Source organism: Cellulosimicrobium sp. AB352 (assembly GCF_049538415.1).
GTDB lineage: Bacteria > Actinomycetota > Actinomycetes > Actinomycetales > Cellulomonadaceae > Cellulosimicrobium > Cellulosimicrobium funkei.
In genome coordinates this window covers 284,285-340,756 of the sequence record NZ_JBMVFX010000001.1, presented here as the reverse complement: position 1 = coordinate 340,756, position 56,472 = coordinate 284,285, and the positions used below count along the sequence as shown (strand labels likewise).

Here is a 56,472-nt window from a genome sequence, read left to right as displayed (position 1 = left end):
GCGGTCCTGCGACCGCGACCGCGCCCGCGCCCGCGGCGGCGTCCGGGACACCGGCCGCGGCCCTCCCTCCTGGTGGAGCCGGTCCGCGCCGCGCACCCACCTCGGGTCCCGGGCCGCGCGAGGGAGCCCACGATGGCGACGGTCCGGATCGGGACGTTCAACGTCGAGAACCTGTTCGAGCGGCCGCGCGCGATGGCGGGCCCGCTGACCGCGGGGAACGCGGTCCTGGCGGCGCACGCCCGGGTCAACGCCCTGATCGCCGAGGAGCGGTACGGCCCCGACGTCCGCGCCGAGATCCTGGAGCACCTGGAGACGCTCGGCCTGCTGCGCGCCGACGCCGCCGCGCTCGCGGTGCTGCGCCAGGTGCGCGGGCGGCTCGTGCGCCGCACCGGGTCGCAGGCCGCCGGGACGGCCCGCACCGAGGTGGTCGCGACCGGGCGGGGCGACTGGGTCGGCTGGGTCGACCTCGTCAAGGACCGGGTCGACGAGCTCGCGATGGCCCACACGGCGCGCGTCGTGGCCGACGTCGGTGCCGACGTCCTCGCCGTCGTCGAGGCGGAGAGCCGCGTCGCGCTCAAGCGGTTCACCGACGCGGGCGTCACCCGCTCCGGGCGCGCGCTCTACCCGCACGTCATGGTCATCGACGGCAACGACGACCGCGGGATCGACGTCGGGCTGCTCACGCGGCGGCCCTACGAGATCGGGACGGTGCGCTCCCACGTCGACGACCGGGACTCGCGCGGACGCCTCGTCTTCGGTCGTGACTGCCCCGAGTACGTCGTCGCGCTGCCGGGCGGCGGCACGCTCACCGTGCTCGTCAACCACTTCAAGTCCAAGGGGTACGGGACGCAGGCCGAGTCGGACGCGACCCGGCGCCGCCAGGCGACCCGCACCGCGGCGATCTACGCGGGCCTGCGCGCCCGCGGCGAGGAGCACGTCGTGGTCGTCGGCGACCTCAACGACACACCGGGGTCGGTGCCGCTGCGCCCGCTCCTCGAGGGGACCGACCTGCGCGACGTGAGCGTGCACCCGGACTTCCGGGGCGACGGGCGTCCCGGGACGTACGGCAACGGGACCGCGAGCCAGAAGATCGACTACGTCCTGCTCTCCCCCGCGCTGTTCGAGCGCACCGTCGGCGGGTCGGTCTTCCGCCGGGGCGTGTGGGGCGGGAAGGATGGGACCCTGTTCCCGCACTACGACACGATGACGTCGCCCGTGCACGCGGCGTCCGACCACGCCGCCCTGTGGGCCGACGTCGACCTCGCGTGACGGGCCCGACCGGGCGCCCGGGGCGATGGACGCCCGGCCGGGGCGTCAGTCCGCGCGGGCGAGGGCGATCGTCGTGGAGCCGCGCTGGCCGGCCTCGTAGAACATGTGCAGGCGGCCGTCCACCTCCACGAACGACGGCGCCGCGGCGCGCCCGTGGTCCGGCGCGGCGGACCCCGAGTCGTACAGGACCCCGAGGTGGTCCTCGCGGTCGAAGCCCGTCCCCACGCGCGCGACGTGGATGTTGCCCGAGCCCGCGTGGTAGACGACGTGGCCCCCGCCGTTGCGCGACCAGTAGTGCGCCCCGGAGACCTGGCCGCCCTCCCCGGCGGCCGGCGTGATGAGCGGCTCCGGCTTGACCTGCCAGCCGGAGGTCAGCGACTGCGACCAGCCGACGTAGATCTTGCGAGTCCCGCCGTGGTTGCCCATGAGCAGCATGACGTAGATCCCCGACTGCGTCGGGTGCGGGAAGACGCGCGCGTACGACGTCTCGCTCACGCCCGGGAGCATGTACGTCCCCACGACCCGGTTGTGGTACGTGAAGCTGCGGCCGTCGGCGGAGCTCGCGACCCGGGTCGTGTGGTTCTCGCCGTGGAAGAACAGGTAGATCCGGCGGTCCGCCGGGTTCCAGAACGCGTCGGGGCTCGACACGTGGCTCACGTCGAAGCCCGCCCACGTGCGCGGGATGATCGGGTTGGCGGGGTGCTCGCGCCACGGGCCGGTGACGGAGTCCGCGTAGGCCAGGCAGATGCCGCCCGGGGCGTCGTGCGGGGCGTAGTACATGTACCAGCGGCCGAGCGGGTTCTCGACGCGCCCGGCGACGTACCGGACCGAGGGAAAGATCAGCTCGTTCGTCGGGTTGTACCGCAACGTGCTCCGGTCGAGCGGCTGCCCGAGGTAGCGGAAGGTCGGGAAGCCGGGCACCGCCGCGTGCGCGGGCGCCGGGGCGGCGATGCCGCCCACGGTGCCGGCGAGCGTGCCGGTCGCGGTCGCCGCGCCGAGCACGACGGCACCGCGCAGGAGCGCGCGACGGGTCAGGGGACGAGGGACGGGTGGGCGAGGGTCGTCCGGCATGCTGCCTCCACGGTGAGAGAGCGGGTGGGACGGCAGCCACTCTCACGACGGCCCGTGACCAGGGTCAACACGATAATGAGAACTGCCGAACGGCCCGACGGCGGGCACCGTCCGGGAGCGGGCCGACCCGGAGGCGCCCGCCGACCGATGAGTCCGCGCGCCGCCCCGGGTCTCCCCCTCGACCGCGCAACAGGGACGAGGAGGATCCATGGCCAAGGTGATCGCCGGGGCGACGGTGTCGCTCGACGGGTTCGTGCAGGACGCCGCCGGGAGCAGCGCCGCGCTCTACGCGGACTTCGACACGCTCGTGGGCAGCGACTACATGCGCCGGCTCCAGGACGAGACCGGCGCCGTGCTCATGGGGCGACGCACGTTCGACGGCGCCGAGGACCCCGACAGCTACGCGGAGGACTACGAGTTCCAGGCGCCGATCTTCGTCGTGACGCACCACCCGCTGCCCGTCCCGCCGCGCCGCAACGAGCGGCTGTGGATCGAGTTCGTCACCGACGGGGTCGAGGAAGCGGTGCGCCGCGCCGTCGAGGCCGCCGGCGACCGCGACGTGACCTTCGTGGGCGGCGCGGACCTCTTCCGCCAGCTCCTCGCGGCGGACCTCGTCGACGAGCTCGCCGTCGACGTCATGCCGGTGCTGCTCGGCGGCGGCGTCCGGCTGTTCGACGGCGGCGTCCCCGCCACCCTGGAGAAGGTGAGCGTCGACGAGGTGGGCGTCCGCACCGCGCTGCGCTACCGGGTCGTGCGCGACCGCTGATCCGGCTCAGGCGCTCAGCCGCTCGGCGGGGCGAGCGGCCCGGGTCCCGCGTCCCGCGTCGCGCGGCGCGCGGTCGAGGACCGCCAGGGGATCCCGCGCGAGGTCGGCGACCGGCTGCCCGGTCTCCCGGCTGAGGGCGCGCAGCAGGCCGGCCCGCGTGGCGTAGCCGGCGGCGCGCGCCGCCGCGTCCAGCTGCGAGCCGCCCCGCAGCCGCGCGATCGCGACGTTGAGGTGGGCGCGCGTTCGCCAGCGCCCGAACGTGAGCCCCGTCTCCTCGACGAAGAGCCGCTGGACGTGGCGCGCGCTCGCGTGCCGTCGGTCGGCGAGCTCCTCGAGCGTCGCACCCCCGCGTCGGGCGTCCTCGACCACGGCGCGCGCGACCGGGTGCGACGGGAGCGTCAGCACGAAGTGGTCGCCCGTGACCCCGCGGAGCACCTCCTCGAGGGCCGCGCGGAACGGCGCGACCTGCTCCGGGGTCACCGGGCCCGCGCAGAGCACGGCGGTCAGGACGTCCGTGACGGCCGGCACGACGCCGAGCCGGTGCACCCGGACGGGGGGCTCGACGCCCGGCGAGAGCACCGGCCCGAGGGCCAGCGCCCCGCCCGGCAGGCGCACGGAGTGCGGCACGCCGGGGGCGAGCCACACGCTCTCGTGCGTGCGCAGGGTCAGGGGCGCGCCGTCGGCCACGAGCTCCGCGGTGCCCGCGACGACGTGGACCAGGTGCGGCTCGTCGTGCGCGTGGGTGTCGTGGCCGAGGAAGCGGACGGAGTTCTCCGGGACGACGGCGCCCAGCGCGGTCGGGGTCATGCGGCGCTCCTCTCCTCGGCCGGACCCTCCGGTCCGGCCGTCCCGCGCGACGACCTCGGACGCGTCCCGCGGCGCACCGTGCGGACGTGTGGCGCCCGGTTCTGTCGCGCCCGGTCGTGTCGCGTCCGGGAGCGTCCGTGTCATGTCCGGACACGGCACGGCGCGCAGGTGTGGTTAGCCTAACCTCGCGAGGTGCGCCCCGGTCACGCCGTGCGGCCCCCGCGTCCCTGCTCCCGAGTGCGAGGTCCCATGCTGCCGTCCCGCCGTCCCACCCGCCGCCCCCTCACCGCGCTGGCCGCGCTCGTCGCCGCCGCGACGCTCGCGCTCTCCGCGTGCTCGGGCGGCACCACCACGTCCGACGCCGGGGCGGAGGGCTCCGGAGAGCCCACCGGCTCGTCCGCAGCGGAGCGCGTCGTCGCCACGGACCAGGGCGACGTCACCGTCCCGACGGAGCCGCAGCGCGTCGTCGTGCTCAACCACGCGCTCGCCGGGTACCTCTACGCGCTCGACGTCCCGGTCCTCGCCACCGTGCCCGAGGTGACCGACGACCCCGAGCCGGCCTTCTCCCCCCTCTGGGCGCAGGAGGCCGAGGCCGACGGCACGGAGCTCCTGGAGTGGAGCGCCGACGGCTTCAACCTCGAGGCGATCCTCGCGCTCGAGCCCGACCTGATCGTCGGTGGCGGGTGGGGCTTCCCGCTCAAGCAGGCGACGGACGTCTACGACGGCCTGAGCCAGATCGCCCCGACCGTCCTCGTGAGCGGCACGTACACGACCTGGCAGGAGCAGCTCGCGTTCCTCGCGGAGGACGTGTTCGACGACGCGGCGACGTACGAGGAGCTCGCCGCCGGGTACGAGGACCGGCTCGCGGAGGTGCGCGACGCGATCACCGTGCCCGCGGGCGAGACGGCGTTCCTCGCCCGCACGGCGGAGGGCACCACGTACGCCCTCCAGGAGGGCGAGGGGCTGCCCGCGATCTTCGAGCGGCTCGGGTTCGCGGTCCAGCCGATCCAGGAGCAGACCGGAGCCGAGCCGTACACGCCGGGCGGTGACATGTTCGAGGTGTCGGCCGAGCAGGTGACGTCGGTGGTCACCGCGCCGAACGTGTTCGTCATCGGCTTCAACGGCGCGGAGGTCGACCTCGACGCGCTCGCCGCCGACCCGGTGTTCGCCGCGCTGCCGTCGTTCGCCGCCGGGACCGCGCACGAGCTGCCCACGTGGACGATCCGCAGCGACTACCACGAGGCGATGGCCCTGCTCGACGTCGTCGAGGAGCAGTTCTCCTGATGGCCCAGCACCGCCTGCGCACCCACCCCCTCGTCCTGCGGCGCGTCGAGGTCGCGCGCGTCGTCGACGTCACGCCCCGCATGCGCCGCGTGACGCTCGTCGGGCCGGAGCTCGGCGCGTTCGAGCGCGACGGCCTGCCGATGCCGGCGTTCGACGCCCCGGGGTTCGACGACCACGTGAAGCTCGTCCTCGCGTCCGACGGCGACGTCGCGTCCGCGCTGCCCGTGCAGCGCGCGCACGGCATCGACTGGCCGCCCGCGCCGAACCGGCAGGGTCGGGACTACACGCCGCGCCGCTGGGACCCGGTGGCGGGCGAGCTCGACCTCGACCTCGTGCTGCACGGCGACGGGCCCGCCGCCGCGTGGGCCGGGGCGGCGCGCCCCGGCGACGCCCTGTGGTTCGTCGGCCCCAAGGCCTCCACCGTGTGGCCCGACGACGTCGACTGGGCCCTGCTCGCGGGCGACGAGACGGCGCTGCCCGCGATCGGCCGCTTCCTCGACGAGCGTCCTGTCGACGCGCCCGTGCAGGTCGTCGTGACGGTCGGCGACGCGTCGGCGCGCCAGGACCTCGCGCTGCGCGACGGCGACACCGTCCGCTGGGTCGTCGCGCCCGAGGGCGACCGCGGCGCGCTCGGCGAGGCGGTGCGCGCGATCACGTGGTGGCCCGGGCGCGTCTACGCGTGGGCTGCGAGCGAGAGCCGGGCCCTGCTGCCGGTGCGCCGCCACCTCGCGCGCGAGCGCGGCGTGCCCCGCACGCACGTCGACGTCACCGGGTACTGGCACGCGCAGCCCGCGCCCTCGGGCGCGAGGCCGGGCGGCTCCGCGAGCAGCACCGTCGGCGACACCTCGGGCGGCGTCCCGGGCAGCACCGCGAGCGACGTGCCCGGCAGCACCGCGACCGGCACCGTCCCCGCGGCGCAGCCCGCGGGCGTGCCGTCCCCCGTGCCGTGGTTCGCGACGCGCGCCGCGCTGCAGCTTGGGCTGCTCGACGCGCTCGGCGACGGCCCGCGCGACGTCGCGGCGCTCGCCGACGCGGCCCGCGTCGCGCCCGCGGCGGTCCGGGTCCTCGTGGACGTCCTCACGGCGTCGGGGGTCGTGACCTCGGACGGTGACAAGGTGGCCCTGGCCGACGCCGGCGAGGACCTCCTCGACGACGAGCACGCGCGCGAGGAGTACGAGGGCCTGGAGGCCGACGCGGTCCTCGCGCTCGCCGCGCTCGCCCCGGCGCTGCGCGAGGACGCCCCGGCGTGGGCGCGCTCGCGCGGCCGGACCCTGCGCGCAGAGGTCGAGGCCGACGCCGACCTCGCCGCGGAGGTCGTCGAGGGCGCCGACGTCCTGCCCTACGTGCTCACCGGCCTCCCGACGTGGCCCGTGTGGTCGGGCGCGCGGTCGGTGGCCGTCGGAGGGCCGGGGGCGCTCGTCGTGGCTGACCTGCTCGCGGACGTGCCCGGTGACCGCACGACGACGCTCGTCGAGGACCCCGTGCCGCTCGCCGTCCTGCGGGAGCAGGCCGGCACGGGCTCGCCCCACGCCACGTCCGGCTCCTGGCCCGGCGCCGACCTCGCCGTGTGCGCGCTCGGGACCGGGCACCGCACCGACGACGAGGTGGTCGCGCTCCTCGCCGCGATGGGGGCGGCCGCGCTTCGGGCGGTGCTCGTCGAGGACCTCACGCCCGACGGCCTGAGCCCGCACGCGCACGAGCACGCGCTACTGTCCCTCGCGACGACGGGGTCCGGACCCCGCACGCCCGACGACGTGGCCCGGCTCGCCGCGCGCGCCGGGTGGCGCGTCGTCGGGCACGACGCCCTCGGCTGGGGCGTCGCGCGGGTCGAGCTCGCCCGCTGACCCACGGCACGGCGGGGCGGACCGCGGTCCGCCCCGCCCGCTCAGGACCGGCGTGCCAGGCCCGGCGCGGCCGCCGCGACGAGCAGCGCGGTGGCCGCCGCGAAGACGACGACCATGAGGCGCAGCGGCTCGACCGTGAGCGAGAGCCCCAGGAGCAGCACGGGGACGGCGAGCCCCAGGTACGCGACGAGGAAGACCCCCGCCAGGACCTCCCCCCGGCGGCCGGGCTCCGCCAGGGCCCCCGCCGTCGCGAGCGCGCCCCGGAAGAGGATGCCCACGCCCGCGCCCGCGACGACGGCGCTCGCCACGAACCCGGGCAGGCTCGCGGTGCCGACGGAGACGGCGAGCACGGCGAGCCCGGTGAGCGTCAGCGCGACGGCGAGCGCGACCTGGCGCCGACGGGCGAGCCGGCCCGTGGCGAGCTGCGCGACGGCGGCCGCGGCGAAGACCGCGGCCGAGACGAGCCCGGCGACGAGGCGCGACTCCTCGTGCATCACGGTCGCGAGCACGCTCGGGGTGAGGGAGGTGAAGAGGCCGAAGACCGCGAAGCCCGCGAACGCGGCGGCCGCCGCGGCGACGAAGGTGCCGCGCCCGCCGCGCGGCACGGCGACGCGCTGCGGGCGGTAGCGGTACGGGGCGGCGGCGGGCGGCACGGTCTCGGGCACGAGCGCGGCGGCGAGGACCGCCGCGGCGAGCAGGACGGCGAAGGCGACGTACGGCGTCGTGAGCGGCGCGGGCGCGGCCTGGGCGAGCAGCCCGCCGACGAGCGGTCCGAGCGCGAGGCCGCCGATGTTCGCCAGGCCCGCGACGGCGCTCGTGTCCGTCGGGCCGCCGGGCCGGGAGGCCGCGCGGAGCTCGGCGAGGTGGGCGGTCGCCGTCGCGGTGACGGCCCCGATCCCCACGCCCGAGACGAGCCGCGCGACGACGAGGCCGCCCAGACCGTCCAGCAGCAGGAACAGCACGGCCGCGACGAGCTCGGCCACGAGGCCGAGGACCAGGACGCGGCGGCGCCCGAACCGGTCGCTGAGGTGCCCGACGAGGTAGAGGCTCGCGGCGACCCCGACGGCGTACGCGGCGAAGACGACGGTCACGGCGACGGTCGGCAGGCCGTCGCGCGCCTGGTACAGCGGGTAGAGCGGCGTCGGGACCGTCGAGAACGCCATGGCCGTCGCGAACGCGAGCGCCACCACGAGGAACCCGGACCCGTGCGAGACGAGCGGCCGCGTGCGCCGCGCACGCGGCGGCCGGGAGGACCGCTGCGCGCCGTCCGGTCGCGCGGGTGCGGGGCGGGTCGGAGGTGCCGAGGTCGTCGTCATGCGTCCACCGTGCGCCTGTGCTCCTGATCGTGTCCAACGACTTGTACCGATCCTCTTGATCGATGTCAGCGATAGGACGTCGTAGGGTGAGCGGCATGGAGACGCGCCAGCTCGAGTACTTCGTCGCCGTGGCCGAGGAGCTGAGCTTCACGCGCGCCGCCGCGCGCGTCTTCGCCGTGCAGTCGAGCGTCTCGGCGGGCGTGCGCGCCCTGGAGGCCGAGCTCGGCGCCCGCCTGTTCGAGCGCACGCGGCGCTCGGTCGCGCTGACCTCGCAGGGCGAGGCGCTGCTCCCCCGGGCCCGGGCGGTGCTCGACGCCGTCGACCAGGCCCGTGCCGCCGTCGCGCCCGGGCCGCACCACGTGCGCGGCACGGTGCGGCTCGGGGTGTTCACCAACCTCGGGTACCTCGGCCTGCCGCGCACCCTCGCCGCGTTCCGGGACCGCCACCCCGGCGTGGTGCTGCGCCTCACCCCGTCGCCCGCCGGGTCCACGGGGCTGGGAGAGGACGTGCGTCGGGGCGTCGTGGACGTCGCGTTCACCGGGCTCGGGCCCGAGGACCACCCCGGTCTGCGGTACACGCGCCTCACGTCGTCGACGTTCGTCGCGGTGCTGCCCGCGGGCCACGCGCTCGCCGGGGCGCGGTCGGTGGCGCCCGGCGACCTGGCCGACGAGCACGTCGTGACGACGCCGCGCGGGTTCGGCAACCGGGTGGTCGCCGAGCGCGCGTTCGCGCACGCGGGCGTCGCGCCGCGCGCGGACACGGAGGTGGCCGACGTCGGCGACCTGCCCGCGTTCGTCGCCGCCGGGTTCGGCGTCGCGGTGGTCCCCGCGGACATGTACGAGCCCGCGCCGGGCGCGGTCGCCGTGCCGCTCGACGCACCGGAGGCGTGGTCCCTCGGGCTCGTGACGCGGCCGCACCCGGGCGCGGCCGCCGCGGCGCTCGTCGCCTCGCTCGTCGCCTCGCTCGCCACGGGCCGGGAGCAGGCTCCGGCGGGGTGACGGGCCCCCGCGCCCGCGGGCCCTGCGCCCCCAGACCCCGCCGGGCCGCGCTGCTAGCATCGGCACGTGCTCATCGAGGTCGACAGACTCTAGCCGCCGAGCCGTCGGCGGCCCGTCCCAGCGCACCCCTCGCCCCGCTCCGCCCCGTCGGAGCCCTCGTCGGCGACCCCTGCCCGGCTCGTGCCGCGGCCTCGGCGTGCCTGGACGACGCCCCACCGCTCCCGCCACCGGCGGCCCGTCCGCGCGCCCGCGCGACGACGTCCCGCCCGACCTTCCCGGCACGACCACGCCCGCGGCACCGCGGGCCGAGGAGCACACCCATGTCCACCCTGCACCGGTCCGCGGTGACGCGGACCGACCTCACGTTCGAGTGGCCCGACGGCACCGTCGCGCTCTCCCACCTCTCCGGCACGTTCGGCGCCGGCCGCACGGGCCTCGTCGGCGACAACGGTGCCGGCAAGTCGACGCTCCTGCGCCTCGTCGCCGGCCTGCTGACGCCCACGTCCGGGCGCGTGACCACCACCGGCGACGTCGCCTACCTCCCCCAGACGCTCACGCTCGGCCGCGACGCGAGCGTCGCGCGCCTGCTCGGCATCGACACCACGCTCGACGCCCTGCGCGCGATCGAGTCCGGCGACGTCGACGAGCGGCACTTCGACGCCGTCGGCGACGACTGGGACGTCGAGGCGCGCGCCGCCCAGGCGCTCGCCGAGATCGGGCTCGACGGCGTCGGCCTCGACCGGCGCGTCGGCGAGCTGTCCGGCGGCGAGGCGATGCTCGTCGCGATCAGCGGCCTGCGCGTGCGGCGCAGCGCGATCACGCTGCTCGACGAGCCGACGAACAACCTCGACCGCGCCACCCGGGCCCGGCTCGCCGCGCTCGTCGACGACTGGCCCGGGGCTCTCGTCGTCGTGAGCCACGACCTGGAGCTGCTCGAGCACGTCGACGAGACCGCCGAGCTGCACGCGGGCACGCTGACCACGTTCGGTGGCCCGTACAGCGCGTGGCGCGCGCAGCTGGAGGTCGACCAGGCCGCGGCGGCGCAGGCCGCGCGGAGCGCCGAGCAGACCCTGCGCGCCGAGAAGCGCCAGCGCGTCGAGGCCGAGACCAAGCTCGCGCGCCGCGAGCGGACGGCGCGGACCGCCCAGGCGAACCGCACCGGGTCACGCATCTCCATGGGGCTGCGCGCGTCCGCGGCCCAGGTCTCGGCGGGCTCGATGCGCCAGGGCCTGGACGCCAAGGTCCAGGCCGCGCAGCAGGCGCTCGACGCGGCGGCGGCCCGGGTGCGCGACGACGAGCACGTGCACCTCGTGCTGCCGGACCCGGACGTCCCGCGCGGCCGTCGGCTCGCCGAGCTGCACGGGACGAACCGCACGGTCGTCGTCCAGGGGCCCGAGCGGGTCGCGCTCGTGGGGGCCAACGGCACCGGCAAGACGACGCTCCTGGAGAACCTGCTCGGCGGGCGCGCGCCCGAGCCAGGACGCGCCGGCGGGACGCTCCTCACCGACCGGGTCGGCTACCTCCCGCAGCGGCGCGACGGGCTCGACGACGCGCGCAGCGCGCTCGACACCGTCCGCGACGGCGCCCCGGGCGTCGCGCCGGGCACGGTCCGCAACCACCTCGCGCGCCTGCTCCTGCGCGGGTCGGCCGTCGACCGCCCGGTGGGCACGCTGTCGGGCGGCGAGCGGTTCCGCGTCGCGCTCGCGCGGCTCCTGCTCGCCGACCCGCCCGCGCAGCTCCTCGTGCTCGACGAGCCGACGAACGACCTCGACGTGCGCAGCGTCGAGCGGCTCGTCGAGGCGTTGTCGGGCTACGCGGGCGCGCTGCTCGTGGTGAGCCACGACGACGGGTTCCTCGCCCGCCTCGGGGTCGACGTGCGGCTCGAGCTCGACCGGGACGGCGCGCTCCACGAGGTGGCGCCGGGCGCGGAGCACGCGGCCCGCTGAGCGCCGGTCCGGGGCGGCCGGGCCGTCAGGGCAGGTCGGGTGCGGCCCGCACGACGGCGGCCATCGCGGCGGTCGCCGCGGCGTCGGCGTCGGCGTGCCGCCAGCCCGGGCTCACGACCCGCGCGTGGTCGTTGAGCGCGGCGAGCACGTCGAGCACCGCGACGCCCAGGGCCCGCGCATGAGGTGTGAGGCCGCCGCGGATCTTCAGCTGGCCGAGCACGATCGCGATCTGCGCGCGGGCCTCGGCCGCGAGCGCCGCCTCGTCGACGTCGCCGCCGCGGAGCCGGTCCGCGGCACCCTGCCGCCCGGACGCCCAGACGTCCTCGGGGACCCCGAGGTCCCACGCCGCCAGGAGGCCGTCGACGAAGGCGGGCAGCGCGTCGTCGCGCCCGTCGGCGGCGTACCACTCCTCGAGGTCGCGCAGCGCGTCGTGCCCGGCGTCGTTGCCGAACGGCGCGAGGTCCTCGCCCTCGTCGTAGAACGGCTCCGGCGCGAGGGACACGAAGGCGGGGTGGCTCGTCGCGGGCGACAGACCCTCGTCGGGGTCGTCGAGGAACAGCGTCATGGGGGCGACCCTAGACCGGCGCGGGCCGTGCCGTCGCACGCGCCCGTCGTCGGGGCCGCCGCCCGGGCCGACGCTCCCGCGCCGCGGGAATCCCCTCGATGCGCAGGCCACGCACGTGCCAGGGTGGGCGCATGACCGACGCCACCGACGTGCGCCCCGACGCCCTCGAGCGGGTCACGTGGCCCGTGCGGACCGCTCGCCTGACGCTGCGCCGCGCCCGGCCGGACGACGCGGACGCGTTGTTCGCCTACCGCGGCCTGCCCGAGGTGGACCGGTGGCTCACGCAGCGGTTCACCGCGGTCGAGGAGTGGCGCGAGCACCACGCCGAGCCGGGCCGGCTCGCGACGACGCTCGTCGTGGAGCGCGGGGGTGCCGTGGTCGGGGACCTCTACCTCGCGGTGCGCGACGGGTGGGCGCAGCGCGACGTCGTCGACCGCCCGCACGACGACGAGGCGGAGATCGGCTGGGTGCTCGACCCGGCGCACCAGGGGCAGGGCTACGCGACCGAGGCCGTGCGGGCGCTGCTGCGGGTGTGCTTCGAGGACCTGGGGCTGCGGCGCGTCGTGGCGAGCGCGTTCCTCGCGAACGAGCCGTCGTGGCGGCTCATGGAGCGCGTGGGGATGCGGCGCGAGGGCGTGGGGGTGCGCGACTCCCTGCACCGGGACCTGGGCTGGGTCGACGGCGTCGTGTACGCGCTGCTGGCCGACGAGGCGCGCGCGGGCGCTTGACCCTGACGCGACGTCAGGGCGCAGGCTGCCCGCATGACCGACACGTTCCCCGCCTTCGACCTCTCCCCCGTCCCCGCCCCGGGGCCTGACGCAGTCGCCCCGGAGCCGTTCCGCGGCATCTACGGGATGCCGCAGTTCGTGACCGTCCCGACGGACGACCTCGCGGCGTCCGTCGAGCTCTGGACGCGCGGGCTCGGGTTCTTCGACCTGTTCTCCGTGCCGGGCGGCATGGTGCACCTGCGCCGCTGGGCGTTCCAGGACGTGCTCCTCGTCCCGGGCACCCCCGCGCCCGACCTGCCGGCCCTGACGGTGAGCTTCTCGTGCGTGCTGTCGCAGGTCGACGCGATCGTCGCCGCGTGCGAGGCCGTGACGCCCGGCTGCACGACGGGCCCGCGCGAGATGCCGTGGGGGTCCGTCGAGGTGGAGGTCCGCACGCCGGAGAACGCGCGCGTCGTCATGACGGCGGCGCGCCCGTTCGTCGCCGGGAGCGACTCCGCCCGGTTCATGGAGGGCATCGGGATCGAGGCGCCCGCCCCGTGAGCAACGCGGCTCCGCGGTGGACACTGGGTCACGTGACCACCGACCCGACGCCCGGCCGCGTCGCCCACCCGCTGACGGTCGGCGACGCGGCCGCGGCCGCGGGCGTCACCGTCCGCACGCTGCACCACTGGGACGCGGTCGGGCTCGTGCGCCCCTCGGCACGCACCCCGGCGGGCTACCGGCTCTACGCGGCGGCCGACGTCGCGCGGCTGCGGCGGGTGGTGGCGTACCGGGAGCTGGGCGTGGCGCTCGAGGACGTCCCGCCGCTCCTCGACGCGACCGGCGCCGAGGCGGTGGACGCGCTGCGCAGGCACCGGGCGCTGCTCGGGGAGCGGATCGCCCGGATGGAGCGCACCGCCCGCGCGCTGGACCGCCTCGTCGCGGCGCGCGAGCGCGGGCTCCTGCTCACGCCCACCGAGCAGGTCGCGCTGTTCGGGGAGGGCTGGGACCCCGCGTGGCCCGGGCAGGCGCGCGAGCTCTGGGGCGACACCGCGCAGTGGGCGCAGTACGCCGAGCGGTCGGCGGAGCGCACGCCCGAGGACTGGCAGCGCCTGGCCGACGACGTCGCGGCCCTGGAGGCCGACCTCGCGGCGGCGTGCCGCGAGGGTGTCGACCCGGCCACGCCGAGGGCGGCCGCCCTCGCCGAGCGGCACCGCGCCTCGATGGGCGCGCACTTCGACTGCCCGCCCGCGCGGCACGTGTGCCTCGCGCGGCGGTTCGTCGACGACGCCGGGTTCCGTGCCCACTACGACGGCCTCGCCCCCGGCCTGGCCGCGTGGCTCCGCGCCGCGGTCGAGGCGAACGCGCGCTCCCGGGGCGTGGACCCGGCGACCGCGACCTGGGACTGACCCCCTGCGCCGTGCCGCAGGGGCACGGCGGACGGGCGCGCGCGACGGACACGTCGGGGGCGCGACGACGAGCGCGGCGGGAGGCGCCACCACGAGCGCTCCCGGCGGACGGGCGTGCGAGCGCGACGCCGGGGTGTGACGCTGTGATCCCCGCCGCCGCACCACCCTCCCAGGAGCACCGCATGCCCGCCACCCCCGCCCCCACGGCGGGCCCCTCCCTCGCCGCCCCGGCACGCGGCGCGATCCTCGCGGGCGACGCGGTCCGGGCCGGGGCCGCGCTCAGCGTCGTCGCGGCCGGCGCGACGCTCGACGGCGTCGGCGTCGCGCTGTTCCTGCTCGTGCTCGGCGGGACGATGGTGCCGCGCGCCCTCGGGGTGACCGGCGTGCTCGACGTCGGCTACGGGGCCGCGCTGCTCGCCTCCGCCTGGGCCGCCCAGCTCGAGTGGTACCGCGCGGTGCCGTGGCTCGACCTGCCCGTGCACGCCGTGTGCACCGGTCTGATCGCGGCGCTCGCGACGGTGACGCTCGTCCGGGTCGGGGCGCTGCCCGCCCCGCACGCCGACGCCCGGCCGTGGCGCACGGGCGTCGTCGTGGTGACGACGGGCCTCGGGGCGGTCCTCGCGATCCTGTGGGAGCTCGGCGAGTGGGCCGGGCACACGTTCCTCGACGACCGGATCGGCGTCGGCTACGGCGACACCGTCACCGACCTCGCGACGGGGCTGCTCGGCTCGGTCGTCGCCGGGGTCCTCCTCGCGCGCGGCACCGCCGCCCGGGAGCACCGGCCGTGACGCCCCGCACCGCCCCGACCGTGTCGGTCGTCGTCCCGGTCCGCGACGACGCCGCCGCGCTCGACCGCTGCCTGGCGCGCATCGCGCGGCAGACCGTCGCGCCGCTCGAGGTCGTGGTCGTCGACAACGCGTCGCGCGACGACTCCGCGCTCGTCGCGCGCCGCTGGGGCGCCGTCGTCGTGCGCGAGGACCGCGTCGGCATCCCGGCCGCCGCCGCGACCGGGTACGACGCCGCGCGGGGCGACGTCATCGCGCGGCTCGACGCCGACTCGCTCCCCGACCCGGGGTGGGTGCAGCGCGTCGTGGACCGCATGGCCGCCGACCCGACGCTCGACGCGATGACCGGCACGGGCACGTTCGACGACCTGCCGCGCGGGGCGCGCGCCGCCGTGGCGATCGTCTACCTCGGCGCGTACTACGTGCTGTGCCACCTCGCGCTCGGCCACACCGCGCTCTGGGGCTCGTGCATGGCCCTGCGCCGCTCGGCGTGGACCGCCGTGCGCGACGCCGTCGTGCGCGACGACCCCGAGGTGCACGACGACCTCGACCTGTCGTTCCGCCTCGGCCCGGGCCGGCGCACGGTGCTCGACCGGTCGTGGCGCGTCGGGGTGTCGGCGCGCTCGCTGCGCGGACGACGCCAGCGACGTCGCCGCATGGACCGCGCGTGGCGCACGCTGCGCGTCAACTGGGCGGTCGCGCCACCGTGGGAGCGGTGGCGCGACCGCTGGCGCTGACGCGCACGGACATCGCCCAGCCGGCGACGGGCCGGTGACCGGCCGACGACGGGCCGTCGACAGGCCGAGCGCTCAGTCCGCGCTGCCGCGCCAGGTGCGCCGCCGCGTCGCGCCCGGTGCCTCCTCGCGGTCGAGACGGGCCAGCAGTGCCGCGAGCGCCGCGGCGATCGGCTGCCCGGTCGCGTACTCGACGAACAGCCACTGCCCGGCCGGGTTGATCTCGAGGAACACGTAGTCGCCCTCGGGCGTGCGGCGCAGGTCGACCGCGCCGTACCAGAGGCCGAGCACCTCCATGAGCCGCAGGAGCGCGGTGGCGACGTGCTCGGGGAGGTCGTGCACGGACGTCGGGCAGTGGTGGGTGTCGACGCGGAAGTCGTACGCGTACGCCGACTCCTCGGTGCGCAGCTCCGCCGCGAACAGCTCCGTGCCGACGATCGTCACGCGCACGTCCGACCCCGCGACGGCCTCCTGGAAGATGACCGGCGCGTACCGCACGCTCTCGATGAGCGCGAGGTCCGAGTCCCGCACGGGGCGGGTCTCGCGCCACGTCGCGGGCGTGCCGCTGAACGGCTTGAAGATCACCCGTCCCGGTTCCCGGTGCAGGAACTCCCGGGCGCGGGCGGGGTCGTTCGTCATGCACGTGCGCGGAACGCGCAGCCCGAGCCGTGCGGCGACCTGGAGCTGCCACATCTTGCGGGAGCCGGCCTCGTCGCGGTCCGGGTCGTTGACCCAGGTCGCGGGCAGGCACGACCACAGCCCGGAGACCGCCGCGGCGACCTCGCCGTGGGCGAAGCCGCGGTCCTGGGCGGAGCGCAGGTCGTCGTGCAGCGCGAACGGCTGCGGTCGGCGCCACCACACGGCGCGCAGCGTGGTGGTGTCCACCGCGCTCACGCCCTCGGCGCTCGTGTCGACCCAGTCGGCGCGCCACCCGGCGGCGTCCTGGGTCGAGGTCAGCGCCACGTCGCGGGGCGCGTGCCCCGTGTCGAGGAGCGCGTGGCGCGCGCCGAGCGCGTCCAGGTGGCGGACGACCTCCGTGGTGTGGAGGTCGTCCGCGTGCGACACGATGCCGATCATCGCGGTCTCCCGGTCCGGTCCGTGGGCGAGGTCGCCCGGGTCACTGCCCCGCCTGGAGCGCGGCGAGCGTCGCCTCGACGGCCTCGAGGGTCGCGCGCGCCTCGGCGACGGCCTCGACGAGCGCGCCGACGACGTCGACCGCCTCGCCCGGACCGTCCTCGTCCACGAGCGACTCCGCGCCCTGGACGAACGGCCGCGCCCCGGCGAGCGCGCCCGCCTGCACGAGCCGCCCGATCACGGGGTTGACCACGGGGTCGAAGAGGTCGCCGGGGTCGACGATCCCCTCCTGGAGCGTGTCGCCGGGTCCGGAGCCGACGTCACCCGCGAGCCCGGTGCCGACGGGGTTGTCCGCGGCGAAACGGGTGTCGCCCTGGAAGACCGAGTCGAGGGCGCGCGGCGTGCCGCCCTGGTCCCGGAGGAACGACGTCCCGATCTGGTCGGCGACCGTGTGCGAGTCGGCCTGCCGGATCGTCAGCACGTCGACGGCGCGGGCCGTGTCGGCGCCCAGGAGCGTGCCGACCTGGTCGGCGGCCTTCACGGTCGCGATGACGTCCTGCGCGAGGGACGTGAAGCCGTCGTCGGCGGTCGCGGTGCGCGCCCCGTGGGGCAGGGCCTGGAGCGTCGGCGACACCGCGCGGATGCCCGCGATCGCCGTGCCGAAGTTCGACCCGGTCCCGGCCGCGTTGCAGCCACCGTTCGTGTGGACGCCGACGAGCTCGCCCGCGGGCCCGAGGATCCCGGACCCGGAGTTGCCACCGAGCGTGTCGATGTCGTCGTAGCGGACCTGGTTCGTCGTGACGACCGTCGCCGGGCCGGCCTCGACGCGCTTGGGCATCCCGGCGGGGTGGCCGATGATCGCGAGCATGTCGCCCACGGCCGGGTTGGCGGTGGCCACGGCCGTGAACCCGTAGGTGCTGCCCGGGTTGCCGCCCACGCGCACGACGGCCATGTCGAGGCCGCCGAGCCGGTACTCGACGAGCGCGACGATCGGGAAGCTCTGCTCGGTGCGCAGGACACCGGACGGGTCCACCTGGAAGAGCACGTTGATGTGCATGCTCGTCGCGATCTGCTGCGGCGTGAGGACCTGCATCGACCCGTTCTGCCGGGGCAGGACCCAGCCGTCGGCGCTCTGGTCGAACAGGTGACCGCACGTGAGGACGAGGTCGGGCGCGATCAGGGTGCCGCTCCCCCAGCGCACGCCGTCGACGTTGCCGGGATTGGTGAAGACGCCGCCGAGCCCTGCGTTCCACTGGACCTGCACGGCCTGCTTCTGGTGGGCGTCCACGTACGCGCGCGTGACGCCGAGCGTGCCGTCGTACTGCTCGACGGGCTGGGAGTCGTCGGTCGCGCCGCAGATGGACTCGAGCATCTCCGCGTACGTGGGCTCGTCGCCCGCGATGGACTCGAGCGTCAACGGGATGCGTTCGGGCAGCGGCGGGTACAGCGCGTCGACGGTGTCGGGCGTCTGCGGCACCTCGCGCCGGCTCGGCTTCCGCGGTGCCGACTTCTTGCTTCCGGGCATGGGTTCCCCCTCGGTTCGGTCCCCCTGCACCTGGAGGGAGGCCCCTGTGCCTCGGCACGTACACCGCGCCCCTCTCGCGCCCGAGCACGGGACCGGCGACCGGATCCGGGGAGATCCGGTCGCCCGTCCCGTGCTCGCCGGTGGACGTTGCCGGCCGGTGGCCGGTGGCCCAGGGTCAGCGGGGCGCTGCGACGTCCAGGACCCAGGTCACGCCGAAGCGGTCGGTGAGCATGCCGTACGCGGGCGCCCAGTCCGACGACGCGAGCGGCGCGACGACGGTCGAGCCGTCGACGAGCGCGTCCCAGTAGCCGCGGACCTCCTCGACGTCGTCGCCGCGCACGGACACGAAGAACGGCGCCTCGCCCGGGCTCCACGGCCGGTCGGAGGGGACGTCGTAGGCCATGACGCGGAACCCGCTCGGGGCGCTGACCTGGCCCCAGACGACGAGGTCGGCGGCCGCCGGGTCGGCGGCCTGGCCGAGGTCGCCGTACGTGGTGACGACGAGCTCGCCCCCGAACACGGACCGGTAGAGCTCGAGCGCGGCACGGGCGTCGCCGCGGAAGTTGAGGTGCGGGGTGGTCTGGACGGACATGGGCTCTCCTCGGGAGGCTCGTGGCCCGCGACGGTCGCCGGGGGCCGTGCGCCGGGCCGACGACCCGTGCGCACCCCACGACTCTCGCGCTCCATCAGGACGGATGGTGTCCGCATTCTGCGCGAGCATGGAGCCATGACCGAGACGTCGCGCCGCACCCTCCTGCTCCTCGCGCTGCTCCAGGCGCGCCCGGACCGCACGGGGCCCGAGCTCGCCGCCCGCCTCGGCGTCGACGCCCGCACGGTGCGGCGCGACGTCGACCGGCTGCGCGAGCTCGGCTACCACGTCGTCGCGACGCGGGGACGCGTGGGCGGCTACCGTCTCGACGCGGGCGCCGAGCTCCCGCCGCTCCTGTTCGACGACGAGCAGGTCGTGGCCCTGGCCGTCGCGCTGCGGACGGTCACCGCGAGCGGCGTCGGCGACGACCTCGCGGAGGCGTCCGTCCGGGCGCTCACGACGGTCCGGCAGGTGCTGCCCGCCCGGCTGCGGCACCGCGTCGACGCGGTCGACGTCACGACCGTCGCCCCGACACCTGGGCGCCCGGCTGTCCGGGTCGACCTCGACGTCCTGCTCGCCGTGAGCGCGGCGGCGCGCCGCCGGGAGGTGCTGCGCTTCGACTACGCGACCGTGGCGCTCGACGCGCCACCGGAGGCGACCCCCGACGCGAACCCGGACGCGAGCCCCGGCGCGGCATCCGGGACGGTGCAGCCCGACGACCCGCGCACCGGCCCCCGGCCGCCCCGCCGCGCCGAGGTGCACCACGTCGTCGTGCACGACGGGCGCTGGTACGCCGTGGCGTGGGACCTCGACCGCGACGACTGGCGCACCTTCCGGCTCGACCGGATGACGCCGCGCACGCCGACGGGACCACGCTTCGTCGCGCGCGAGGTGCCCGGCGGCGACGTCGGCGCGTTCGTCGCGGCGCGCTTCACGGGCGCCGTCGCGGGCGCCGTCGCGGGCCCTGTGCCGTCCGCCGGCAGCACGGCGACAGGCAGCACGGCGACGGGCAGCGCGGCGCAGCAGGCCTCGGGCGCGGCGGTGACGTCCAGGAACCCGGAAGCCCGGGAGACACCGGCCGCGCGGTGGCCGTGCCAGGGCTGGGCCGAGCTCGCCGCCCCGGCACGCGCGGTCGCGCCGTTCGTCGAGGACGGCACGGTCGAGGCCGTGGGCGCGGAGCACTGCCGGGTCACGCTCGGGTCGTGGTCGTGGGTGGCGCTCGCGGCCCGGGTCGCGGCCTTCGACGCCGACGTGCTCGCCGCGGGCCCGGCCGACCTCGTCGCCGCGTGCGACGCCGTCGCCCGGCGCCTCGGCGCAGTCGCCGGGCGGTGACCCCGGCGCACCCGAGACGCTGCGCCGTCGGCGAGGCGAGCCCACTGACCCGGCCGTAGCGTGGAGCGACCCGCCCCCGGCAGATCGGACCCGCCATGAACGCACCGGCACGCCACGACGTGCTCGTCCTCGGCGGCGGCAACGCCGGGCTCTCGCTCGCCGGGCGCCTGCGCCGCGACGGCTGCCCCGACGTCGCCGTCGTCGACCCACGCACCACGCACCAGTACCGGCCGCTGCTCTCCTACGTCGCGTCGGGCATGGCGACCCTCGACGACCTCACGCGGCCGCAGGAGGACGTCGTGCCCGACGGCGTGCGCGTCTACCCCGACCGCGTCGTCAGCGTCGATCCCGAGCGCTCGCTCGTGCACCTCGCGGGCGGGCGCACGCTCGGCTACGGGGACCTCGCGGTCTGCCCGGGGTCGGAGGTCGACTGGGACGCCGTGCCCGGCGCCGAGCAGGCGATGGGCACGCCGTTCGCCGCGACGAGCTACCTGCCCGACCTCGCGCCGAAGACGTGGGAGCTGCTGTCGTCGCTCACCTCCGGCACGGTGGTGTTCGCGATCTCGGACCGGCACGTGCCGTGCTTCCCCGTGGGCCTCAAACCGCTGTTCGTCGCCGCCGACCACTGGCGCCGCACCGGCGTCCTCGACGCGATCCGGGTCGAGCTCGCGGTCGAGTCGCCGCGCCTCGTCGACGACCCGCGCGCGGAGCCCGCGCTGCGCGCCGCCGCGCGGCGCTACGGCGTGCGGGTGCGCACCGCGACGTCGCTCGTGTCCGTCGACGCGACCCACCGCACCGTCCGGCTCCGCGGGCCGCACGGGACCGACGAGGTCTCCTACGACGCGCTCTACGTCGCGCCGCCGCACCGCGCCCCGGCGTGGGTCGCCGCGAGCGGGCTCGCGACCCCCGAGAGCGACGGGTTCGTCGCGGTCGACCCCGAGACCCTCCAGCACGTCGCGCACCCGCGCGTCTGGGGGCTCGGCGACGCCGCGGCGGTCGACGCGATGCCGTCGGGCGGCGCCCTGCGCCGGCAGGTGCCCGTCGTGGCGCGCAACATCCAGGCCCGACGGCGCGGCACCCCGATGCAGCGCTACGACGGCTACTCGGTCGCGCCCGTCACGACGTCGCGCGACCGCCTCCTCCTCGCGGAGTTCGACCGGGACCGTCGGCCCGACCCGGGGTTCGGCGTCGTCGACCTCGCGCGCCCGCGCCGCAGCCTGCTGCTGTTCGACCGCTACCTGCAGCCCACGATCTACTGGCGGCGGCTGCTCCAGGGCAAGGTGTCCTGACCCGCGGCACGCCGCAGCACGAAGAAGAACGGGCGGCCCATGCCGCGCGCCTCCATGCACCCCACGAGCGTGTCGTCTCCGACGGCGCGCAGCGCGTCCTCGACCGGGAGCGCGTCGTAGGTCATCGCCGCGGTTACCACGCCCCGGTGCACGACGGCGCGCACCCGGGCCCGGGGCGACCGCGTCCGGGTGAGCGGCAGCAACGCCCGCACGACCCGGGCGACCGGCGGTCGGCGCAGCGCCGGGGCCGCCCGCAGCACGAGCGGGAGCGGCACGAACGCGGGGTTGACGTCCACGAGGCAGCGACCCGCGCCGTCGAACAGGAGGGGGTGCGCGTCGCCGCCGGGCTCGAACCGCTTGCCCGCCCAGCCCAGCGCCTCGAGCGCGCCGTCGAGCACGTGCCCCGTCGGCAGCCCGGACCCCCACCAGAACCCCGGGAGCGCCTCGCCGTCGACGGGCGCGAGCGTGTCGAAGAACGCGAGCGCCCCTGCCGTCGTCGTGCCGCGCGCGAGGTCGTCGAGCGTGCCGGACGGCACGCGCACCTGCTGCGGGGCGTCGGGGTCGGCCATGCGTCGCTCCTCGGTCGTCCGGGCGGGACCGTCGTCCCGATCCTCGCGCGCGGCGCGGGACGACGCCCGTCGTGCCGCCCCCCGCGGTGACACACTGGTCCCCGTGCAGCACGGCGACATCGAGACCGACCAGGACGCCGCGTCGCACGCGCTCGCCCGGAGCGTCGCGACGCTCCGCCGCGCGGCCGACCACGCGGACCGCTGGTGCTACCTCGCGAGCGGGCGCGAGCTCGACGGGCGGGCCTACGCGTGGGCGTGCGTGCCGCTCGCGGGCGAGGTGGTCGCCGTGCGACAGGTCGTGGGGCTGGAGGACGGGACCTGGCGCCGGTACGCGTACGACGAGGTCGTCGAGGACGACGCGGGGTTCCTCACGGACCAGCCGTTCGGCGACGACGACCTCGCCGGGACCGGCGACGTCCACCCGATCGACGGGGCGGAGTTCGCCGCCCTCTGGGCGCGCGCGGGGACCGCCAGGGCGTGAGCCCGCCCAGCGCCCGCCGTCAGGACGACGACGCCGGCGCGCCGTCCACGGTCTCGTGCCGCTTCTGGCGCGCGAACCGCGCGGGGAGGTCGGGTCCGTCCCAGACCTGGATCGCGCGCCAGATCGACGCCGCGATGGGCACGGCGAGCACGGCGCCCGTGAGGCCCGCGAGCACGGTGCCCGCGGTGAGGGCGATGAGGATGACGAGCGGGTGCAGGCGCAGCGTGCGGCCCATGACGACGGGCTGGAGCAGGTCGCCCTCGAGCTGGTTCACCGCGATGACGATCGCGACCACGATGAGCGCCTCGACCGGCCCGACGGCGACGAGCGCGACGAGCGCGCACAGGACGCCCGCGAGCGTGGCCCCCACGAGCGGGATGAACGCGAGCAGGAACACGAGCACGGACAGCGGGAGGACCAGCGGCACCCCGACGATCGCGAGGCCGATGCCGATCGCGACGGCGTCCACCGCGGCGACGATCGCCGTCCCGCGCACGTAGCCGCCGAGGGTGCGGACCGTCGTCTCGCCGATGCGCTGCCCGCGCGCGTACCGGGCGCCCTCGAACGGACGCAACAGGAACTCCCAGATCGCCGGGCCGTCCTTGAGGAAGAAGAACAGCACGACGATCATCACGAAGAACCCGGCGACGAAGTCGACCGTCTGGGAGGCGCCCGCGAGCGCCCCGGCGCCGACCGCGTCGGACTGGAGCAGGCCGACGAGCGAGTCCCGCACCGACGCGATCTGCTCCTCGGTGATGTCGAACGGCAGGTTCTGCACGTAGGTCTGGAGCTCGTCGAAGCCCTCGACGGCCTGGTCGCGCAGCTCCGGCCACTGCTTGACGACCGCCGCCGCGACGAGCCACACCACCACGCCGAGCACGACGACGAGCGCGAGCAGCGCGACGACCGTCGCGAGGAACGACGGCACGCCCTTGCGCCGGAGCAGCCCGACGAGCGGCGAGATCGCCGCGGCGAGCACGAGCGCGATGAGGACCGGGATGACGATGAGCGTCAGCCGCGTCACCGCGAACACCGCGACGGCGACGAGCGCGACCAGGGCGAGCACCTGCACCGAGCGCGTGCCCGCGCGACCGAGGCCGTCCGACCAGAGCGCGGACGCCCCCACCGGGCGCGCGGGCTCGACGGCGTCGGCCCGGTCCGCAGCGGTGTCGGTCTCCCCGGCAGGGGCACGCTCCGCGACGGCGACGCGCTCCGCGGCGGGAGCCTCCTCGGCGCGCTCGTCCGCCCGCTTGCCCGACCGCCGTCTGCCCAGACCCATCCCGCTCCCTCTCTCGCCGCACGTGTGACGGCCAGGGTGCCACGATCGGGCGTCACCCGCCGGGTGCCGGGACGGGGCGCCCCGTAGGCTGCGAGGCATGGCGTCCCGCATCAGCGAGCTGGTCCTCGACTGCGCCGACCCCGAGCTGCTCGCCCGGTTCCGGTGCGACGTGCTCGGCTACGTCGAGCTCGACCGCGAGGAGGACGGGTCGATCGAGATCGGCCCGCCCGACGTCGGGTTCGGCGGCCCGCAGCCGACCCTGATCCTCAGCCCGAGCACCGACCCGCGCTCCGGCAAGCTCCCGCTGCACCTCGACGTCAACCCCACCGACCGCGACCAGGACGCCGAGCTCGAGCGGCTCCTCGCCCTCGGCGCGCGGCCCGCCGACGTCGGCCAGACGGGCGACGAGCCGTGGCACGTCCTCGCCGACCCCGAGGGGAACGTGTTCTGCCTGCTGCGCCGGCGCCTCGACCCCTGAGGCGTCAGGAGGGCTGCGGGCCGGACGACGGCACCGCGAGGTCCTGCGTGCCCACGACCCCGAGCAGGCGGATCCTGTCCGCCGCCTCCGTGCCCGGCGCCGCCGTGAGCACGAGGAGCACCTGGAGCTGGTCCTCCGTGGTGAGCGCCTGGCAGTCCACCTCGATCTCCCCGACCACCGGGTGCACGAGCGTCTTGTGGTCCACGAACCGGCGCGCCACCTCCTGCCGGTCCCACAGCGCGACGAACTCCGGGCTCGTGCGCGACAGCACCCGCACCAGCTCGCCCGCGCGCGACGACGCGCCCAGCACCGCCACGGCCGAGCGCAGGCTCGCGACGAGCGCGCGGCCCTGCCGGTCCCGGTCGTCCGCCGGGTAGATCGCCCGCGCCGTCGCCGGGTGGGCGAACCACCGGTAGATCTCGCTGCGGTCCCACCCCGAGTACGCCGACGCGTCGCCGTAGAGCGCGCGCGCCAGGTCGTTCTGCGCGAGCGTCTGCGCGAGCGGGTCGAGGATCAGCGCCGGGGTGTCGTCCAGGCGGTCGAGCACCCGCTGCAGCGCGGGAGCCACGCGCCCGGGATCGGTCGCCCGGTCGGGCACCCCGTGCCCGGCGACCCGGTAGAGGTAGTCGCGCTCGTCGTCGGACAGGCGCAGGGCCCGCGCGATCGACGCGAGCATCTGCGTGCTCGGCTGCGGCCCGCGCTGCTGCTCGAGACGCGTGTAGTAGTCCGTCGACATGAGCGCGAGCTGCGCCACTTCCTCGCGGCGCAGGCCCGGTGCCCGACGGCGCAGCCCGGGCGGGAGCCCCACGTCGCCCGGCTGGAGCGCCTCCCGGCGACGGCGGAGGAAGTCGGCGAGCGCGGCGCGGTCCATGCGCCCATCGTCCGGGGTGCGCGGCGCCCGTGCCAGGGATCGCCGGTCCCCCGTCCACCGGGCTCTGCCGCGCCGCGTGCCGGGCGCCCAGGATCGAGGCATGGACATCACGAGCAGCACCGTCTTCATCCCCGGCGCGACGAGCGGTATCGGGCTGGCGCTCGCGGTCGCGCTGCACGAGCAGGGCAGCACCGTCGTCGTCGGCGGGCGCCGCACCGACCTCCTGGAGCGGATCGCCGTCGAGCACCCCGGTCTCGACACCGTGCGCATCGACACCACCGACCCCGAGAGCATCGCCGCAGCCGCGAAGGAGGTCCTCGACCGCCACCCCGACCTCGACACGCTCGTCACCATGGCCGGGATCATGCGCACCGAGGACTGGCACCACCCCGAGGGCTTCCTCGACACCGCGGAGCAGATCGTCACGACCAACGTGCTCGGCCCGATCCGGCTCGTCGGCGCGTTCGTCGAGCACCTGCAGACCCGGCCGCGCGCGACGATCGTCACCGTGTCGTCCGGGCTGGCGTTCGCTCCGCTCGCGGCCACGCCGACGTACGACGCGTCGAAGGCCGCGATCCACATGCTGAGCGAGGCGCTGCGGCTCCAGCTCGCCGACACGAGCGTCGACGTCGTCGAGCTCGTCCCGCCGTCGGTGGCGACCGACCTCATGCCGGGTCAGCGCGAGAGCGCGATCGCCATGCCGCTGGACGAGTTCGTCACCGAGGTCGTCGAGCTGCTGCGCACGCAGCCCGACGCGCACGAGATCCTCGTCGAGCGCGTGAAGCTCCTGCGGTTCGGCGAGGCGCGCGGCGACTACGACGACGTCGTGCGCACCCTGAACGCGTCCGACCCCCACGGGCGCTGAGCGGGCTGGTCCGTGACGGCGCAGGACGGGCGGCGCGGGAGCCTGGTCAGGAGCGCGTGCCAGCAGGCCGGGACGCGAAGAGGTCGAGCCCGAGAGCGCGCGACAGGAGGGCGCCCGCGCGGCGGCCGCGCACGGAGTTCCCCGCGTCGTCGAGCCGCGGGGAGAACGCCGCCACCGCGCCCTTCCCCGGCGACATCATGACGATGCCCCCGGAGATGCCGCTCTTGGCCGGCACCCCGACCTCGAAGAGCCACTCGCCCGACCTCTCGTACATGCCCGTCGAGGCCACCACGCTGAGCGCGTCGCGGGCCATGCCCGCCTCGACCACGCGCTCGCCGGTCGACGGGTTGACGCCGCCGTTGGCGAGCGTGGCGCCCATGACGGCGAGGTCGTGGGCGTCGACGCGCAGCGCGCACTGCCGGGTGTAGAGATCGACGACGGCCCCGGGGTCACCGTGCAGACGCCCGTGGCTCGCGAGCAGCGAGGCGAGCCCCTCGTTGTGCCGGCTCGTCCGGGACTCGGACCGGTAGACCTCCTCGTCGACGTCGAGGGCGCGCCCGGCGAACCGCGACAGACCGTGCACGAGGAAGTCCCACCGGGCGTCGTCCGTGTCGCCGGGGACCAGACCCGTCGTCGCGAGCGCGCCCGCGTTGACCATCGGGTTCATCGGGTGCCCCTCGCCGTGCTCGATGGCCAGGACCGAGTCGAACGGCACGCCCGTGTTGTCGACGCCGACCCGCTCCAGCACGGCGTCGTGCCCGATCTCCTGGCAGACGAGCGCGTACACGAACGCCTTCGATATCGACTGGATCGAGAACCGGTGGCGCACGTCGCCGCGCGCGTGCTCCGCACCCGCCGTGTCGGTGAAGACCACACCGAACAGGTCCGGCTCCGCACCCGCGAGCGCCGGGACGTCCTCGATGACCGTGCCCTCGTCGAGGTCGCGGAAGCGCTCGTACGCGTCGTCGAGAGCGGCCTCGACGACGTCGCGCCCGGGCAGGGTACCGGTGGAGACCCACGGGTCGGGGAGATGGCTCATCCGTCGTGACGCTACCCGGGGCGCGTGCCGCTCGCCCGGGAGGTCAGAACAGCGGCCACGGGACGGCGGGCATGTCGCCCTCCGGTGCGGGGAACCGTGCCGTGCGCAGCAGCCGGTCGCAGCGCTCCGCGAGGGCGGCCACCTCGTCGGGTGCGAGGAGACCGCGCAGGCGGTGGGCGAGGTCGCCGTCGAGGCCCGCGCGCACGCGCTCGACGCCCGTGAGCTCGTCGTCGGCGAGGGGCTCACCGAGCCAGCCCCAGAGCACGGTGCGCAGCTTGGGCTCGACGTGGAAGGTGACGCCGTGGTCGACGCCGAGGCGCCGCCCGTCCGCCAGCGGCAGCACGTGCCCGCCCTTGCGGTCGGCGTTGTTCACGACGGCGTCGAGCACCGCCATGCGCCGCAGCGCCGGCGAGTCCTCGTGCACGACGCTCACCGGGCGGTCGTCCTCGTCGACGCCCTCCAGCACCGTCCGCACGCCGTCGGGCGGCACCTCGTCGGTGGGCACGACGTCGACGGGCGACTGTGCCGCGTCGACGTCCTGCCAGAGCTGCACCATGCCCGGACCGAGCGGCCCGTCGCGCAGCCACGTGCGCGGCACGACTCCCCCGCCGAACACCTCCGAGACGAGGTACGCGGCGACCTCGCGGCCCGCGAGCGTGCCGTCCGGGAAGTCCCACAGCGGCTTCTCGCCCGCGACCGGCTTGTACACGACCGAGACGTCACCCAGCCGGGCGAGGAACGTCGCGTTCGACGCGGCGCGGATCCGCCCGACGACGTCGAGCGGACCCTCGGTCAGGGCGGCGTCGAGCGGGGTGCCGGCAGGCTCGAGACCGGAAGGCGGGACGGCAGGGCCGAGGCCGGGCGGCGAGACAGCGGGGTCGACGTCAGACGGCGCGGCGGCGTCGTCGTGCGGGGTCGTCACGCCTCGCCGGGCAGCGCGCACTCGTGGCCGTCGGGGTCGACCGGCCGGCCGCACAGCGGGCACAGGGGGCGGCCCGCGCTCACGACGGCGCGCGTGCGCTGCGCGAACGCGCGGGCCGTCCCCACGGGCATCTTGACGAGGAGCGACTCGGCGGGCTCCGGCTCGTCGGCCTCGGGGTCGAGGTCGTCGTCGTCCACGAGCGGGAACGCCTCGACGATGACCTGCGCCGTGCGCGGGTCCCAGGTCAGGCGCATCGCGCCCGTGCGGAACTCCTCCTCGACCGGGAGGTCCAGCGGGTCGTCGTCGACGAGCTCGGCCGGGACGTCGGCGGGGACGCTGTACCGGTTGTCGGGCTCCTCCATGAGCTCGTCCAGCAGGCGCTGGATCGTGTCCGCCAGGACGGCGGACTGCTCCTTCTCGAGCGCGACGCTCGTCGTCCGCGTGCCTTCGCGCGCCTGCAGGTAGAACGTGCGGGAACCGGGCGACCCGACGGTCCCCACGACGACGCGGTCCGGCCAGTCGTACTCGTGGACGAGAGTGGGCATGCCCTCACTCTACGAGCGCACGGCCCGTCCGCACGGGACGGCCACGGGTCGGACGTCGGCCCGGCTACCGCGCGGCGTCGGCCTGGCCCGGCCCTGCGCCGCCGCCCACCGGCGCGTCGCCCGCGGGCGCCGCGCTGCGCAGCCAGGAGAGGTCGCCCGCGTCGGTGTTCACTGCCACGACCTCCGGGCGGTGCGGCCCGTACCGGACGACGGAGATCGACGCCGGGCCGACGACGATGCGCTGGAAGAGGTCCAGGTGCACCCCCAGCGCGTCGGCGAGCACGGACTTGATGACGTCGCCGTGCGAGACCGCCGCCCACACCGCGTCCGCGCCGTGACGGGCGGCGACCTCCGCGTCGTGGCGCCGGACCGCCTCGACGCCCCGGGCCTGCATCGCGGCCATCGACTCGCCGCCCGGGAAGACGGCCGCGGACGGCTGCGCCTGCACGACCGACCACAGCGGCTCCTGGGCGAGGTCCTTCAGCGCACGCCCCTGCCACTGCCCGTAGTCGCACTCGGTGATCCCGTGCTCGGTCAACGACTCCGGGTCGTCCGCCTGGTGGTCGAGCACGGCTTGCGCGGTCTGCCGGCACCGCTCCAGCGGGCTGGTGACGACCCGCACGAGCGGCACGCCCGCGACGCGCTCGGCCGCCCGGGCCGCCTGGTCACGCCCGACGGCGTCCAGCGCGACGCCGTCGGCCCGCCCGGCGAGGATGCCGCTCGCGTTCGCGGTGGTGCGGCCATGACGGACGAGCAGGACGGTCGGCATGCCCCGAGCGTAGGCGACAGGGCCCTCACCCCGTGGCGGCGACGTCCGGGGGCGGTGGTACCTCGGCCTGGGTCGAGATCACCCGCGGGGCCAGCTGGTCGGGCAGGGGCGCCAGGCCCGGCCCGCCCGCGCGGATCCAGGAGTGCAGGGCGGCGGTGAGCTCGTCGCCCGCCAGCTGCTCGAACCAGGCGGGGCCGGCGGCGCGCGCGGAGGGCACCGGCCGCACCACGACGACGTCCCCGCGCTCGCACGCGTCGAGGCAGTCGACGACCGTCAGGCGCGCGTCCCCGCTCTCGGCGATCCGGCGCAGACGCTCGAGCTGTCCGCCCGGGCGGGTGTCGGTCGCGCCCAGCGTCTCCCCCGCGCACAGCCCGCACGCCGTGATGCCGGGCACCGTGCGCGCCGGGCGGGGACGACGCCCCCGCTCGTCGGTCGGGATCGACGCCGTCACGCGCCAAAACCTCGGTCACGAACCGCCGTCGCGCCGTGCCCGCTGCGATGTGCTCGGGACATCCTGGCTGTCCTACTTCCTGTCGTGCTGGCGGAACCCGCGGCCCACCGCCGCATATACCCGGTAAGGGTATATGCCTGAGGGGAGGGCCCGCTCGCTCGACCGGCCTGACGCCGTCCTGGATCGGCTTGCCCTGGGTTCGAACCCCCGAAATTGGCTCCGATGAGCAGTGAAGGGTCGCCGCGCACGACCTGAACGCCGTGCACGTTCGGCGCGCTGCTCGACCCTCCGGCATGGGCCGCGGGGCGCGCGCACGTCGGTGCGCACGCCCCGCGGGGCGGGATCAGCTCGAGGCGAGCAGGTCTTCCATGGTGGAGATCTCGGCCTGCTGGGTCCCGACGATCTCCTGTGCCATCGCGACCGCGTCCGCGTTCTCGCCCTCGTCGACCTGGGTCTGCGCCATCTCGACGGCACCCTCGTGGTGGACGATCATCTGCTCGAGGAACAGCTGCCCCGCCTCCGCGCCCTGCGCGGCGTCCAGGGCCTGCATGTCCTCCTCGCTCATCATCCCGTCCATGGACCCGTGGCCCATCGCCTCGTGGTCCATGGCGCCGGACTCCTCCATCGGGGAGCCCCACTCCTCGAGCCACGTGGTCAGCTGCTCGATCTCGGGCCCCTGGGCGTCCTTGATCTGGTTCGCCAGGTCCGTGACCTCAGGGTCGACGCCGTCCTTGGCCAGGATGACGTCGGACATCTCGATCGCCTGCTCGTGATGCGGGATCATCATCTGGGCGAACATCACGTCCTGGTCGTTGGACGTGCCGCCCTCCGCCGTGCCGTCCTGCTCCTCGGCCCCGGTCGTGGCGGACGACGGCGCCGCCCCGCTCCTGGGCTCGTCGTCGGTCGAGCACGCCGCCAGGCTCGCGACGGTCACCAGCGCGATCGCCGGCACCAGCACACTCTTGAACTTCATGGGACAGACCTCTCGTCTCGGTACTCAGGAACCACACGCGCCCCAGGTGCGGGGCGTATCGGTCGACGCAGGCGCGTCGACGGCGTGCGGCTCCTACGTCCGAGAGATGCCGAGAAGGTGCAGCGACGGCGCGAGGCCGACGAAGGGCTGAGCGCGCCCCGGTTCGACGAGGCGGGACCAGACAGGGGTGAGGCGTGCCAGGAGGCCGCGCCCGGGGCGCACGAGAGCGAGCAGCACGACCAGCACCATGAGGCACATGGCCGACGCCATCTCGTGCCCGCCGCAGTCGAGGCAGCCACCCTGCTCGTGGTGCCCGGGGCCGTCGTCGGCCACCGGTGCGCCCGCAGGGTGGCTCGTCTCGGCGATGACCGCCGCAGGCCCGACGTGGGCCGTCGATGACCCGCTCATCGCGTGCATCGTCACGATGCCGAGAAGCAGCGCAGCGATCAGCAGGGCACCCGAAAGCCCTCGCCGGCGCCCGGCGAGCAGCGAACGGAGTGCGGCCATGAGGTGCATGTCGCGGCCACCCTAGCAAGCGGCCATCGGGTCCGGTCACGGCACGACGAGAAGAGGGACCGGCGGGTGCCGGCCCCTCTTCGTGTGTCGGGCTGACAGGATTTGAACCTGCGACCCCTTGACCCCCAGGCGTCCAGATGGCTCCCGCGAGACCGATTTCCGCGTAACTCCGGGCGTCAGATCATGCAGAGCACGTCACGACATGCATGGTCTCCATGACTCTGGTCCCCTTCTGGTCCCCCTCGCAGAGGACTCAGGGGGCTCTCTCGAGGTGCCTCGTCCGCCGACTTCTACGTACGACCCCGTCGCGCGGCGAGCGGCTACTTGACCCAGTCAAGGGGTAAGCACTCTCCCGTGCTTCTGCGGGCCAGCCGACGCCTGCGGTGTCGGTGACCCTCGCTATCGTCGTTCTATGGGTCGAGCGCAACCCGCGCTCGATCGACCGGAGTAGACCTTCGCGAGGGAAGCACCATGGGTTCGTCTGGCAAGGGTCGAAAGAGGCCACGTAGACGAGGCCCGACCGCGCCACGAGATGCCACCGCTCCGACGCCGCCACACTCTGCGGACAGCGACGCCCGCGAAGAGCTGTGGGGGAAGCTGAGGCACGGCTCGCGCAACGTCGCAGGCGTCACTTGGCAACTTGCCGTCTCGGTGCACGTGCTTGTGATGTCTCGTGCAGGCGTCCTGCCCTTCACCACGCTCGTTCCCGAAGGCTTCGAGGACCTCGACTGTCGCACAGCTGCAGGCGACGAGACTTTGGTGCAGGTGAAGGAGGTCAGCGCTGGAGCGGGACAGCTAGAGACTTCCAGAATCCGCGACGCGATCTTGCATGCTATGAGTGCGACGACCGGCCCGATCGTTATCGTCACCGATGGCAGCGTCGGTTCGGGCCTGAAGTTCACCGGATGGGACGAACCACTTGCCGCACAGCCTGAGCGGTGCATCGCCCTAGTTGACGCTCTCGTCGCCCAGGGCCTGACCCGAACAGACGCAACCACTGCACTGGGACGTGTCCATCTCGTGTCGTTGCCGTGGAACCTACGCGAGCAGACCGAAGCGCTCCTCAGCGACAAACAGGGTGTTCATCCATCCGTTGCGTCATTCACTGTCGGCGCGCTCTACGAAGCCTTCGGGATGGCGAGTGCAGACCAACGTCATCTAGGCCTCGGTCAGGCTCGAACGCTAACGCTCGGCGACGTTGACACCGCGCTGCATGTGGTCCAGTCAGCAGTCAACGTAACCGGCTTGGACGCTGCGGTGTCCGCAGGCGTGTGCCGTCCCGCGGATTACTCGACCGCAAGGGTGGCGTCCGCCAGCCGGTTCTATCTGGGCGTGGACGGGGCGCCTATCCACATCGCACAGGGTCTGGATGTGATCAGGGCCGACGAGATGGATCAGATCACACAGGCGGCTCAAGAAGGCGAGTACACCGTCATCGTCGGCCCGTCCGGTTCGGGCAAATCGGTGCTCCTCTGGCGCGCAAGCCGCGACGTGATCCTGGGGGCTCGCGTCGTTCGTGTCGCCCGCGTGACTACTGATGATGACGCCCAACTGCTGCTCCGACATGTCGAGCTGCTTCGCGCTACTGCCACCTCACCGGTTGTCGTCGCAGCGGATAGCCTCGGCCGACCTTCTACCAGCGCGTGGCCGAATGCTGTTGCCTCCCTGCGCGAGATTCCCCATGTCTTCGTCATCGGCGCGGCACGTGAAGAAGACTTCAGCCCCCGTCTACTGAACGGCAGCACACGTGTCATCAGGCCCGAGCTCGACCGCCTCACCGCTGAGCTGATTGCCGAGCGCATCGAGCGCGCGGGCCTCACGACGAAGATGGCCGCCGCAGAAGCCCTTGCGCGCAGTAACGGCCTGCTCATGGAGTTTCTCTCCTTGCTGCGCGAAGGCAAGCACCTGGAACAGGTCCTCGCCTCACAGGCCGCCGAACTGGCGGCTCCTGGACGAGAGATTCAGCGAGAGGCTGCTCGCCTTGTTCTCGCAGCTCACGCAGTTGGCCTGTCGTTGACTGCCCGAATGCTCGGAGATGCACTCGCGACCGTTGCTGGGAGCAATCGCGCGGTCGGTGACGCCTTGTCGACACTGAAGAACGAGCATGTCATTCTCGACCACGGCGACGTCTGGACAGGCCTCCACGAGCTTCGATCACAGACACTGACCACTCTGCTTCACGACGCCCCACCCCCCACGCTCGGTGACACCCTTAGCGTCATAGCTCGGTTGCTACCTGCCAACGAAGCTGGCTGGTTGCTACGTCGATCAGCCGAACGCTTTCCAGAGACCGTCGTCGCTGTTGCCGACGCGGTTGCGGGTCATCTCAACGCGCCGGATACCACCACCTCGGGGGTGGCCGAACTCCTCGAAGGAGCCGAGCGCGCGGACAACGTCGCCTACGCCAAGACCTGTCTCCCGATCATTCGACGCCTCGCGCCTTCTGGGGTCTCGCCGAATCTGATAGCTCCATTCGTCTATGGAATTCGCAACCAGGACACGACCCTCGATCCGATCGGCTCGCCGGCGTTCGATCGTGCGGCTACGCAGATGACCCGGATCGCGCGGGCGCTGCCGCCGCGTACTTCGCCAATACTGGAAGCCATCACCACGCATCTCGATTCGGCCCTCGTCATGCGCCTGCTCAATGCGGGAACTCTTGTCGAGGCCGTGCGTCTCTTGGAAGCTCTGGCGGGAACGGTGCCGCTCAATGCATCGGAGGCTACGACGGTATTCCGGGAGTTCGACGAGCCGACCGACGCAACGCAAGCCGACGCGTGGGCGCATCTGATCGATGCTCTGACTCCCTTCGTCTCCGCCGAGGACCGAGAAGCTACGTTCGGACCGGTGGGGCACCGTGCCCTGGTGGTCGCGCGATCCGAACCTTCGGCCGTGGCGCTGACGACGCAGGCGGAGGCTGATCCGTCCGTGACGGTCATGCATGGTCTTGATATTCAGGAGCAGTCGCCCGGCATGACCTGGGACGCACCGTGGGCAGGCAGCAGCGATGCCCTCAACGATTTCGTCGTCACGTTGGCGCGGCAGTTGGCGTTCGCGTGCCCTGAAGCAAGTCATGTCGAGGTCATCACCATCACGCCATCAGGACGGCGCTATAAGGCTGGCGGGTTTGAGCCGGGCTACAAGCGCATAGCACGTGAGGTCTTCAAGGAGCGTGCTGGAGTCCGACGTAATGTCGGCTTCCAGGGAGCCATCCGGATGTTGTCAGCGGCACCGACATGGACAGCCCTGCTCCTCGAACAGGCGCAGATTGCCCAGGCACTGGTCGATCTTGCAAGGGAGGGCGCCTTCCGCCTACGGGCCAACGACCCGTCTCACCAGGCACAAGCTTGGGCCGAGCGTGTGCAAGCTGCAAGCGAGCGAGCCGGCGAACTAGCCTCCAAACCGAAGGACGGTTTGAAGGAAAGAGCCAACTCCCACGCCAGCGAGGATGATGCTCAACGACAAAACGACCCGGTCTCGCAAGCACTCGGGGCCGCCGCGCAAGCACTGAGTAATCTCAGGACGAACGACAATCGAGTCGCGGTAGCGATGTCGCTTCGAGATGCAGCCGCCAAGGTCGAACACGCGCGATCGCTGACACCGACATACTTCGGCCTCGATCAACCGGTCCCCGACGCACTCGGCAGTGAACTCGAACGGCTGGCGCGGGCCGCGATCAGCGCCGCAAAGGACCCCGACGCCTGGCGCTCAGTTCGATTCGGCGACCACACCACAGTTGATGCCATCACGGCATCCTCGGCAATCGCAGCCCAGCAGCAACAACGCACGGTGTTGTCCGTGATCGAAGCCGCCGTTCCCGGCGCCGTTCTGCGCACGGTGTCGGATCCCGCGCCCTTCCCCAGCAACATCGATCAGACAGGATGGTTGGTGACAGCGGGGCTACAGGATTGGGATCAAGCAGTTGGTGCTTTGGCCAACATCGACGCTGAAGCGCGTCGCGCTCTCGACTGCAACGTATGGGTGCTCGCAGTCGATGGCGTCCGACCGCTTCCGCTAGCCGTGATCATGGCGCACTACGGTGAGCAACCTGTTCTCCCACTGGCGGGCGAATCTCTCGAACAGCACCTCACGGCAGCCGGACTCCCGTTGGCACCGACGGTAAATGCCGCGACCGCGAAGGTCCACGAGCTGGCCACTTGCGTAGCCCGCGCCTCATGGGCGTTAGCCCTGCATCGAAGGCGGCCGACCGAATGGCCGTCCACGGTACCGGCGCCAGAGATCGACGAGCTGGACAGAATAGGGATCACTGGCCAGAGCGCAGTCGCACAACTTCCAGGTTCCGTGGGGCCGGTCCTGGGGGCCGCCCTAAACACGTTGGTCACACAAGTCAAATTGGAGCTGCAAGAGGCTACCGGCCTGACACTCGCCGGGGAGCTACTCGAGGTAGTCGATCGGGGACCCACCCCCGCAGCCATCGATGCGGGTCTCTGGCAAGCCCTGACCGACCTTTCCCTCACTCCCGCCGTTGATCTCCAGGCCAGCGAGGGGTCCGTATGAACATTCCGGATATCGACTTCGCGCGCGTGCGCTCGCTGGGCGCGGGAGGCCAGCGCGACGGATACGAGCAACTCATCTGCGAGCTGGTCGCGCAAGAGCCCCCGCACGCCGCCGCGAAGTTCGTGTCCCTTCACGGAGCCGGAGGCGATGGAGGCGTCGAGTGCTACTGGACCCTTCCCGGCGGCGCCGAGCACGGCTGGCAAGCGAAGTATTGGGCCAGCCACGCCGACGTCGATAAGTCGCAGCTCGACGCATCCGTCAAAGCAGCCCTCACCAACCACCCGGATCTCACCAAGTACACCATCGCCATCCCCGCCGACCCGACCGGCCCCACGGGCGGCAAGGGAAAGTCGCTACTGGAGAAGATAAATGACCCTGGTGGTTGGCTCGAGGGTTGGCAGACGATGGCGGCCGACCGCGGCATGACCGTCACCTTCGAGTTCGAATGGGCGACGAACACTGCTGCACGCCTAACCCGCTTGGACACCTCCGGTGCCCAGCGGCGGTACTGGTTCGACGCCGACGTGCTCTCCCAACAGTGGTGGATCGACCGACTGCAGGACGCGACCGACGCTGCTAGACCTCGATACACGCCAGAGTTGAACGTGAACGTTCCCGCCGCTCGAAGCATCGCTGCGCTCTGCTCTGACGATGAGTGGTGGCAGGCCGTCCTCGGCCAAGTCGATGAGCTCACGGAAGCGACACGACGCCTGCAGCACGCCGGAAACGATGCAACGGCCGCTGACCTGGGCGCCGCGCGCAGCGCCGCTACGACCGTCATCGACGCCCTCAAGGCCTGGGTGCGCACCCGGTCCGACGCTGAGTTCCGAGGTCTCGACGAGACGCTAACCGACGCCATCGCTGTGGTCAGGGAGCAGGAGGCCGTCGAGGTCGAACGGATGAACGCCACGCACGAGAACTGGGACACCGCCGGTTGGAGGCAGTACCAGAGCGAATACATGGTCCATTTCCCGGCGGAAGCCGTCGATGCTCTCCGTGACTTGGACGGCAAACTCGAAATTGCAGCCGAGCTCCTCATCAGCCCCCTCGGGACGCTCGCCGGCTCTCAAGTTGCGCTGATGACCGGACCCGCCGGCATCGGCAAGACCTACCTCGCCCTCGATGCCGCCGCCCGCCGTCTTCAGAGAGGCCTGCCCAGCATCGTGATGCACGGTCGCTGGTTCAATGACCACGACCTACTCATCCACCTCCGCGACGTTCTCCAGATGCCGGCCGACCTGACCACCGAGGAGACGATCGCTCTCCTGGACCAAAGTGCGCGCGCCGCAGGAGCACCCACCCTCCTCGTCATCGACGCGCTCAACGACACGCGCCCCCGGTCGATGTGGCGGGACAACTTCGATCGCCTCATCTCCATCGTCACCAGGCACCCGCACATTCGGCTGCTGCTGACCGCACGCACCCACTACGTCAATCAGGTCCTTCCGCCGGGCGTGTGTATTCCTCGGTTCGAGCACACGGGGTTTGAGGGTGTCGAGTTCGAGGCGGTCAGCGAGTACGCCGCGTTCTACAGTCTCGAACCTCCGACGTCACCACCGATCCACGGCGAGTTCGATAACCCGCTCTACCTCCGGTTGGTCTGCGAAGCACTGCAATCCGATGGCCGACTCTCGCTCGACCAGGCCAATATGGGGCTGGGCGAGCTCACCAAAATGGTCCTCGACCACGCGAACGAGGCCGTCAGTAATCGCGTCGACGCATCGGTGTCCGACCAGATCGTTCACCGCGCGATGCACGCTTTGGCCGGCGCTATCGCAGACCAGGGCGGAGCCCCGCTCACCCGCCTCGCCGCGCAGGCCGCGCTGAACCCGATCTGGTCTGACAACAGTGCGGAGAAGTCGCTGCTCGATGGACTCATCGCACAGGGTCTTGTCGAAGAAGACGTTATACCGGACAGCAGCCCTTACGGCACCGACATCATCACCATCACCTTCGAGCGCATCAGCCACCACCTGATCGTCTCCGATGCGCTCGCTCATATGAATGACGCAGATGGCGTCCGCGCCCAGTTGTCCGGTCGCCTCGGGGAGCTCATCGGACTCGACGCGACCATCGACGTCGGACTCCTCGAAGCGACCTCGGTCGTCGTCGCCGAACGCTTCGGGCTCGAACTGACCGCCTTCACCGCCGTGATCACCGACACCGTCGCGCGCGACGCTGCCGTCATCGCCGGCACAGCGTGGCGATCTGTGTCCTCCATCACTCCCGACACGGGCAGCATCATCACCAACGCTCTGCATCGCCGTGACACCTTCGACGCAGGCCTCACGATGCTGTTCAGGCTCGCAGCTCGCCCCGGCCACCCGCTCAACGCCCACTTTCTCCATGAGTTCTTCAGTGAACTCACCATGTCGACCCGAGATCAGTTCCTCGCCGGGTGGCTGCACACCAGTCACGGCACCAGCGGAGCGGTCGACCGCCTGATCCGCTGGGGAGGCGAGAAACCGCTCGACCAGGTCGGCACGGAGACCACCCGACTGTGGATCACCGCACTGCTATGGACGACTAGCGCCTCTGATCGCCGCGTTCGCGAGCCAGCCACGATCGCCGCAGCCCGCCTGCTTGCGCATCACCCTCACCAGGCTGCCGCCCTGCTCGAACGATTCTGCACCGTCGACGACGAGTGGATCGTCGAGCGCGCGCTTCAAGTCTCCTACTCGGCGCTGCTGGCTAGCGGTAGCGACGCGGACTGGGGCGCTGCCGCCGAGATCGTCTCGGCCGCCTTCTTCGCACGCTCCGCAGACCTCACCCCCAACGCCGCCGTTCGCGACGCCGCCCGCTGCATTCTCGAAGCGGCACTCGATCGCGAAGCGCTCCCCGTAGAGGTGACGCCCGAACATTTCCGCCCCCCTTACACCAGCACCTGGCCACTGAACTGGCCCACGGAAGAGGACATCGCCACCTACGACAATCGCGACTACCCGAAGCTCGTGCACTCCACCACGACAGACGACTTCTTCACCTACCAGCTCACGCCCGAGTTGCGTGACCGGCCAGGTGTCGACGTCGCGGCCAGCGCGCGATGGGTGGTGGCAGAGGTCATTCGGCTCGGATACCGACCCCGGCTGCATTCAAACTTCGACGACTACGTCCTGGGAAAATACGGGCCTGGACGTGGGAAACCAAAGTGGATCGAACGGATTGGCAAGAAGTACCAATGGATCGCACTCAACCGGCTCATCGGGCATCTGTCCGACCACGCACCCAAGACCAGGAGCTCCTGGGAAGCCCCGCCGCCGGCTGTTCCCGGACCCGAATCCTCCATCGTCCGGCAGGTCGACCCCACAGTAACCGAGTTCGAACCCGCGAGCGATGCGCCCCGTCTCTGGGTTCCGGCCTACAACTGGGATGCGAAGATCGGAAGACCTGACGCCCAATGGGTGGCCGATGACTCCGACCTGCCCACTATCGACGTGACCTCCGCCGAACGAGACGGACGCCCCTTTATCGTCGTGTCGGGCTCATACAGTTGGGACCTCACCGGCGACAGCATGAAGCGCACCCACCACGTCTGGACCAACCTCTACACCCACCTGGTGAGCACCGACGATCTTCCCGTTGCCCTTGGCGAAATCGAAGGACGTGACTTGATCAACAGCCTCGGGATGTCCCGGCTACCCATGAGCTACAACGGGTACGTCGGCGAGTACCCGTTTGGGCACCACCACCGTGCAACGCTGAGTGTGGTGGAGCACGAGTGGACGGACCCTCTCAGCGTTCCGACACGCCCAGCGGTGTGGGAGCTGCTCGGCGAAAACGAGTACGCGCCAGGCAACCTCGAAACGATCTCGTTCGACGCCCCCGCTCCCGAGTTCTTCGGCCCCGCACCGGGCACTCTCCACTGGAACGGCCGCAACGGATGGACCGACACGAGCGGCCGGCTCATCGCCGTTCTACGGCATTCCGTCAACGTCGGCCAGAACGAGCTCCTGATCGATGCCGATTTCCTGCAGGTCTGGCTCACCACCGAGCGGAAATCGCTGATCTGGGTCGAGAACACAGGAAAGGACGTCTACCGAGAGATGGGTTGGGGCACCTCCCATCCGGGAGCGCTCGTTCGTTCCCAGGTCCGAGCGTGGACCCCCGGGCAGGACCTACGGACCGTGACACCCGGCTGGCAGCGCATACCCGCCCGCGATGATTGATATCGCGATCGACTCGGCTGACAAGCACGATTTGCCGGTGCGATTGCCCTGGCACGAAGTTGAGGACGGTGAATGAGCCCTCAGAGCGGCAGATCGATGGCGGCTCCAGCCGGTGCAGTCGCATCGCCCGGCGCATTTCGAGCAATGACAGAGAAGAGTGCGACCTGCACCTTGCGCCGGTCCGCGCTCCCGGCGACAAACATGTCCTGCTCCGACGCCACTTCCATCTTGACATCGAAAGCAGTCGTGGTCACGCTCGCCGCATCCTTGACGCAGGTGTCTCGCCAAGTCTTGTCGGTCGCGGTGACACCCGATTCGCGCGTCCGCCAGAGCATGACAAAGTTCGAGACATCGTGCGGTTCCGGCGCCGACAGATCTATCGCTAGCTTCTTCGCATCGCTCCTCAGTTTACTGAGGGTGTATAGCCCGAACTCGACTCGTGCTTCCTCTTTTCGTTTGCCGTTGAAAAGACAGACATCAACCGATAGAGGTCGCCCCTTCTTCCCTGTTGGAAAGGTACGCTCCCAAACTGCTTCCGAACCATGTGCCGCAAAGTTGATGGCGCCGAGGCGCATGAAACCGTCAACCACAGAGACCTCGTACGAGTCGCGCTTGCCGGTATTCTTGATTGCGTCCGTCAGAATTGATGAGCCGGTCTTCGCGCGAGCCGCGGCAGACACAGATTCCTGCACCCAGCGCTCGACGTTAGCGAGTGCGACGGCCGCCTCCATCAGCATCACCAGCTCGTTCAAGTTCCCGCGCGCGGTCTGTGTCGGACGACCTGACCCCTGACGGTACGAGACAATGCGCACCAGTCGCCTCCGTTGATCCTTGCGGTCATCCGAAGCCTCGGAGCCCGCTCTGCTGAGCCCACGCTATCTGCCCGTCGCCCTGCGCGACGCTCAGCGTGATCCGCACCGCGCGTTGAGATCCGTGACGGTAGCGAGTGGAGCGTCTCGGAGCCCGGTTCACCTCGACGGAAGCCGGCCATCCCTCGTAAGAGCGCGCAGCCGATCGAGGCGGTCCGGCCGTCCACAGGCGGTCGTCTCGAACCGCGCCGGGGGGACCAGAGGGGGACCACAAGAAACGACCCTCGGACATGACGAAGCCCCGGCGAGAAACCTACTCTCACCAGGGCTTTTACGTCGGGCTGACAGGATTTGAACCTGCGACCCCCTGACCCCCAGTCAGGTGCGCTACCAAGCTGCGCCACAGCCCGTGGCTGGATCACCGAGCCAGATCCGACCGGATCGGACCCCGTGAAGCCTCGGATACTCTACCCCATCCGTGACGCCTCCAGAGCACCGTTTGCCCCGGTCGGGGCTGTGCGGTCGGTCTCGCCGGAGGTCGCCGCGGCGTCCCGCTCCCCCGTCGGCAGGTGCGCGCGCCACGCGCTCGCCACGATCACCAGGCAGACCGCGGCGATGACCAGGCCGCCAAGGAACATCTGCGCGTACGTCCACCGCACGGACAGCGCGGCGAGCGCCACGGGTACGCAGAAACCGATGTACGTGAGCGAGTAGTAGACGGCCGTCAGGCCGGCGAGGTCGTCGGGCGTCGCGATGCGCTGGACCTCGCTGAGCCCGGCGACGAGTGCGAGCCCGTAGCCGGCCCCGAGGACCATGGCGGCGACGAGCGCCGTCGGGAGGTCGAGCCGCGCCGAGGCGTAGGCGCCGAAGCCCATGCCGACGACGACGATGGACATCGCGACGACGGACGCCCGCGCGCTGTGCCGGGTGTCGATGAGGCGGCCGAGCACCTGGATGCCGACTCCGCAGCCGAGGCCGAGCACGGTCATGAGCCCGGAGAACGCGATGGGCGCGCTGCCCGCGCTGGCGGACACGAGGCCCGGCAGCACGGCGTAGGCGCTGCCGGCGCACCCGAACACCCAGGGGGCCACGGGCACGACGACGCGCAGGAACCGCCGGTGCGCGACCGCCGGCACGCGCAGGTCGTCGCGCAGCCGGCCCCGGGCTCCGCCGTCGGGCACGACGCGCGTCTCCGGGACGCCCAGCAGCCAGACGCCGGTCGCGACGGCGAGCGCCGCGTGCAGCAGGTAGGCGGTGTGCGTGGGCCAGGGCGCCCACTGGGCGAGCACCGCTGCGACGCCGGCGCCGACGAGGAAGCCCAGCGTGAGGGCGAGGCCCGCGCGGCGGGCGCCGGAGCCGCCGTCGGGCACGCCGGACGCGTGGGCGGCCGCGTCGCTGAGCTCCTTGACCCAGGTGGTGCCGACGGCCATGACGAGGCCCAGCGCGACGCCGCACAGGACGCGCCCTGTCGCGAGCAGCGCGGCGGACGACTCCCCCGCCGCGAGCACGAGGGACCCGACGAGCGCGATCGGCGCGGCGGGCAGGAGCAGCGGGCGGCGCCCGTACCGGTCGGAGAGCGGTCCGCCGAGCAGGAGCGCGGGGACGATCCCGAGCACGTAGGCGGCGAGCAGCGCGTCGACGGTCACCGCGGAGAAGTGCCCGACCTCGCGGTACATGACGAGCAGGGGCGTGAACTCGTTGCCGCCCCACGCGACGGCGAACATCACCGCCGCGACGGCGAGCCACGCCCGCGGCCCGACGGCGGCGCTCGCCCCCGGCGCGGAGGCCTCGGTCGTGGGGTCCGAGGCAGCCGCGCTCACAGGCCGACCCTCGCGTCCTCGAGGTGGCGCTGGACGCGGCGCTTGTAGGTGCGGGTGTCGCGCACCTCGAGCGCGTCGACGAGCGCGCGGTGCCCGGCGACGAACGTCGTCGCCCGGCCCGGGTCCCACCGGACGCTGTGCGCGACCATCCGTTGCTGGCGCTCGCGCAGGCTGACGAAGAACGTGGTGAGCAGCGCGTTGCCCCCGGCCGCGACGATCTCCTGGTGGAACCGCGCGTCGAGCGTCGCGTACTCCGCGACGTCGCCGTCGGCGACGGCGGCCTCCTGGGCGGTGACGAGGTCGCGCAGGAGCGCGACGAGGGTGGCGAGCTCGGTGTCGGGCAGGCGGACGACGGACTGGGCGGCGTGCGTCTCGACGAGCAGGCGCGCGTCGAGGACGTCGTCGGCCTCGCCGGCCGCGACCGGCACGACGAGCGCGCCGCGCTTCGGGTAGAGCCGGAGCAGGCCCTCGGCCTCCAGGCGCAGGAACGCCTCCCGGACCGGCGTGCGGCTCACGCCGAGCTGTTCGGCGATCTCGCCCTCGCTCGTCATGGACCCGCCGGGCAGGCTCCCGTCGAGGACGCGGGACTTCACGTGCCGGTACGCCTGCTCCGTGGCAGAAGCGCTGGTGGTGCGTGGCATAGATACATGATGCATCTATCGTGTGCACGACATCGACCGCAAACGCTCTCCGAGGCCGTGCGGTTCGACACACCGAGCGCGGAACCCTCGAGTGATAGTTGACGCCGCCCGTTACTTACAGTTTCGCCGAAACTGTAAGTAACGTGACGCCATGGAAGCAGTTCAAGCGCTCGCTGTCCCAGCGGTAGCTCACGTGAGCCACTACTGGACAGCAGAGAACGACGGCCTCTCGACGCGTGCGCAGGTGGCGGCTGGCTCGGGACCTTACGAGTCCACCATCCCGACCGCCATCGCGGACTACTCCCCCGTACTGACGCCGCAGCAGTCCGCCGACGCCGAGGAAGCAGCCGCCGCTCTCGCACGCTTCGACTCGTACGCCAGCGCAACGCTCGGGCCGGACAACCCCGCCCTGGGTCCGATGTCCTCGATCCTGCTGCGCACCGAGTCCGCTTCCTCGTCGCAGATCGAGAACCTGACGGTCGGCGCCAAGCAGCTCGCGCTCGCCGAGATCGACCTGACGGCGAGCACCAACGCACGCACCGTCGTCGCGAACGTCCGGGCCATGCAAGCCGCGATCGACCTCGCCGACCGGCTCGACGAGGCCTCGATCCTCACGATGCACCGCGAGCTCCTCGCCGGGCAGCCCGGTTGGGAGGACCACGCGGGGCGCTACCGAGGCACTCTGGTCTGGGTCGGCTCGTCGAGCATCAGCCCGAGAGGCGCGACCCACGTCGGGCCCCAGCCAGAGCTCGTCCCTGGAGCGATGGCGGACCTGATGGCCTTCGTCCGCCGGGAGGACCTTCCCGTCCTCGTCCAGACCGCCGTCGCGCACGCGCAGCTCGAGACGATCCACCCGTTCACGGACGGCAACGGCCGCACCGGCCGGGCCCTCGTGCACGCCATGCTGCGCTCGAAGGGCCTCACGCGGAACACCATCGCCCCGGTCTCCGCGGGCCTCCTCATCGACACCGAGGCCTACTTCGACGCGCTCACCGCGTTCCGCGCCGGTGACGCCTGGCCGATCGTCGAGCAGCTCTCCCGCGCGAGCAGGTTCGCCGCGACGGCCGGAGCGAGGCTCGTCGACGACCTCGCGGGACAGGTCGCCACAGCGCGGGAACAGCTTTTCGGGCTACGGCCCCAGGCCTCCGCCTGGAGCGTCGTGCCGCACCTCGTGGCCCATCCGGTGATCAACGCGGCGTTCCTCCGCGACCACCTCGGCTTCAGTGACGTCACCGCCCAGCGAGCGCTGAGCCAGCTCGCCGACGCGGGGGTCCTTCGCGAGCGCAGCGGCCTCCGGCGTAACCGCGTCTGGCAGCACGAGGGGATCCTCGCCGTACTCGACCTGTTCGCCCAGCGGATCCGGCGCAGCTGACGATGCCTGGAGGTCCCGGCGGGTGTCGACTACGTCCGCTCGTCCGGTACGGCGCCCTCCGACGGCCCCGTGCCGTCCCGCAGCGCCGCGTCGAGCCCTCGGACCAGCTCGCCGACCCGGCCGCCGCCGCCCGGCGCGGGCGGGTAGCGACGCAGCACCGCGACGACCTCGGGCGTCGCGAGCGCCCGCGCGGTGTCGAGCCACCTGCTCGCGACGCTCTCGCCGGACCCGTCCCCGCCCGCGGCGAGCGCGGCGGCGTGCGCCGCGTGGGCGGCGGAGCCGAGGACGTGCTTGACCTGGTGGGCGTCGGCGATCGGGTGCAGGTACGCGGCACCGGCCGCCGCCATCGCGGCCCGGGCGGCCTCGGCGGCTGCGGGGTCGCCCGCCTCCTTCGCCGCGCGCAGGGCCGCCCAGGCGGTGTCGCGCAGCGCCTTGCCGCGCGCGCCGCCGTCGGCGAACGCGCGGGCCGCGTCGACCGCCTCGCGGGGGCGTGCGTCGTCGGGCCGGACCGCCTCGACGAGCTCCAGGGCCGGCTCCGCGCACCGGGCCGCGTACCCCGTGACCGCCCGCAGGTCCTCGATGCTCAGCTCGACCGCAGCCGCCGTCGTCGTCACCGCTCGCTCCTCGCTCTCGCGCGCTCCCGTCCGTGCCAGGACGCGGAACGCCCTGCGAGCACCGTACCGAGCCGGGCACCCTCACGTCCCGACCCACGACCCGGCCCGCGGCACACACGACGGCTCACACGACCGGCCCGGCCCCCCGCGCGACCTGGAGCACCCGGGCGACGCCGGGCTCGTCGGGGTCGTCGGTGATGTCGCGCCCGTCGAGCCAGCACCCGACGACGTGCGCGAGCTCGCCGGGGTGGCTGAAGTTCATGGCGTGCGGAGCGCCCTCGATCGCCGCGACGGTCACGTGCGGGGGCGCGAGCGCCCCGACCTCCCGCACCCGCCACGGCGGCGGCATGAGCGGGTCGCGCGTGCCGAGGACGGCGAGCGTCGGCACGGGGACGCGCAGCACGCGTTCGAGCGAGGGGAACCGGGCGAGCTCGGCGAAGAGCTGGAGCGCGTTGACCGGCCCGAACCGCACGTAGTCGGGCACGGCGACGCGCGCCATGCGCGGGCTCTCGCGCACGGCGTCGCGCGCGAGCTGGGTGAGGGCGCGCCCGAACGGCTGGTTGTGCACGCCCCCGGCCGGCGAGGCGAGCACCACGCCGGCGACCCGGTCGGGGGCGGCGTGCGCGACCTCGAGGCTGACGGGCCCGCCCATGGAGTTGCCCAGCAGGACGACACGGTCGAGCCCGAGGACGTCGAGCGTCGACAGGAGCGCCCACGCGAGGGCCGGGATGCCGAGCGGGTGGCCCCACTCCTCGCTGCGCCCGTACCCGGGCAGGTCCGGCACGACGGCGGTCGCGCGGTGGGCGAGACGCTCGGCCGTCGGGAGGAGGTAGGTGCCGGAGATGGCGAAGCCGTGCACGTGCACGATCGGCACGGCGCCCGCGACCTCGGGGCCGGAGCGCACGAAGACCTCGCGGCCCTCGACGGTGACGTGGCGCGACGTCCACCCCTCTGCGGCCATACCGCGATCCTCCCAGTCCCCCGCGCCGACCTCGGCGGCGCGGGCGGCGGAGCACCCGCGACGGGTGAGGCGCCGGGACGACCCGGGCGGCGAGCATGGACGCCGGACGGGGGTCGACGTGGAGCAGAGCACGGGTCGCACCGCGGGCCGGCCGACGGCGGCCGACCGGCGCCTCGCGCTGCTCCTGGCCGCCGCCATGTTCGTGCTCGTGGTCGACACGTCGTTCATGAACGTGTCGATCTCCGCCGTCGTGCGCGACCTGGGCACGACCGTGAGCGGCGTCCAGACGGCGATCGCGCTCGAGGCGCTCGTGTCGGCGTCGTTCATCCTCGTGGGCAGCAAGGTCGGCGACCTCGTGGGCCGGCGGCGCGCGTACGTCGTCGGGCTGCTCGCGTACGGGGCGGGCGCGGTGGCGATGACGCTCGCGCAGAGCCTCGTGGCGGTCGTGATCTTCTGGTCGGTCATCGGCGGGCTCGGGGCCGCGCTGCTGCTGCCGGCGATGCAGTCGCTCGTGCACGGCAACTTCGAGGGCACCGCGCGCAAGGCGGCGTACGCGCTCGTGGGCGCGGCGGCGTCGATCGCGGCGGCGGTCGGGCCGCTGCTCGGCGGCGTCATCACGACGACGCTGTCGTGGCGCGTGGCGTTCGGGCTCGAGGCCGTGGTGATCGTCGTCGTCCTCGTGGGCGTGCGGCTCGTGCGCGACGTCCCGTACACGGGCGACCGCGCGGTGGACGTGGTCGGGACGGTCCTGTCCGTCGTCGGGATGGGCGGCGTCGTGCTGGGCGTGCTGGTGTGGCAGGAGGGCGGCGAGGCGGTCGGGGCGCTCGTCCTCGTCGGTGCGCTGGGCCTGGTGGGCCTCGCGTGGTGGCTCGTGCGCCGCGCGCGGGCGGGGCGGACGACGCTCGTCGACCCGGGGCTGTTCCGCTCGCCCGCGTTCCGGATCGGGGTGTCGCAGCAGCTCCTGCAGCAGGTCGCGCTGGGCGGGGCGATGATCGCGCTGCCGATCTTCCTGCAGATGGCGCTCGGGTACGACGCGCTGCTCGCGGGCCTCTCGCTCGCCCCGCTGTCGCTGACGATGTTCGCCGCCGCCCTCGTCGCGGGCAAGCGCCCCGGCCGACGGCGGCCGGCCTCCCGCGTGCTCGCGGGCTTCCTCCTGCTCGTCGTGGGCGTGGTGGCGCTCGTCGCGGTGGTGCCGCGGGCGTCGTCGGGCTGGTGGCTCGCGCTGCCGCTCGTCGTGGCGGGCGCCGGGCTGGGGCTCCTGATCTCCCAGCTCAACGCGTACACGCTCTCCCCCGTGCCGGAGGAGCGCGCGAGCGAGGCCGCAGGCGTGAGCTCGGCCGCCGGGTCGTTCGGCCTCTCGCTCGGACTCGCCGTCGCGGGCGCGGTCATGCTGGCGTCGCTCGCGGCGGGGTTCACGGCGCGGGCGGAGGCGAGCGACGTGCTGCCCCCGGACGACAAGGAGCAGGTCGCCCGGGTGCTCGAGGACGACGCCGAGATCATGAGCGACGCCCAGCTCGTCGAGCTCCTCGCCGACGAGCCGCCCGCGGTGCGGGCCGAGGTCGTGGCCATCAACGACGACGTGCGGGCGCGGGCGCTGCAGGTCGCGCTCCTCGTGCCGCTCGTCGCGGGGCTCCTCGGCGTCGTCGCGGCGCTGCGCATGCGCCGCCTGCCGGATCCCGAGGTGCGCGAGGGCGAGCCGCCGGTCCTCGGCTGACCCGCGTCGTCGGGATCGTGACCGGACCGAGACCCGGTTCGTTGCTCGTGCTAACCGTCGCGAAACGCCGGGGAAACAGCGACTTGTGAGCATCGCTGACGGCAGGGGGCCCCACCACACGACCGCCGGTCGCGCCGTACCTCCGCGCGCCCGGAGGAAGGACCGCTCGCCCATGACCCGTCCCGTCCCCCGCAGACGGCTCCGCGCCCGCGCCGCCCTCGTCGGCGGTCTCGCGGTCGCCGCGGCGGCCCTCGCCGCCCCCGCGCACGCCGCACCGTCCGTCGCCCAGGTCTCCCTCACGGCGCCCGCGTCGGTCGAGGTCGGCGCGGAGATCACCGTCACGGTCGCCGCGACCGGTGTCGTCGACCTCTACGCCTACGACCTCGCCGTCGCCTACGACCCCGACCTCGTCGCGCTCGTGGACGACTCCGTCGTGACCCCGGACGGCGGCTTCGCCGACGCGACCGACGACGCGGCCGGGACGGTCGCCGTCACGCACACGCGGCTCGGCACGTCGCCCGGCCTGGAGGGCGACGTCACCCTCGCGACCCTGACGTTCACCGCCGTGTCCGACGGCGCGGCGGCCTTCGCCGTCCCGACCGCCACGCTCGTGGGCGCCGACGCCGGGACGGCGACGCTCACCGACGCCGCGAGCGCCACGACGACCGTCACCGCGGCCGACGTCCCACCCACGGCGGAGCCGACGGACGGGACCACCACGCCGCCCGTCGACGACGGCGGCACCACACCCCCCGGGGACGACGGCGCGTCCGACTCGTCGTCGTCCCCGTCCGGGTCGGCCTCGGGCGGCGCGCTCGCGTCGACCGGGGCGAGCGTCGCGTGGTTCGTCGGGGCCGCGCTCCTCGCGGTCGCCGTCGGCACGGGCATCCTGCTCGCGCGGCGCCGGGCGGCCACGCGATGACCGGCCCGCTGCCCCGCCCCGACCAGCCGCTCGCGCACCTCGCGCCCGTCCCCTCGAAGGAGCCGTCCGTGACCACCACCCACCGGCGCGCCGCCACCGGCGGGCTCGCCGCCCTGACGATCGGCGGCCTCGTCCTCGGCGTCACGACGGCGCCCGCCGCGACCGGTGCCCCCAGCGCCGAGCCCGCGCCGCTCCTCGCCCCCTACTGGACCGCGCTCGACCTCACGGGCGACCAGCAGGTCACGACGGACGACCTCGCGGTCGTCGCCGCGGCCCTCGGCGCGACGTCGGCGGACGCGGTGTGGGACGACGTCGCGCCCGCCGACACGGACGGGGACGGCACGATCACCGTGACCGACCTCGCCGCCGTCTCGCAGCGCATCGTGTACGACGACGGCCCGTTCGAGCTCGTCGAGGCGTCCGTGCTCGACATGCAGGCCGCGATGAACGCGGGCACCACGACGTCGGTCGCGATCACCCAGGAGTACCTCGACCGGATCGAGGCGTACGACACGACGCTCGTCGACACGGGCGCGGGCGGGCGACCGCTGCACTCGATCATCAGCACGAGCGACGTCGCGCTGGAGGCCGCCGCGCGCGCCGACGCGGTCCGCGCAGCGGACGGCATGACGAGCCTGCTGCTCGGCGTGCCCGTCGCGGTGAAGGACAACTACGACACGAAGGACATGCCCACCACGGGCGGCTGCGGCTGCTGGGACGACAACCGGACGACGACCGACGCGACGATGGTCGAGGGCCTGCGCGCCGACGGCGCGGTGATCCTCGCGAAGGCCAGCCTGGACGAGTTCGCGTTCGGGTTCGCGTCGGAGTTCTCCTCGTTCCAGGACGCGGGCACGAGCACGCTCGTCGCGAGCCCGTACGTCACGAGCCGCACGGCCGGCGGGTCCAGCGGCGGTACGGGGGCGGCCGTCGCGGCGAACCTCGCCGGGCTCGGCCTCGGCACGGACACGGGCGGGTCGATCCGCGTCCCGTCGTCGTACAACCAGCTCGTCGGCGTGCGCCCGACGGTCGGCCTCGCGAGCCGCGACGGCATCATCCCGCTCGCGCTGAGCCAGGACACGGGCGGGCCGATGGCGCGCACCGTCCTCGACGCGGCCGTCGCGCTCGACGCCGTCGCGGGGGTCGACGCCGCCGACCCGGTGACGTCGCGCCAGGAGGGCGAGGTCCCGGCGTCGTACACGCAGTACCTGGACGAGGGGGCGCTCGACGGCGCCCGCATCGGCTACGTGCCGTCCATGCTCGGCAGCAACGCGGCGACGCTCCGCCTGTGGGCGCAGACCCGCGCGACGCTCGAGTCGCTCGGCGCGACCGTCGTCGAGGTCACGCCGCCGACCACGTGGTCGCCGGTCCTGCCGAACGGCTTCGCGAGCGTCCTCTCCGAGGGGTCGGGCTCGACGAACGAGTTCAAGCACGACCTCGACGCGTACGTGGCGACCCACCTCGCCCCGCAGGTCGAGGCCCGCACGCTCCAGGGGATCGTCGACTCGGGCCGCTACGTGCCGTCCCGCCGCAGCACGTACGTCTCGCGCGACGCGGTCACCGAGGAGGCGTACCAGGCGTGGGCAGGCCCCGAGGGGTCGCACACCAAGGTGCTCGCCGAGGGCAAGGTGCTCGTCACCGCGATGCTCGACGACGCCGACCTCGACGCGCTCGTCTACCCGAGCGCCAACCCGTACGGGACGATCGGCACCAACCTGCGGCTCAGCCCGAACACCGGGCTGCCCGCCGTGACCGTCCCGGTCGGCCAGGCGGTCGCGACCGACGGCACCGTCACCGGTGGCGGCGTCAACCTCGAGCTGCTCGGCCGCGACTTCGACGAGGGCCCGCTGCTCGGCCTCGCGTACGCGCTCGAGCAGGCCACGCAGGCCCGCACCTCCCCGGCGCTGTACGGCCCGCTCGGCTGAGCGGCCCACCACCAGCGCCGACGGCGGCCGTCCCCTCCCGGGGGCGGCCGTCGTCGTCGGTCAGGAGAGGTCGCCCACCGCGGCGACGACGCCTCAGCGGCGCGGTGTCCGACGGCGCTCGTCGTCGCCACCGAGCGCGGCACCGAGCGCCGCGAGCACGAGCAGGTCCACCACGAGACCCGCGACGCCGACCCACTGCAGCGCGCGGAACACGAGGAGCTGGGTGAGCAGGAGCGAGACGAGCACGCCGCGCCGGACCCACACGGCGCCGGCCCGGCGGTCCTCGGGCCGCCCCCGGCGGGACACCACGACGCCCACGACGACGCACGCGACCGTCGCGGCGACGCCCGCGGCGATGCCGGCCCCGACCCAGGGGGGCACGTCGACGTCGCCGACCAGCACGCGCAGCCCCGCGAGCAGCGAGCCCAGCGCCGTCCCGAGCACGAGCACGACCACCACGACGGCGGCCCAGCGGCGCTGGAGCGTCTGCGCGAACCAGGCCGACGAGCGCCGCACGAGGGCGCGCACCGGGTCGGGCACGTCCACGTCGTCGCGTGGCACGGCCTCGACGAGCGCCGCGACCTCGTCGGCCGTCGGCTCGCCGCGGCCCAGCGCGACGAGCGCGCGGGCCTCCTCGCGCGCGTCGTCGGTGAACCCGCCGGCGACGCCCGCGACGGCGCGGTCGGTCGCGACGGCCAGGTACTCGGCCGGGTGGTGGCGCCGCCACCCGTGCAGCGCCTCGACGACGAGGACGAGCACGACGACCGTCGCGTAGATGAGCGCCGCCGTCGGCTCGTAGAAGTAGTCGTTGTCCGCGGTGACGAACTTGCCGATCTCGTCGACGAACAGCCCGAACCCGATCCCGCCCACGAACGCGCCGAGCGAGCGCAGGGCCGGGCCGACGAAGGAGAGCAGCAGCACGAGGGCGAGCGCCATGCCGAGCCCGCCCCACAGCACGTGCGCGACGTGCAGGTCTCCCCCGCCGACCTGCGGGTACCCCGACGCCGCGAGGAAGAACCGCGTCACGAGCACCGTCGCGACGGCGACCACGAGGAACGTCACGACGTGCCGCACGGCCGCGGTGTCCCGGGCCGCGCCCAGGCGCAGGGCGCGGCTCCGCCGGGAGGCCCCGGCGGAGGCGCGCCCCGTGCCCGTGCTCACCGCTTGCGCTTCTCCCGCACGCGGACGCTGATCTCGATGGGCGAGCCCTCGAACCCGAACGTCTCGCGCAGGCGGCGCTCGATGAAGCGGCGGTAGCCCGCCTCGAGGAACCCGGTCGCGAACACGACGAACCGCGGCGGGCGCGTGGAGGCCTGCGTCGCGAAGAGGATGCGGGGCTGCTTGCCGCCGCGCAGCGGGTGCGGGTGGGCGGCGACGAGCTCGCCGAGGAACGCGTTGAGGCGGCCCGTCGGGATGCGCGTGTCCCAGGAGTCGAGCGCGCGCTCCATCGCCGGGGCGAGGCGGTCGGTGTGCCAGCCGGTGCGGGCCGACACGTTGACGCGCGGCGCCCACTGCACCTGCACGAGGTCCTTCTCGATCTCGCGCTCGAGGTACGGGCGACGGTCGTCGTCCATGAGGTCCCACTTGTTGTACGCGATGACGAGCGCGCGGCCCGCGTCCACGACCTGGGAGATGACGCGCGTGTCCTGCTCGGTGAGCGGCACGGATGCGTCCACGAGCACGACGGCGAGCTCCGCCTTCTCGATCGCGGCCTGCGTGCGCAGCGACGCGTAGAAGTCGGCGCCCTTCGTCTGGTGCACGCGGCGCCGGATGCCGGCGGTGTCGACGAGGACGTACGGGACGTCCTTGATCGTCACGAGCTCGTCGACCGGGTCGCGCGTCGTGCCGGCGATCTCGTCGACGACGACGCGGTCGGCGCCCGCGAGCTTGTTCAGCAGCGAGGACTTGCCGACGTTCGGGCGCCCGACGAGCGCGACGCGACGCGGTCCGGTCGGCCGCACCTGGCCGTGCTCGGACTCCGTGGGCAGCGCCGCCATCGCGGCGTCGAGCAGGTCGCCCGTCCCGCGGCCGTGCAGCGCGGACACGGGGTGCGGCTCGCCGAGGCCCAGGCTCCACAGGTACGCGGCGTCCGCCTCGCCCGACTGCCCGTCGACCTTGTTGGCGCACAGCACGACGGGCTTGCCCGACTCGCGCAGGAGGCGCACGACGCGCTCGTCCGTCGCGGTCGCGCCGACGGTCGCGTCGACGACGAAGAGCACCGCGTCGGCGAGGGAGATCGCGACCTCGGCCTGCTCGGCGACCTTGGACTCGATGCCCGCGACGTCGACCTCCCAGCCGCCGGTGTCGACGAGCGTGAAGCGGCGCCCGGCCCAGTCGGCCGGGTAGCTCACGCGGTCGCGCGTGACGCCCGGCTTGTCCTCGACGACGGCCTCGCGGCGGCCGAGGATGCGGTTGACGAGCGTCGACTTGCCGACGTTCGGGCGCCCGACCACGGCGAGCACGGGCAGGGGCGCCTCGGGCGCCGCGCCGTCGAGCGCGTCCTCGTCGGCGTCGAGCAGCGCGAGGTCGGCGTCCTCGAGCTCGTAGTCGTCGAGTCCGGCGCGCAGCGCGCGCTCGCGCGCCTCGTCGTCCGCGGCGTCCGCGGGCGCCAGGGGCTCCTCGGCCTGACCGACGGCGTCGGTCCGTCCGGGCGTGCCGGGCTGGGCGGGGTCGGGTGTGGTCATGGGGTCCATTCTCCCAGGCCGCGGGCCAGGCTCCGAACCGGCCCGCGGGCGCGTCGTGCGGGTGCCCGTCCGGGGCGCCCGGTGTCAGCCCGCGGCACCGTCCCGGCGGGCGGCGAGCCGCGCGACGACGGCCCGCACGACGTCGTCGGGCACGGGCTCCGCCAGCGGGAACCGCAGCGTGCCCTTGCCGTCCTGGTAGCGCGCGATGCGGCGCGCGAGCGCGTCGTCGACCTCGGGCACGGGGTAGAGCGAGACGTGGTGGGCCCAGCCCGCGAGGTAGACGACGTACCGGCCGTCGCGGGTGAAGGTCGGGATGCCGTAGCTGATGCGCTCGCCCAGGCCGGGCACCGTGTCGTGCACCACGGCGCGCAGGTGCGCGACGACCTCGCGCGCGTCCGGCGCGAGCGTCGCGAGGTACTCGTCGACGGTCGTGGGCTTGCCGGGCGGCTCGGCCATGCGTGCTCCCTCCCCCGCGGGCGGCGCCTGCCCGGCCCTGCGACGGGGCGTCGGCGCCTGAGCGCGAACCTACCGCGCGGCGGGCGTGCCCGCGAGGCGCACGAGCACGACCCCGGCGACGACGAGCACGCCGCCCGCGGCCTGCACGAGGCTCGGCACCTCGCCGAGCAGGAGCCACGCGATGGCGACGGCGAACAGCACCTCGGACAGCCCGACGAACGACGCGAGGCGCTCGCCCATGCGCACGGTCGCGGCGACGCCGGACACGTACGCGAAGGCCGTCGCGACGAGCACGACGACCGCGAGCGGGACGTACCAGGGCGCGGGCGAGCCGAGGAGCGTGACGTCGACGAGCGGGGCGGCGAAGGGCAGCACGCCCGCGAGCGCCGCCGCGCCGAGCGCGAGCGCCCCGACGCCGAGCCCGCTCGCGGCGAGCGCGACGGGCGGCAGGCGCGTCGGGCGCGCGGACAGCACGAAGTAGGCGCCCAGCCCCACCGCCGCGCCGAGCGCGAGGAGGACGCCGAGGAGGTCGGGGCGGGCGCCGCCCGGGTCGACGACGAGCACGAGCCCGAGGACCGCGACGGCGCAGCCCGCGAGCGTGAGCCGGGGCGGCACGTGGCGCGTGCGGGCCCAGGCGAGGCCGACGAGGAGCACGGGCGCGAGGTACTCGACGAGCAGCGCGATGCCGACGGGCATGCGCGCGACGGCCGCGAAGTAGCACAGCTGGGTCGCCGCGACGGCGACGAGGCCGAACCCGAGGACGAGCCGCCACTCCTCGCGCAGGAGGCGGTGGCTGCCCCGCAGGGCGACGGCCGCGACCGGGGCGAGGACGAGCGCCGAGCACAGGGCGCGCGCGAGGACGGCGGCGCCGGGCGTCCAGCCCGCCTCGAGGAGCGGCTTGACGAACGGGCCGCTCGCGCCGAACGCGAGGGCGGACGCGAGCCCGACGAGCAGACCCGTGCCCGGGCGGTCGCCCACGACGTGCGCCACCGGGCGGTCCGCCCTCACGGCGTCGGCCGGTCCCCGCGCGGGTCGTCCAGCGGCAGCGCCACGCCGGTCAGCGCGACGGTGTCGGCGACCAGCTCGGCGAGCGCGGTGCGGATGCGCTCGTTCGCGTCCTCGAGCGCCTGCTTGCCGCTCACCCCGGGCGCGCGCTCGACGGTGAGCGGCTCCCCGAAGCGGACGACGAGCCGACGGCGCAGCCCGGGGATCCGGTTGACGCCCTCGCCCGCGCGGCGCGTGCCGAGCACGGCGACGGGCACCACCTGCGCGTGGCCGTTGAGCGCGAGCCACGCGGCCCCGGCACGCGCGGAGGTGGCGTCGCCGCGCCCGCGGGCGCCCTCGGGGAAGACGCCGACCGCGCCACCGCGCCGCAGCACGCCGAGCCCGGCCGCGAGCGCGGGGCGCCCGCCGGTGCGGTCCACGGGGATCTGCCCGGCGGCGCGCAGCACCCAGCCGACCGGCCCGGTGAACATCTCCTCCTTGACGAGGACGTGCAGCGGGCGCGGCGCGACCCCGAGGACGAGCGGCCCGTCGACGACGCCGGTGTGGTTCGCGGCGAGCACGACGGGGCCGTCGGCCGGGACGTGCTCCGCGCCGACGACCTCGGTCGCCCACACGACGCGCGCGAGGAAGCGACCCACCCAGCGCGACCACGCCGGCCCGGCGGGCGACGGGACGCCGTCTCCCGTGCCGCGGCTCACGAGCCCTGGCGCGGGCCGACCACCCGCCCGGTGACCTGCTCGACCACGGAGAGCACCGCGTCGATCGTCTGCTCCAGGTCGAGGTCCGACGAGTCGACGGTCACGACGCCGTCGGCCGCGACCTGGAACTGCGAGACCGTCGCGTCGTCGCGGTCGCGCCGCAGCACCTGGTCCTTCGTCGCCTCGACGGCGGCCGCGTCGGCCGTCCCGTGCACGTCGAGCGAGCGGCGCGCGAGGCGGGCCTCCTCGCTCGCGGTGAGGAGCACGCGTACGTCGGCGTCGGGGGCGACGACCGTCGTGATGTCCCGGCCCTCCGCCACGACACCGCGACCGCCGGCGAAGCCCGCGGGCGTGCGCTCGGCCTCGATGACCCCGCGCTGGAGACGCCGCAGCTCCGCACGCACCGCGAGGTTGGTCGCGACGGCGCTCACGGCCGTCGAGATATCGGTCGAGCGGATCGCCTCGCCGACATCGGTCCCGTCCACGTGGACGGTCGGACCGGACGGGTCGAGGCCCATGACGAGCGGCATGACGCGCACGGCGTGCGCGACGGCGTCCTGGTCGGCGAGGTCCTCTCCGCGGTGCAGGCACCACCAGGTGGCGGCGCGGTACATCGCGCCCGTGTCGAGGTAGGCGAGGCCGAGGCGGCGCGCGACGCCCTTCGACACGCTCGACTTGCCCGAACCCGACGGCCCGTCGATCGCGACCGTCAGCGCGCCGTCGGCGCGACCCTCCCCCGCGCCCGACGTCCCCGCGCTCACTGGGCGAGGTCCTTGCGCAGCGCCGTCGCCCCGTGCAGGTAGACGTGCTGGACCGCCGCGCGGTCGACGTCGAGCTCCGCGTGCGCCATGAGGCGCACCACGCGCGGCAGCGCGCCGGGCACCGCGATCTCCGTCGCGCACATGAGCGGCACGTCGCCGAGGCCCATCTCGCGCGCCGCGGCGGCCGGGAAGTCGGCCACCAGGTCGGGGGTGCACGTGAAGAGGATCGAGATGAGCGCGCCGGTGTCGACGGCGTTCGCGTCGAGCACCTCCTGGACGAGCTCGCGCGTGCGCGCGAACAGGTGCTCGCGCTCGTCGGCGTCGAGCTGGGTCGCGCC

51 protein-coding genes and 1 tRNA gene (1 of these 52 running past the window's edge) are annotated in these 56,472 nt (G+C 74.0%); 22 read left to right on the top strand and 30 right to left on the bottom strand.

All coding sequences use genetic code 11. The features are described from left to right. Positions 1–132 precede the first annotated feature (132 nt). Positions 133–1,269 carry an endonuclease/exonuclease/phosphatase family protein gene (locus ACPCUX_RS01535; protein ID WP_396051655.1) on the top strand — a complete coding sequence of 379 codons (1,137 nt, stop codon included), beginning with the start codon at positions 133–135 and terminating at the stop codon, positions 1,267–1,269. Positions 1,270–1,314: 45 nt separating this feature from the next. On the opposite strand, the gene ACPCUX_RS01530 is transcribed toward ACPCUX_RS01535, so the two are convergent. Next, on the bottom strand, positions 1,315–2,340 hold the full coding sequence (locus tag ACPCUX_RS01530; RefSeq protein ID WP_076404841.1) for a hypothetical protein: 1,026 nt from the start codon (positions 2,338–2,340) through the stop codon (positions 1,315–1,317). 208 nt (positions 2,341–2,548) lie between these two features. Here ACPCUX_RS01530 and ACPCUX_RS01525 point away from each other — a divergent pair, with 208 nt between their 5' ends. Beyond that, the gene (locus tag ACPCUX_RS01525) at positions 2,549–3,106 is read left to right on the top strand and encodes a dihydrofolate reductase family protein (protein ID WP_211933521.1); all 558 of its coding nucleotides are present in this window, start codon (positions 2,549–2,551) and stop codon (positions 3,104–3,106) included. Between the two features lie 6 nt (positions 3,107–3,112). Here the strand turns inward: ACPCUX_RS01525 and ACPCUX_RS01520 are convergent, their stop codons facing one another. Then, complete coding sequence (locus ACPCUX_RS01520; RefSeq protein ID WP_423388033.1) at positions 3,113–3,913, bottom strand: helix-turn-helix domain-containing protein; 801 nt, start codon at positions 3,911–3,913, stop codon at positions 3,113–3,115. Positions 3,914–4,162: 249 nt separating this feature from the next. Between ACPCUX_RS01520 and ACPCUX_RS01515 the strand changes: the two genes are divergently transcribed. After that, positions 4,163–5,197, top strand: a complete 1,035-nt coding sequence (locus tag ACPCUX_RS01515) for an ABC transporter substrate-binding protein (RefSeq protein WP_051028552.1) — start codon at positions 4,163–4,165, stop codon at positions 5,195–5,197. Beyond that, positions 5,197–7,041: a siderophore-interacting protein gene (locus tag ACPCUX_RS01510; RefSeq protein ID WP_423388032.1), complete on the top strand. Its 1,845-nt coding sequence runs from the start codon at positions 5,197–5,199 to the stop codon at positions 7,039–7,041. Before ACPCUX_RS01515 ends, ACPCUX_RS01510 begins: the two co-directional genes overlap by 1 nt. Before the next feature lie 41 nt (positions 7,042–7,082). Here ACPCUX_RS01510 and ACPCUX_RS01505 read toward each other — a convergent pair whose 3' ends face one another. Next, positions 7,083–8,357 carry an MFS transporter gene (locus ACPCUX_RS01505; RefSeq protein WP_423388031.1) on the bottom strand — a complete coding sequence of 425 codons (1,275 nt, stop codon included), beginning with the start codon at positions 8,355–8,357 and terminating at the stop codon, positions 7,083–7,085. Positions 8,358–8,452: 95 nt separating this feature from the next. On the opposite strand from ACPCUX_RS01505, the gene ACPCUX_RS01500 reads away from it, so the two are divergent. After that, positions 8,453–9,355 (top strand): LysR family transcriptional regulator, encoded by a 903-nt coding sequence (locus tag ACPCUX_RS01500; protein ID WP_423388030.1) that lies wholly within the window; start codon positions 8,453–8,455, stop codon positions 9,353–9,355. A 320-nt stretch (positions 9,356–9,675) separates the two neighbouring features. Then, on the top strand, positions 9,676–11,301 hold the full coding sequence (locus ACPCUX_RS01495) for an ABC-F family ATP-binding cassette domain-containing protein (protein WP_423388029.1): 1,626 nt from the start codon (positions 9,676–9,678) through the stop codon (positions 11,299–11,301). Between the two features lie 25 nt (positions 11,302–11,326). On the opposite strand, the gene ACPCUX_RS01490 is transcribed toward ACPCUX_RS01495, so the two are convergent. Further along, the gene (locus tag ACPCUX_RS01490) at positions 11,327–11,866 is read right to left on the bottom strand and encodes a hypothetical protein (protein WP_051028402.1); all 540 of its coding nucleotides are present in this window, start codon (positions 11,864–11,866) and stop codon (positions 11,327–11,329) included. 131 nt (positions 11,867–11,997) lie between these two features. On the opposite strand from ACPCUX_RS01490, the gene ACPCUX_RS01485 reads away from it, so the two are divergent. The 5 genes from ACPCUX_RS01485 to ACPCUX_RS01465 all read left to right on the top strand — a co-directional run bounded on the left by ACPCUX_RS01485 (position 11,998) and on the right by ACPCUX_RS01465 (position 15,504). Beyond that, positions 11,998–12,594: a GNAT family N-acetyltransferase gene (locus ACPCUX_RS01485; protein ID WP_423388028.1), complete on the top strand. Its 597-nt coding sequence runs from the start codon at positions 11,998–12,000 to the stop codon at positions 12,592–12,594. Positions 12,595–12,627: 33 nt separating this feature from the next. Continuing rightward, positions 12,628–13,134, top strand: a complete 507-nt coding sequence (locus ACPCUX_RS01480; protein WP_255178875.1) for a VOC family protein — start codon at positions 12,628–12,630, stop codon at positions 13,132–13,134. 32 nt (positions 13,135–13,166) lie between these two features. Continuing rightward, complete coding sequence (locus ACPCUX_RS01475) at positions 13,167–13,982, top strand: MerR family transcriptional regulator (protein WP_051028404.1); 816 nt, start codon at positions 13,167–13,169, stop codon at positions 13,980–13,982. Between the two features lie 182 nt (positions 13,983–14,164). Then, the gene (locus ACPCUX_RS01470) at positions 14,165–14,770 is read left to right on the top strand and encodes a hypothetical protein (RefSeq protein ID WP_232423010.1); all 606 of its coding nucleotides are present in this window, start codon (positions 14,165–14,167) and stop codon (positions 14,768–14,770) included. Further along, a complete protein-coding gene (locus ACPCUX_RS01465; RefSeq protein WP_114554354.1) occupies positions 14,767–15,504 on the top strand; it encodes a glycosyltransferase family 2 protein in 738 nt (245 codons plus the stop codon). The genes ACPCUX_RS01470 and ACPCUX_RS01465 overlap by 4 nt, the downstream gene beginning before the upstream one ends. A gap of 72 nt (positions 15,505–15,576) precedes the next feature. On the opposite strand, the gene ACPCUX_RS01460 is transcribed toward ACPCUX_RS01465, so the two are convergent. The 3 genes from ACPCUX_RS01460 to ACPCUX_RS01450 all read right to left on the bottom strand — a co-directional run bounded on the left by ACPCUX_RS01460 (position 15,577) and on the right by ACPCUX_RS01450 (position 18,692). Continuing rightward, entirely contained in the window at positions 15,577–16,578 is a 1,002-nt protein-coding gene (locus ACPCUX_RS01460; RefSeq protein WP_137280523.1) for an MvdC/MvdD family ATP grasp protein, read from the bottom strand. A 40-nt stretch (positions 16,579–16,618) separates the two neighbouring features. Continuing rightward, positions 16,619–18,100 (bottom strand): trypsin-like serine peptidase, encoded by a 1,482-nt coding sequence (locus ACPCUX_RS01455; protein ID WP_423388027.1) that lies wholly within the window; start codon positions 18,098–18,100, stop codon positions 16,619–16,621. A gap of 175 nt (positions 18,101–18,275) precedes the next feature. After that, positions 18,276–18,692, bottom strand: coding sequence for a VOC family protein (locus tag ACPCUX_RS01450; RefSeq protein ID WP_034652300.1), 417 nt, complete (start codon positions 18,690–18,692; stop codon positions 18,276–18,278). A 135-nt stretch (positions 18,693–18,827) separates the two neighbouring features. Here ACPCUX_RS01450 and ACPCUX_RS01445 point away from each other — a divergent pair, with 135 nt between their 5' ends. Both ACPCUX_RS01445 and ACPCUX_RS01440 read left to right on the top strand, forming a co-directional pair. Further along, positions 18,828–20,021: a helix-turn-helix transcriptional regulator gene (locus tag ACPCUX_RS01445; RefSeq protein WP_423388026.1), complete on the top strand. Its 1,194-nt coding sequence runs from the start codon at positions 18,828–18,830 to the stop codon at positions 20,019–20,021. A gap of 95 nt (positions 20,022–20,116) precedes the next feature. Further along, positions 20,117–21,310, top strand: a complete 1,194-nt coding sequence (locus ACPCUX_RS01440; RefSeq protein WP_423388025.1) for an NAD(P)/FAD-dependent oxidoreductase — start codon at positions 20,117–20,119, stop codon at positions 21,308–21,310. Here ACPCUX_RS01440 and ACPCUX_RS01435 read toward each other — a convergent pair. Next, positions 21,274–21,879 carry a DUF4334 domain-containing protein gene (locus tag ACPCUX_RS01435; protein WP_423388024.1) on the bottom strand — a complete coding sequence of 202 codons (606 nt, stop codon included), beginning with the start codon at positions 21,877–21,879 and terminating at the stop codon, positions 21,274–21,276. The two genes, ACPCUX_RS01440 and ACPCUX_RS01435, sit on opposite strands and share 37 nt — an antisense overlap. A 103-nt stretch (positions 21,880–21,982) precedes the next feature. On the opposite strand from ACPCUX_RS01435, the gene ACPCUX_RS01430 reads away from it, so the two are divergent. Continuing rightward, on the top strand, positions 21,983–22,360 hold the full coding sequence (locus ACPCUX_RS01430) for a hypothetical protein (protein ID WP_423388023.1): 378 nt from the start codon (positions 21,983–21,985) through the stop codon (positions 22,358–22,360). Positions 22,361–22,379: 19 nt separating this feature from the next. Here ACPCUX_RS01430 and ACPCUX_RS01425 read toward each other — a convergent pair whose 3' ends face one another. Further along, a complete protein-coding gene (locus ACPCUX_RS01425; RefSeq protein ID WP_423388022.1) occupies positions 22,380–23,639 on the bottom strand; it encodes an AI-2E family transporter in 1,260 nt (419 codons plus the stop codon). Between the two features lie 97 nt (positions 23,640–23,736). On the opposite strand from ACPCUX_RS01425, the gene ACPCUX_RS01420 reads away from it, so the two are divergent. Beyond that, positions 23,737–24,117, top strand: a complete 381-nt coding sequence (locus ACPCUX_RS01420; RefSeq protein WP_423388021.1) for a VOC family protein — start codon at positions 23,737–23,739, stop codon at positions 24,115–24,117. Between the two features lie 4 nt (positions 24,118–24,121). Here ACPCUX_RS01420 and ACPCUX_RS01415 read toward each other — a convergent pair whose 3' ends face one another. After that, a complete protein-coding gene (locus ACPCUX_RS01415; RefSeq protein WP_423388020.1) occupies positions 24,122–24,988 on the bottom strand; it encodes a helix-turn-helix transcriptional regulator in 867 nt (288 codons plus the stop codon). A 100-nt stretch (positions 24,989–25,088) separates the two neighbouring features. Between ACPCUX_RS01415 and ACPCUX_RS01410 the strand changes: the two genes are divergently transcribed. After that, positions 25,089–25,853 (top strand): SDR family oxidoreductase, encoded by a 765-nt coding sequence (locus ACPCUX_RS01410; protein ID WP_423388019.1) that lies wholly within the window; start codon positions 25,089–25,091, stop codon positions 25,851–25,853. Between the two features lie 46 nt (positions 25,854–25,899). Here the strand turns inward: ACPCUX_RS01410 and glsA are convergent, their stop codons facing one another. From glsA to ACPCUX_RS01375, 7 genes are all read right to left on the bottom strand, one after another. Continuing rightward, positions 25,900–26,892 carry a glutaminase A gene (glsA, locus tag ACPCUX_RS01405; protein ID WP_085387907.1) on the bottom strand — a complete coding sequence of 331 codons (993 nt, stop codon included), beginning with the start codon at positions 26,890–26,892 and terminating at the stop codon, positions 25,900–25,902. A gap of 43 nt (positions 26,893–26,935) precedes the next feature. Then, positions 26,936–27,688 carry an SCO1664 family protein gene (locus ACPCUX_RS01400; protein WP_144723320.1) on the bottom strand — a complete coding sequence of 251 codons (753 nt, stop codon included), beginning with the start codon at positions 27,686–27,688 and terminating at the stop codon, positions 26,936–26,938. A 122-nt stretch (positions 27,689–27,810) separates the two neighbouring features. After that, entirely contained in the window at positions 27,811–28,359 is a 549-nt protein-coding gene (locus ACPCUX_RS01395) for a DUF3090 domain-containing protein (protein WP_034652290.1), read from the bottom strand. Positions 28,360–28,423: 64 nt separating this feature from the next. Beyond that, a complete protein-coding gene (locus tag ACPCUX_RS01390) occupies positions 28,424–29,128 on the bottom strand; it encodes a histidine phosphatase family protein (protein ID WP_423388018.1) in 705 nt (234 codons plus the stop codon). A 25-nt stretch (positions 29,129–29,153) separates the two neighbouring features. After that, positions 29,154–29,579: a hypothetical protein gene (locus ACPCUX_RS01385; protein ID WP_415296005.1), complete on the bottom strand. Its 426-nt coding sequence runs from the start codon at positions 29,577–29,579 to the stop codon at positions 29,154–29,156. A gap of 343 nt (positions 29,580–29,922) precedes the next feature. Continuing rightward, a complete protein-coding gene (locus tag ACPCUX_RS01380) occupies positions 29,923–30,552 on the bottom strand; it encodes a DUF305 domain-containing protein (RefSeq protein WP_423388017.1) in 630 nt (209 codons plus the stop codon). A 93-nt stretch (positions 30,553–30,645) separates the two neighbouring features. After that, positions 30,646–30,960, bottom strand: a complete 315-nt coding sequence (locus tag ACPCUX_RS01375) for a hypothetical protein (protein ID WP_423388016.1) — start codon at positions 30,958–30,960, stop codon at positions 30,646–30,648. 774 nt (positions 30,961–31,734) lie between these two features. On the opposite strand from ACPCUX_RS01375, the gene ACPCUX_RS01370 reads away from it, so the two are divergent. Beyond that, positions 31,735–35,586, top strand: a complete 3,852-nt coding sequence (locus ACPCUX_RS01370) for a hypothetical protein (protein WP_423388015.1) — start codon at positions 31,735–31,737, stop codon at positions 35,584–35,586. Continuing rightward, entirely contained in the window at positions 35,583–39,752 is a 4,170-nt protein-coding gene (locus tag ACPCUX_RS01365; RefSeq protein WP_423388014.1) for a hypothetical protein, read from the top strand. The genes ACPCUX_RS01370 and ACPCUX_RS01365 overlap by 4 nt, the downstream gene beginning before the upstream one ends. An 80-nt stretch (positions 39,753–39,832) precedes the next feature. Here the strand turns inward: ACPCUX_RS01365 and ACPCUX_RS01360 are convergent, their stop codons facing one another. The 4 genes from ACPCUX_RS01360 to ACPCUX_RS01345 all read right to left on the bottom strand — a co-directional run bounded on the left by ACPCUX_RS01360 (position 39,833) and on the right by ACPCUX_RS01345 (position 43,022). After that, on the bottom strand, positions 39,833–40,489 hold the full coding sequence (locus ACPCUX_RS01360; RefSeq protein ID WP_423388013.1) for a hypothetical protein: 657 nt from the start codon (positions 40,487–40,489) through the stop codon (positions 39,833–39,835). Between the two features lie 408 nt (positions 40,490–40,897). Next, positions 40,898–40,971, bottom strand: a tRNA-Pro gene (locus ACPCUX_RS01355). Positions 40,972–41,028: 57 nt separating this feature from the next. Beyond that, positions 41,029–42,381 carry an MFS transporter gene (locus ACPCUX_RS01350; RefSeq protein WP_423388012.1) on the bottom strand — a complete coding sequence of 451 codons (1,353 nt, stop codon included), beginning with the start codon at positions 42,379–42,381 and terminating at the stop codon, positions 41,029–41,031. Further along, positions 42,378–43,022, bottom strand: a complete 645-nt coding sequence (locus ACPCUX_RS01345) for a GntR family transcriptional regulator (RefSeq protein ID WP_423388011.1) — start codon at positions 43,020–43,022, stop codon at positions 42,378–42,380. Before ACPCUX_RS01345 ends, ACPCUX_RS01350 begins: the two co-directional genes overlap by 4 nt. A gap of 193 nt (positions 43,023–43,215) precedes the next feature. Between ACPCUX_RS01345 and ACPCUX_RS01340 the strand changes: the two genes are divergently transcribed. Next, positions 43,216–44,394 (top strand): Fic family protein, encoded by a 1,179-nt coding sequence (locus ACPCUX_RS01340; RefSeq protein WP_249355902.1) that lies wholly within the window; start codon positions 43,216–43,218, stop codon positions 44,392–44,394. 29 nt (positions 44,395–44,423) lie between these two features. Here the strand turns inward: ACPCUX_RS01340 and ACPCUX_RS01335 are convergent, their stop codons facing one another. After that, on the bottom strand, positions 44,424–45,008 hold the full coding sequence (locus ACPCUX_RS01335; protein ID WP_423388010.1) for a putative immunity protein: 585 nt from the start codon (positions 45,006–45,008) through the stop codon (positions 44,424–44,426). A gap of 124 nt (positions 45,009–45,132) precedes the next feature. After that, entirely contained in the window at positions 45,133–45,969 is an 837-nt protein-coding gene (locus ACPCUX_RS01330; RefSeq protein ID WP_423388009.1) for an alpha/beta fold hydrolase, read from the bottom strand. A 196-nt stretch (positions 45,970–46,165) separates the two neighbouring features. Between ACPCUX_RS01330 and ACPCUX_RS01325 the strand changes: the two genes are divergently transcribed. From ACPCUX_RS01325 to ACPCUX_RS01315, 3 genes are all read left to right on the top strand, one after another. Then, positions 46,166–47,683: an MFS transporter gene (locus ACPCUX_RS01325; protein ID WP_085388757.1), complete on the top strand. Its 1,518-nt coding sequence runs from the start codon at positions 46,166–46,168 to the stop codon at positions 47,681–47,683. A gap of 172 nt (positions 47,684–47,855) precedes the next feature. Next, positions 47,856–48,605, top strand: a complete 750-nt coding sequence (locus ACPCUX_RS01320) for a cohesin domain-containing protein (RefSeq protein WP_423388008.1) — start codon at positions 47,856–47,858, stop codon at positions 48,603–48,605. Between the two features lie 68 nt (positions 48,606–48,673). Continuing rightward, the gene (locus tag ACPCUX_RS01315) at positions 48,674–50,530 is read left to right on the top strand and encodes an amidase family protein (protein WP_423388007.1); all 1,857 of its coding nucleotides are present in this window, start codon (positions 48,674–48,676) and stop codon (positions 50,528–50,530) included. A gap of 93 nt (positions 50,531–50,623) precedes the next feature. On the opposite strand, the gene ACPCUX_RS01310 is transcribed toward ACPCUX_RS01315, so the two are convergent. From ACPCUX_RS01310 to aroH, 7 genes are all read right to left on the bottom strand, one after another. Beyond that, a complete protein-coding gene (locus tag ACPCUX_RS01310) occupies positions 50,624–51,691 on the bottom strand; it encodes a hypothetical protein (protein WP_423388006.1) in 1,068 nt (355 codons plus the stop codon). After that, positions 51,688–53,223 (bottom strand): ribosome biogenesis GTPase Der, encoded by a 1,536-nt coding sequence (gene der, locus ACPCUX_RS01305; RefSeq protein WP_194522709.1) that lies wholly within the window; start codon positions 53,221–53,223, stop codon positions 51,688–51,690. Before der ends, ACPCUX_RS01310 begins: the two co-directional genes overlap by 4 nt. Before the next feature lie 75 nt (positions 53,224–53,298). Then, positions 53,299–53,670: an iron chaperone gene (locus ACPCUX_RS01300; protein ID WP_043656988.1), complete on the bottom strand. Its 372-nt coding sequence runs from the start codon at positions 53,668–53,670 to the stop codon at positions 53,299–53,301. Positions 53,671–53,739: 69 nt separating this feature from the next. Next, positions 53,740–54,660, bottom strand: a complete 921-nt coding sequence (locus ACPCUX_RS01295; protein ID WP_082774640.1) for an EamA family transporter — start codon at positions 54,658–54,660, stop codon at positions 53,740–53,742. 14 nt (positions 54,661–54,674) lie between these two features. Next, positions 54,675–55,373 (bottom strand): lysophospholipid acyltransferase family protein, encoded by a 699-nt coding sequence (locus ACPCUX_RS01290; protein ID WP_194522710.1) that lies wholly within the window; start codon positions 55,371–55,373, stop codon positions 54,675–54,677. Next, positions 55,370–56,134 carry a (d)CMP kinase gene (cmk, locus tag ACPCUX_RS01285; RefSeq protein WP_423388005.1) on the bottom strand — a complete coding sequence of 255 codons (765 nt, stop codon included), beginning with the start codon at positions 56,132–56,134 and terminating at the stop codon, positions 55,370–55,372. The genes ACPCUX_RS01290 and cmk overlap by 4 nt, the downstream gene beginning before the upstream one ends. Continuing rightward, on the bottom strand, positions 56,131–56,472 hold the 3' portion of the coding sequence (gene aroH, locus ACPCUX_RS01280; RefSeq protein WP_043660429.1) for a chorismate mutase. The gene runs 21 nt beyond the window's last position; 342 of the gene's 363 nt are visible here — the last part of the coding sequence; its start codon lies off the right edge, out of view; the stop codon is at positions 56,131–56,133. The genes cmk and aroH overlap by 4 nt, the downstream gene beginning before the upstream one ends.

Bases quoted from the DNA above. Each gene is read 5' to 3' on its own strand.
- ACPCUX_RS01535 (WP_396051655.1), top strand. From the start codon at position 133: ATGGCGACGGTCCGGATCGGGACGTTCAACGTCGAGAACCTGTTCGAG.
- ACPCUX_RS01530 (WP_076404841.1), bottom strand. From the start codon at position 2,340: ATGCCGGACGACCCTCGCCCACCCGTCCCTCGTCCCCTGACCCGTCGC.
- ACPCUX_RS01525 (WP_211933521.1), top strand. From the start codon at position 2,549: ATGGCCAAGGTGATCGCCGGGGCGACGGTGTCGCTCGACGGGTTCGTG.
- ACPCUX_RS01520 (WP_423388033.1), bottom strand. From the start codon at position 3,913: ATGACCCCGACCGCGCTGGGCGCCGTCGTCCCGGAGAACTCCGTCCGC.
- ACPCUX_RS01515 (WP_051028552.1), top strand. From the start codon at position 4,163: ATGCTGCCGTCCCGCCGTCCCACCCGCCGCCCCCTCACCGCGCTGGCC.
- ACPCUX_RS01510 (WP_423388032.1), top strand. From the start codon at position 5,197: ATGGCCCAGCACCGCCTGCGCACCCACCCCCTCGTCCTGCGGCGCGTC.
- ACPCUX_RS01505 (WP_423388031.1), bottom strand. From the start codon at position 8,357: ATGACGACGACCTCGGCACCTCCGACCCGCCCCGCACCCGCGCGACCG.
- ACPCUX_RS01500 (WP_423388030.1), top strand. From the start codon at position 8,453: ATGGAGACGCGCCAGCTCGAGTACTTCGTCGCCGTGGCCGAGGAGCTG.
- ACPCUX_RS01495 (WP_423388029.1), top strand. From the start codon at position 9,676: ATGTCCACCCTGCACCGGTCCGCGGTGACGCGGACCGACCTCACGTTC.
- ACPCUX_RS01490 (WP_051028402.1), bottom strand. From the start codon at position 11,866: ATGACGCTGTTCCTCGACGACCCCGACGAGGGTCTGTCGCCCGCGACG.
- ACPCUX_RS01485 (WP_423388028.1), top strand. From the start codon at position 11,998: ATGACCGACGCCACCGACGTGCGCCCCGACGCCCTCGAGCGGGTCACG.
- ACPCUX_RS01480 (WP_255178875.1), top strand. From the start codon at position 12,628: ATGACCGACACGTTCCCCGCCTTCGACCTCTCCCCCGTCCCCGCCCCG.
- ACPCUX_RS01470 (WP_232423010.1), top strand. From the start codon at position 14,165: ATGCCCGCCACCCCCGCCCCCACGGCGGGCCCCTCCCTCGCCGCCCCG.
- ACPCUX_RS01460 (WP_137280523.1), bottom strand. From the start codon at position 16,578: ATGATCGGCATCGTGTCGCACGCGGACGACCTCCACACCACGGAGGTC.
- ACPCUX_RS01455 (WP_423388027.1), bottom strand. From the start codon at position 18,100: ATGCCCGGAAGCAAGAAGTCGGCACCGCGGAAGCCGAGCCGGCGCGAG.
- ACPCUX_RS01450 (WP_034652300.1), bottom strand. From the start codon at position 18,692: ATGTCCGTCCAGACCACCCCGCACCTCAACTTCCGCGGCGACGCCCGT.
- ACPCUX_RS01445 (WP_423388026.1), top strand. From the start codon at position 18,828: ATGACCGAGACGTCGCGCCGCACCCTCCTGCTCCTCGCGCTGCTCCAG.
- ACPCUX_RS01440 (WP_423388025.1), top strand. From the start codon at position 20,117: ATGAACGCACCGGCACGCCACGACGTGCTCGTCCTCGGCGGCGGCAAC.
- ACPCUX_RS01435 (WP_423388024.1), bottom strand. From the start codon at position 21,879: ATGGCCGACCCCGACGCCCCGCAGCAGGTGCGCGTGCCGTCCGGCACG.
- ACPCUX_RS01425 (WP_423388022.1), bottom strand. From the start codon at position 23,639: ATGGGTCTGGGCAGACGGCGGTCGGGCAAGCGGGCGGACGAGCGCGCC.
- ACPCUX_RS01420 (WP_423388021.1), top strand. From the start codon at position 23,737: ATGGCGTCCCGCATCAGCGAGCTGGTCCTCGACTGCGCCGACCCCGAG.
- ACPCUX_RS01415 (WP_423388020.1), bottom strand. From the start codon at position 24,988: ATGGACCGCGCCGCGCTCGCCGACTTCCTCCGCCGTCGCCGGGAGGCG.
- ACPCUX_RS01410 (WP_423388019.1), top strand. From the start codon at position 25,089: ATGGACATCACGAGCAGCACCGTCTTCATCCCCGGCGCGACGAGCGGT.
- glsA (WP_085387907.1), bottom strand. From the start codon at position 26,892: ATGAGCCATCTCCCCGACCCGTGGGTCTCCACCGGTACCCTGCCCGGG.
- ACPCUX_RS01395 (WP_034652290.1), bottom strand. From the start codon at position 28,359: ATGCCCACTCTCGTCCACGAGTACGACTGGCCGGACCGCGTCGTCGTG.
- ACPCUX_RS01390 (WP_423388018.1), bottom strand. From the start codon at position 29,128: ATGCCGACCGTCCTGCTCGTCCGTCATGGCCGCACCACCGCGAACGCG.
- ACPCUX_RS01380 (WP_423388017.1), bottom strand. From the start codon at position 30,552: ATGAAGTTCAAGAGTGTGCTGGTGCCGGCGATCGCGCTGGTGACCGTC.
- ACPCUX_RS01375 (WP_423388016.1), bottom strand. From the start codon at position 30,960: ATGAGCGGGTCATCGACGGCCCACGTCGGGCCTGCGGCGGTCATCGCC.
- ACPCUX_RS01370 (WP_423388015.1), top strand. From the start codon at position 31,735: ATGTCTCGTGCAGGCGTCCTGCCCTTCACCACGCTCGTTCCCGAAGGC.
- ACPCUX_RS01365 (WP_423388014.1), top strand. From the start codon at position 35,583: ATGAACATTCCGGATATCGACTTCGCGCGCGTGCGCTCGCTGGGCGCG.
- ACPCUX_RS01360 (WP_423388013.1), bottom strand. From the start codon at position 40,489: ATGCTGATGGAGGCGGCCGTCGCACTCGCTAACGTCGAGCGCTGGGTG.
- ACPCUX_RS01345 (WP_423388011.1), bottom strand. From the start codon at position 43,022: ATGCCACGCACCACCAGCGCTTCTGCCACGGAGCAGGCGTACCGGCAC.
- ACPCUX_RS01330 (WP_423388009.1), bottom strand. From the start codon at position 45,969: ATGGCCGCAGAGGGGTGGACGTCGCGCCACGTCACCGTCGAGGGCCGC.
- ACPCUX_RS01325 (WP_085388757.1), top strand. From the start codon at position 46,166: ATGTTCGTGCTCGTGGTCGACACGTCGTTCATGAACGTGTCGATCTCC.
- ACPCUX_RS01320 (WP_423388008.1), top strand. From the start codon at position 47,856: ATGACCCGTCCCGTCCCCCGCAGACGGCTCCGCGCCCGCGCCGCCCTC.
- der (WP_194522709.1), bottom strand. From the start codon at position 53,223: ATGGACCCCATGACCACACCCGACCCCGCCCAGCCCGGCACGCCCGGA.
- ACPCUX_RS01300 (WP_043656988.1), bottom strand. From the start codon at position 53,670: ATGGCCGAGCCGCCCGGCAAGCCCACGACCGTCGACGAGTACCTCGCG.